53 protein-coding genes, 1 pseudogene and 1 riboswitch (1 of these 55 only partly in view) are annotated in these 56,259 nt (G+C 71.2%); of the genes and pseudogenes, 12 read left to right on the top strand and 42 right to left on the bottom strand.

The features are described from left to right. A protein-coding gene (locus AC1DIW_RS18805) for a polyprenol monophosphomannose synthase (RefSeq protein WP_478110099.1) crosses the window boundary here: on the top strand, nt 1-475 show its 3' portion. 317 nt of this gene lie to the left of the window's left edge; the window shows 475 of its 792 coding nt (coding positions 318-792); the start codon falls outside the window, past its left edge; its stop codon occupies nt 473-475. Between the two features lie 23 nt (nt 476-498). Next, on the top strand, nt 499-1,011 hold the full coding sequence (locus AC1DIW_RS18800) for an FxsA family protein (protein ID WP_478110097.1): 513 nt from the start codon (nt 499-501) through the stop codon (nt 1,009-1,011). 132 nt (nt 1,012-1,143) lie between these two features. On the opposite strand, the gene AC1DIW_RS18795 is transcribed toward AC1DIW_RS18800, so the two are convergent. The 3 genes from AC1DIW_RS18795 to helR all read right to left on the bottom strand — a co-directional run bounded on the left by AC1DIW_RS18795 (nt 1,144) and on the right by helR (nt 5,273). Continuing rightward, entirely contained in the window at nt 1,144-1,506 is a 363-nt protein-coding gene (locus AC1DIW_RS18795) for an RNA polymerase-binding protein RbpA (protein WP_442279571.1), read from the bottom strand. A 118-nt stretch (nt 1,507-1,624) separates the two neighbouring features. Then, nucleotides 1,625-3,001, bottom strand: coding sequence for an MFS transporter (locus AC1DIW_RS18790; RefSeq protein WP_478110096.1), 1,377 nt, complete (start codon nt 2,999-3,001; stop codon nt 1,625-1,627). Nucleotides 3,002-3,095: 94 nt separating this feature from the next. Next, nucleotides 3,096-5,273, bottom strand: a complete 2,178-nt coding sequence (helR, locus tag AC1DIW_RS18785) for an RNA polymerase recycling motor ATPase HelR (protein ID WP_478110094.1) — start codon at nt 5,271-5,273, stop codon at nt 3,096-3,098. A 290-nt stretch (nt 5,274-5,563) separates the two neighbouring features. Between helR and AC1DIW_RS18780 the strand changes: the two genes are divergently transcribed. Both AC1DIW_RS18780 and AC1DIW_RS18775 read left to right on the top strand, forming a co-directional pair. Then, nucleotides 5,564-6,721, top strand: a complete 1,158-nt coding sequence (locus AC1DIW_RS18780; RefSeq protein WP_478110092.1) for a methyltransferase domain-containing protein — start codon at nt 5,564-5,566, stop codon at nt 6,719-6,721. Then, the gene (locus AC1DIW_RS18775; RefSeq protein WP_478110091.1) at nt 6,718-7,905 is read left to right on the top strand and encodes a DUF2332 domain-containing protein; all 1,188 of its coding nucleotides are present in this window, start codon (nt 6,718-6,720) and stop codon (nt 7,903-7,905) included. Before AC1DIW_RS18780 ends, AC1DIW_RS18775 begins: the two co-directional genes overlap by 4 nt. Before the next feature lie 46 nt (nt 7,906-7,951). Here the strand turns inward: AC1DIW_RS18775 and AC1DIW_RS18770 are convergent, their stop codons facing one another. From AC1DIW_RS18770 to AC1DIW_RS18760, 3 genes are all read right to left on the bottom strand, one after another. Further along, nucleotides 7,952-9,139 carry a Fic family protein gene (locus tag AC1DIW_RS18770; RefSeq protein ID WP_478110089.1) on the bottom strand — a complete coding sequence of 396 codons (1,188 nt, stop codon included), beginning with the start codon at nt 9,137-9,139 and terminating at the stop codon, nt 7,952-7,954. A 58-nt stretch (nt 9,140-9,197) separates the two neighbouring features. Then, nucleotides 9,198-11,159 (bottom strand): alpha-amylase family protein, encoded by a 1,962-nt coding sequence (locus tag AC1DIW_RS18765; RefSeq protein WP_478110088.1) that lies wholly within the window; start codon nt 11,157-11,159, stop codon nt 9,198-9,200. Nucleotides 11,160-11,244: 85 nt separating this feature from the next. Next, on the bottom strand, nt 11,245-11,865 hold the full coding sequence (locus tag AC1DIW_RS18760; protein ID WP_442279579.1) for an L-threonylcarbamoyladenylate synthase: 621 nt from the start codon (nt 11,863-11,865) through the stop codon (nt 11,245-11,247). A gap of 303 nt (nt 11,866-12,168) precedes the next feature. Here AC1DIW_RS18760 and AC1DIW_RS18755 point away from each other — a divergent pair, with 303 nt between their 5' ends. Together AC1DIW_RS18755 and lhgO are read left to right on the top strand one after the other, a co-directional pair. After that, nucleotides 12,169-12,594, top strand: coding sequence for a GNAT family N-acetyltransferase (locus tag AC1DIW_RS18755; protein ID WP_478110086.1), 426 nt, complete (start codon nt 12,169-12,171; stop codon nt 12,592-12,594). After that, entirely contained in the window at nt 12,591-13,796 is a 1,206-nt protein-coding gene (gene lhgO, locus AC1DIW_RS18750) for an L-2-hydroxyglutarate oxidase (RefSeq protein ID WP_478110084.1), read from the top strand. The genes AC1DIW_RS18755 and lhgO overlap by 4 nt, the downstream gene beginning before the upstream one ends. A gap of 35 nt (nt 13,797-13,831) precedes the next feature. Here the strand turns inward: lhgO and AC1DIW_RS18745 are convergent, their stop codons facing one another. From AC1DIW_RS18745 to AC1DIW_RS18730, 4 genes and pseudogenes are all read right to left on the bottom strand, one after another. Next, the gene (locus tag AC1DIW_RS18745; protein ID WP_478110083.1) at nt 13,832-15,001 is read right to left on the bottom strand and encodes a Tle-like phospholipase domain-containing protein; all 1,170 of its coding nucleotides are present in this window, start codon (nt 14,999-15,001) and stop codon (nt 13,832-13,834) included. A gap of 114 nt (nt 15,002-15,115) precedes the next feature. Beyond that, nucleotides 15,116-16,397, bottom strand: a pseudogene (locus AC1DIW_RS18740) (APC family permease). 37 nt (nt 16,398-16,434) lie between these two features. Beyond that, nucleotides 16,435-17,046 (bottom strand): CE1759 family FMN reductase, encoded by a 612-nt coding sequence (locus AC1DIW_RS18735; protein ID WP_442279583.1) that lies wholly within the window; start codon nt 17,044-17,046, stop codon nt 16,435-16,437. Next, the gene (locus tag AC1DIW_RS18730; RefSeq protein ID WP_442279584.1) at nt 17,043-18,158 is read right to left on the bottom strand and encodes an LLM class flavin-dependent oxidoreductase; all 1,116 of its coding nucleotides are present in this window, start codon (nt 18,156-18,158) and stop codon (nt 17,043-17,045) included. Before AC1DIW_RS18730 ends, AC1DIW_RS18735 begins: the two co-directional genes overlap by 4 nt. An 85-nt stretch (nt 18,159-18,243) precedes the next feature. On the opposite strand from AC1DIW_RS18730, the gene AC1DIW_RS18725 reads away from it, so the two are divergent. Continuing rightward, nucleotides 18,244-19,005 (top strand): TrmH family RNA methyltransferase, encoded by a 762-nt coding sequence (locus AC1DIW_RS18725; RefSeq protein ID WP_442279585.1) that lies wholly within the window; start codon nt 18,244-18,246, stop codon nt 19,003-19,005. Between the two features lie 110 nt (nt 19,006-19,115). Here the strand turns inward: AC1DIW_RS18725 and AC1DIW_RS18720 are convergent, their stop codons facing one another. Then, nucleotides 19,116-19,661, bottom strand: a complete 546-nt coding sequence (locus AC1DIW_RS18720) for a DUF1697 domain-containing protein (protein WP_478110080.1) — start codon at nt 19,659-19,661, stop codon at nt 19,116-19,118. Beyond that, nucleotides 19,658-20,527: a PhzF family phenazine biosynthesis protein gene (locus tag AC1DIW_RS18715; protein WP_478110079.1), complete on the bottom strand. Its 870-nt coding sequence runs from the start codon at nt 20,525-20,527 to the stop codon at nt 19,658-19,660. Before AC1DIW_RS18715 ends, AC1DIW_RS18720 begins: the two co-directional genes overlap by 4 nt. Nucleotides 20,528-20,644: 117 nt before the next feature. Here AC1DIW_RS18715 and AC1DIW_RS18710 point away from each other — a divergent pair, with 117 nt between their 5' ends. After that, entirely contained in the window at nt 20,645-21,274 is a 630-nt protein-coding gene (locus AC1DIW_RS18710; protein ID WP_442279588.1) for a histidine phosphatase family protein, read from the top strand. 86 nt (nt 21,275-21,360) lie between these two features. On the opposite strand, the gene AC1DIW_RS18705 is transcribed toward AC1DIW_RS18710, so the two are convergent. From AC1DIW_RS18705 to AC1DIW_RS18640, 14 genes are all read right to left on the bottom strand, one after another. Next, the gene (locus AC1DIW_RS18705) at nt 21,361-22,848 is read right to left on the bottom strand and encodes a glutamate-cysteine ligase family protein (RefSeq protein WP_478110077.1); all 1,488 of its coding nucleotides are present in this window, start codon (nt 22,846-22,848) and stop codon (nt 21,361-21,363) included. Nucleotides 22,849-22,954: 106 nt separating this feature from the next. After that, complete coding sequence (gene gcvP, locus AC1DIW_RS18700; RefSeq protein WP_478110075.1) at nt 22,955-25,882, bottom strand: aminomethyl-transferring glycine dehydrogenase; 2,928 nt, start codon at nt 25,880-25,882, stop codon at nt 22,955-22,957. A gap of 76 nt (nt 25,883-25,958) precedes the next feature. Continuing rightward, nucleotides 25,959-26,058, bottom strand: a riboswitch (glycine riboswitch). A gap of 135 nt (nt 26,059-26,193) precedes the next feature. Next, complete coding sequence (locus tag AC1DIW_RS18695) at nt 26,194-26,778, bottom strand: MerR family transcriptional regulator (protein WP_442281072.1); 585 nt, start codon at nt 26,776-26,778, stop codon at nt 26,194-26,196. Nucleotides 26,779-26,976: 198 nt separating this feature from the next. After that, a complete protein-coding gene (locus AC1DIW_RS18690; RefSeq protein WP_442281071.1) occupies nt 26,977-27,498 on the bottom strand; it encodes a bifunctional nuclease family protein in 522 nt (173 codons plus the stop codon). Between the two features lie 41 nt (nt 27,499-27,539). After that, a complete protein-coding gene (gene ftsR / locus AC1DIW_RS18685) occupies nt 27,540-28,265 on the bottom strand; it encodes a transcriptional regulator FtsR (RefSeq protein ID WP_442281070.1) in 726 nt (241 codons plus the stop codon). Then, nucleotides 28,262-28,732 (bottom strand): FHA domain-containing protein, encoded by a 471-nt coding sequence (locus AC1DIW_RS18680; RefSeq protein WP_478085384.1) that lies wholly within the window; start codon nt 28,730-28,732, stop codon nt 28,262-28,264. The genes ftsR and AC1DIW_RS18680 overlap by 4 nt, the downstream gene beginning before the upstream one ends. Before the next feature lie 147 nt (nt 28,733-28,879). Further along, nucleotides 28,880-29,269, bottom strand: coding sequence for a glycine cleavage system protein GcvH (gene gcvH / locus AC1DIW_RS18675; protein ID WP_442281068.1), 390 nt, complete (start codon nt 29,267-29,269; stop codon nt 28,880-28,882). Between the two features lie 172 nt (nt 29,270-29,441). Continuing rightward, nucleotides 29,442-30,362: a DUF881 domain-containing protein gene (locus AC1DIW_RS18670; RefSeq protein WP_442281067.1), complete on the bottom strand. Its 921-nt coding sequence runs from the start codon at nt 30,360-30,362 to the stop codon at nt 29,442-29,444. Between the two features lie 2 nt (nt 30,363-30,364). Further along, nucleotides 30,365-30,697, bottom strand: coding sequence for a small basic family protein (locus AC1DIW_RS18665; protein ID WP_442281066.1), 333 nt, complete (start codon nt 30,695-30,697; stop codon nt 30,365-30,367). Then, complete coding sequence (locus AC1DIW_RS18660) at nt 30,694-31,668, bottom strand: DUF881 domain-containing protein (RefSeq protein ID WP_442281065.1); 975 nt, start codon at nt 31,666-31,668, stop codon at nt 30,694-30,696. Before AC1DIW_RS18660 ends, AC1DIW_RS18665 begins: the two co-directional genes overlap by 4 nt. Continuing rightward, a complete protein-coding gene (gene clsA, locus AC1DIW_RS18655) occupies nt 31,665-32,273 on the bottom strand; it encodes a cardiolipin synthase ClsA (protein WP_478110071.1) in 609 nt (202 codons plus the stop codon). The genes AC1DIW_RS18660 and clsA overlap by 4 nt, the downstream gene beginning before the upstream one ends. A 107-nt stretch (nt 32,274-32,380) precedes the next feature. Next, complete coding sequence (locus tag AC1DIW_RS18650) at nt 32,381-33,907, bottom strand: Ig-like domain repeat protein (RefSeq protein WP_478110069.1); 1,527 nt, start codon at nt 33,905-33,907, stop codon at nt 32,381-32,383. After that, the gene (locus AC1DIW_RS18645) at nt 33,907-34,683 is read right to left on the bottom strand and encodes a hypothetical protein (RefSeq protein WP_478110068.1); all 777 of its coding nucleotides are present in this window, start codon (nt 34,681-34,683) and stop codon (nt 33,907-33,909) included. Before AC1DIW_RS18645 ends, AC1DIW_RS18650 begins: the two co-directional genes overlap by 1 nt. Nucleotides 34,684-34,747: 64 nt before the next feature. Then, a complete protein-coding gene (locus AC1DIW_RS18640) occupies nt 34,748-35,281 on the bottom strand; it encodes a hypothetical protein (protein ID WP_478110067.1) in 534 nt (177 codons plus the stop codon). A 307-nt stretch (nt 35,282-35,588) separates the two neighbouring features. Between AC1DIW_RS18640 and AC1DIW_RS18635 the strand changes: the two genes are divergently transcribed. Then, the gene (locus tag AC1DIW_RS18635; protein WP_478110065.1) at nt 35,589-36,434 is read left to right on the top strand and encodes an MBL fold metallo-hydrolase; all 846 of its coding nucleotides are present in this window, start codon (nt 35,589-35,591) and stop codon (nt 36,432-36,434) included. A 102-nt stretch (nt 36,435-36,536) separates the two neighbouring features. Then, on the top strand, nt 36,537-37,118 hold the full coding sequence (locus AC1DIW_RS18630) for a DUF2231 domain-containing protein (protein WP_478110063.1): 582 nt from the start codon (nt 36,537-36,539) through the stop codon (nt 37,116-37,118). A gap of 62 nt (nt 37,119-37,180) precedes the next feature. Here AC1DIW_RS18630 and AC1DIW_RS18625 read toward each other — a convergent pair whose 3' ends face one another. The 3 genes from AC1DIW_RS18625 to AC1DIW_RS18615 are packed head-to-tail and all read right to left on the bottom strand — an operon-like array spanning nt 37,181 to nt 40,772. Beyond that, nucleotides 37,181-37,882, bottom strand: coding sequence for a GPR1/FUN34/YaaH family transporter (locus tag AC1DIW_RS18625; RefSeq protein WP_478110061.1), 702 nt, complete (start codon nt 37,880-37,882; stop codon nt 37,181-37,183). Then, nucleotides 37,879-38,361, bottom strand: coding sequence for a hypothetical protein (locus tag AC1DIW_RS18620; protein WP_442281057.1), 483 nt, complete (start codon nt 38,359-38,361; stop codon nt 37,879-37,881). Before AC1DIW_RS18620 ends, AC1DIW_RS18625 begins: the two co-directional genes overlap by 4 nt. Then, a complete protein-coding gene (locus AC1DIW_RS18615; RefSeq protein WP_478110060.1) occupies nt 38,358-40,772 on the bottom strand; it encodes a molybdopterin oxidoreductase family protein in 2,415 nt (804 codons plus the stop codon). The genes AC1DIW_RS18620 and AC1DIW_RS18615 overlap by 4 nt, the downstream gene beginning before the upstream one ends. Nucleotides 40,773-40,996: 224 nt before the next feature. Between AC1DIW_RS18615 and AC1DIW_RS18610 the strand changes: the two genes are divergently transcribed. Beyond that, nucleotides 40,997-42,184, top strand: a complete 1,188-nt coding sequence (locus AC1DIW_RS18610; RefSeq protein ID WP_478110058.1) for a zinc-dependent alcohol dehydrogenase — start codon at nt 40,997-40,999, stop codon at nt 42,182-42,184. 36 nt (nt 42,185-42,220) lie between these two features. Here AC1DIW_RS18610 and AC1DIW_RS18605 read toward each other — a convergent pair whose 3' ends face one another. The 8 genes from AC1DIW_RS18605 to AC1DIW_RS18570 all read right to left on the bottom strand — a co-directional run bounded on the left by AC1DIW_RS18605 (nt 42,221) and on the right by AC1DIW_RS18570 (nt 51,275). Then, nucleotides 42,221-42,589 (bottom strand): hypothetical protein, encoded by a 369-nt coding sequence (locus AC1DIW_RS18605; protein WP_478110057.1) that lies wholly within the window; start codon nt 42,587-42,589, stop codon nt 42,221-42,223. Further along, entirely contained in the window at nt 42,586-43,608 is a 1,023-nt protein-coding gene (locus AC1DIW_RS18600) for an SDR family oxidoreductase (protein ID WP_478110056.1), read from the bottom strand. Before AC1DIW_RS18600 ends, AC1DIW_RS18605 begins: the two co-directional genes overlap by 4 nt. Before the next feature lie 79 nt (nt 43,609-43,687). After that, nucleotides 43,688-45,454, bottom strand: coding sequence for a glycoside hydrolase family 15 protein (locus AC1DIW_RS18595; protein WP_478110054.1), 1,767 nt, complete (start codon nt 45,452-45,454; stop codon nt 43,688-43,690). Beyond that, nucleotides 45,451-46,575, bottom strand: a complete 1,125-nt coding sequence (locus tag AC1DIW_RS18590; RefSeq protein ID WP_478110053.1) for an enolase C-terminal domain-like protein — start codon at nt 46,573-46,575, stop codon at nt 45,451-45,453. Before AC1DIW_RS18590 ends, AC1DIW_RS18595 begins: the two co-directional genes overlap by 4 nt. Beyond that, nucleotides 46,572-48,260, bottom strand: coding sequence for a GMC family oxidoreductase (locus tag AC1DIW_RS18585; RefSeq protein WP_478110051.1), 1,689 nt, complete (start codon nt 48,258-48,260; stop codon nt 46,572-46,574). Before AC1DIW_RS18585 ends, AC1DIW_RS18590 begins: the two co-directional genes overlap by 4 nt. Further along, a complete protein-coding gene (locus AC1DIW_RS18580) occupies nt 48,257-48,982 on the bottom strand; it encodes a gluconate 2-dehydrogenase subunit 3 family protein (protein ID WP_478110050.1) in 726 nt (241 codons plus the stop codon). The genes AC1DIW_RS18585 and AC1DIW_RS18580 overlap by 4 nt, the downstream gene beginning before the upstream one ends. Further along, nucleotides 48,982-49,476, bottom strand: coding sequence for a hypothetical protein (locus tag AC1DIW_RS18575; RefSeq protein ID WP_442281076.1), 495 nt, complete (start codon nt 49,474-49,476; stop codon nt 48,982-48,984). The genes AC1DIW_RS18580 and AC1DIW_RS18575 overlap by 1 nt, the downstream gene beginning before the upstream one ends. Nucleotides 49,477-49,478: 2 nt before the next feature. Further along, a complete protein-coding gene (locus AC1DIW_RS18570; protein WP_478110048.1) occupies nt 49,479-51,275 on the bottom strand; it encodes a thiamine pyrophosphate-requiring protein in 1,797 nt (598 codons plus the stop codon). Between the two features lie 162 nt (nt 51,276-51,437). Here AC1DIW_RS18570 and AC1DIW_RS18565 point away from each other — a divergent pair, with 162 nt between their 5' ends. Further along, the gene (locus AC1DIW_RS18565) at nt 51,438-51,941 is read left to right on the top strand and encodes a MarR family winged helix-turn-helix transcriptional regulator (RefSeq protein ID WP_442281047.1); all 504 of its coding nucleotides are present in this window, start codon (nt 51,438-51,440) and stop codon (nt 51,939-51,941) included. Between the two features lie 23 nt (nt 51,942-51,964). Here AC1DIW_RS18565 and AC1DIW_RS18560 read toward each other — a convergent pair whose 3' ends face one another. From AC1DIW_RS18560 to AC1DIW_RS18540, 5 genes are all read right to left on the bottom strand, one after another. Further along, nucleotides 51,965-52,579, bottom strand: coding sequence for a flavodoxin family protein (locus tag AC1DIW_RS18560; protein ID WP_478110047.1), 615 nt, complete (start codon nt 52,577-52,579; stop codon nt 51,965-51,967). Nucleotides 52,580-52,672: 93 nt separating this feature from the next. Further along, nucleotides 52,673-52,942 (bottom strand): DUF7218 family protein, encoded by a 270-nt coding sequence (locus AC1DIW_RS18555; RefSeq protein ID WP_478110045.1) that lies wholly within the window; start codon nt 52,940-52,942, stop codon nt 52,673-52,675. Between the two features lie 120 nt (nt 52,943-53,062). Beyond that, entirely contained in the window at nt 53,063-53,965 is a 903-nt protein-coding gene (locus AC1DIW_RS18550; RefSeq protein ID WP_478110043.1) for an SDR family oxidoreductase, read from the bottom strand. Between the two features lie 161 nt (nt 53,966-54,126). After that, nucleotides 54,127-54,867 (bottom strand): ANTAR domain-containing protein, encoded by a 741-nt coding sequence (locus AC1DIW_RS18545; protein ID WP_478110042.1) that lies wholly within the window; start codon nt 54,865-54,867, stop codon nt 54,127-54,129. 122 nt (nt 54,868-54,989) lie between these two features. Continuing rightward, the gene (locus tag AC1DIW_RS18540; RefSeq protein WP_478110041.1) at nt 54,990-55,190 is read right to left on the bottom strand and encodes a hypothetical protein; all 201 of its coding nucleotides are present in this window, start codon (nt 55,188-55,190) and stop codon (nt 54,990-54,992) included. Between the last annotated feature and the right edge of the window lie 1,069 nt (nt 55,191-56,259).

The following is a 56,259-nucleotide window of genomic DNA, read 5'->3' as shown; positions in this document are numbered from 1 at the left end:
CCCCGAGCAGCTGCCGTCGCTGCTCGCCGCCCTGGGCGGCGCGGACCTCGTCATCGGCGCGCGGTGGGTGCGCGGCGGCGAGGTGCGCAACTGGCCGGCCCACCGAAAGGTGCTCTCGGTCGGCGCGAATGTCTACACCAAGGTGCTGCTCGGCATGCACGTCAACGACGCGACGGCCGGCTACCGCGCCTATCGCACCAGCGCCTTGCGCACGATGGGACTGGCCGGCGTGCAGTCGCAGGGCTACTGCTTCCAGATCGACCTGACGCTCCGGGCCATCCGAGCCGGCCTCACGGTCGTCGAGGTCCCGATCACGTTCGTCGAGCGTCAGGTCGGCGTCTCGAAGATGGGCCACGACATCGTCCGTGAGGCCCTGACGAGTGTGACCCGCTGGGGCGTGGAGCACCGGATGGGCCAGGTGCGCGCGGTGGCCGGCCGGGTCCGGGGCCGCGAGCCCGTCGGGGACCGGCCGTGACCAGCGCCCCAAGGGCTCGGCGGATGCGTCTGACGAAGCTCGCCGTCGTCGGGCTGCTGCTCCTGCCGATCATCGAGATCGTCGTCATCGTCGCAGTCGGCGAGGCCATCGGGGGGTGGCCCACCTTCCTGCTCATCGTCGCGACGTCGCTCCTCGGGGCGTGGCTCATCCGCCGTGAGGGCGCCAAGGCCTGGCGCGCCCTCGACCAGGCGGTTCGCAGCGGGCGGATGCCGACGCGAGAGATCGCCGACGGCATCGTCGTGCTCGTCGGGGGAGGCCTGCTGCTCGTGCCCGGCTTCGTGACGGACGTCGTCGGACTCGTCCTCGTGCTGCCCTTCGTGCGGCCGGTGGCGCGCAACCTGCTCGCGGCGGTCATCTCGCGTCGCCTCGTCAGCCAGACGATGAGCTACACGAACCTCACGGTGACCGAGGCGCCCGAGGCGCCCGAGTGGGAGCAGCACGAGGCGCCCGAGGGCCCCCAACGCTCGACGTCGAGCGACGAGGTCGTCGAGGGCGAGATCATCGACGAGGACTGATCCCGGCCACGACGGCGGGGACGCGAGCTGCGTGCCCCGCGGGACGGCATACCGAATCGGGGGAGCGGGGGACAGCAAAGAGCCCGCCTCCACGAACGGGGCGGGCTCCCTGCAGGGGTCTGTGGTGGAGGGTCAGGCGGTCTTGCGCCGCCGCGGCTTCTCCCCGCGCGACTCGCGCAGCAGCGTCAGGCGCTCCTCGAGGAGCTCCTCGAGCTCGGGGATGGAACGACGCTCGAGGAGCATGTCCCAGTGCGTGCGCTGGTGCTTCACCGGCTTGGCCTCGGGCTCCGGGCCATCGCCCTGGAGCTTCGCGTCGAGGCCGCAGCGGCACTCCCACGTCGGCGGTACGTCGGCCTCGATGGAGAAGGGGAGCTCGGTGCGGTGGCCCTCCGGGCAGACGTACGCGGTGAGCTGGCGCTCGCTCGGTACGACGTTCTCGTCGGATTCCATGCTCCTCGCACCGAGGTTGGAACCGCGTAGTGCTCGATCGGCCATGTGGACCCCTCCAAGACTCGTGTCTGTGTGGACACCGCTCTGGTGTCATACCCTCACAGACGCTTGAACGAGCACGACGGCTCAGTTGTTCCCGCGCGTCGAGGATTGTAAACGCGTCTCAGACGACGGCGGGGACCGGGTTGCCGGCCTGCTCGATGCCCTCGCGCATCCGGACCCGGGCGAGCAGGACGCCGCCGATGGCGAAGAAGACGATGAGCGCGATGATGGCCCAGCGGTAGCTGAGCGTGAACTGGTAGACGAGCCCGAAGATGAGCGTGCCGAACCAGCTCGTGCCGCGCTCCATCGCCTGGTAGAGGCTGAAGTACTCCGCCTCGCGGCCGCGGGGGATCAGCTGGCTGTAGAGCGAGCGGGACAGCGCCTGGGTGCCGCCGAGGACGAGGCCGATGAGCAGGGCCAGCGCGAGGAAGATGACGAGCGACTTCGACGGCACGAGGAAGGCGAAGACGACGACGACCGTCCAGAGGCCGATGCCGTAGAGCACGGTGCGCCAGGCCCCGATGGACGCCGCCACCCGACCGAAGAGCCGCGCGCCGACGAAGGCGACGAACTGCACGAAGAGGAAGACCCCGAGCACCGTCGTCTCCGAGAAGCCGAGCTCCTTGGAGCCGTAGACGCTCGAGCTGCCGATGACGGTCTGGATGCCGTCGTTGAAGAAGAGGTACGCGAGGAGGAACAGCTTGGTCTGCGGGTAGTTCGCGAGGTCGCGGAACGTGCTCCGCAGCTGAGCGATGCTGCCACCGACGACCCCGGCCGACCGCTCGACGGGTGTCTCGACCGTGCCGGTCAGGTGCCGCAGGCCGAGGTAGGGGATGATCGTGAAACCGGCCCACCAGAGGCCCGCGGACAGGATGCTGATGCGTGTCGACAGGGCCCGGTCGAGCCCGAGGTCCTCGTGGAAGAAGTCCAGGGCGAAGTTGAGCGCGAGCAGGGTGCCGCCGCCGAGGTAGCCGAAGGCCCAGCCCTTCGAGGAGACGCGGTCGCGCTCGTTCTCGTTGGCGATGCGGCACAGGATCGAGTCGTAGATGACGAGCGAGGCGCCGAGGCAGATGCCGGCGATGACGACGAGCGCGGCTCCGAGCTGCCAGTCGGTGCCCGCGACGAAGAACATCAGGCTCGCGGCCAGGGCCCCGACCCACGCGAACCCGCCCAGCAGACGGGTCGGATGCGGGCTGCGGTCGGCGATCGCGCCGATGAAGATCAGGACGATCGCGGAGAGGATCGTCGTGAAGGTCACGGTGAAGAACCACAGCGACCCCGGCGCGACGGGGATGCCGAGCACGGAGAGGTTCGTCGTGCAGTCCTGGCCGTCGGGCAGGCCGGGACAGGCGGCCTCCTCGGCGACGGTCGTGAGGTAGGGGCTCATGAGCACCGTGGCGGTGGTCGTGACGTAGGCGGAGTTGGCCCAGTCGTACCAGTACCAGGCCCGCTGCTCCCGGGTCTCCGGTCGTGCGGCGTTGACGACGACGTGCGACATGCGAGGACTGTCCCACACGGCCGGGCGCCCCGACAGGGGGAGCCGCGTCAACACGCCGCGGGCGTCAGCAGCTCGTGAGTCAGCGGCTCGTGAGTCAGCAGCTCGTGAGGATGACGAGCTGCTGCGTGGCGCGCGTCATCGCGACGTAGCGGTCGACGGCCCCTTCGACGCCGTCACCGAAGCGCTCCGGGTCGACGAGGACGACGAGGTCGAACTCGAGCCCTTTGGACAGCGCGGGGGTCAACGAGCGGACGCGTTCCCGCTCTTCGAAAGCCGGGGCGCCGATGACGCAGGCGGTCCCGTCCGCATGGGCGGCCAGCCACGACTCCAGAATCGCCTCGAGGTCGGCCGCTGCGCCGTGCCGGACCGGCACGCCGCTCTCGCGGATGGAGCTCGGGACGTTCGCATCCGGCAGGGCGGCCCGGATGACCGGCTCGGCTTCCGTCATGACCTCTGCGGGGGTGCGGTAGTTGATGCTGAGCGAGGCCAGCTCGACCCGGCCGAGGCCGACGCGGGCGAGGCGCTCGTGCCACGACTCGGTGAAGCCGTGACGGGCCTGCGCCCGGTCGCCGACGATGGTGAGGCTCCGCGACGGGCAGCGGTTCAGCAGCATGCGCCACTCGGCGTCGGTCAGCTCCTGCGCCTCGTCCACGACCACGTGGGCGAAGGGTCCGGCCAGCGGGTCAGGGTTGGTGTCGCGCTCTGCGTCGTCGAGGGCGCCTCGCAGGTCCTCACCGCGCAGCATCGACATGACGTGCATGTCGGAGTCGTCCGACGCGATGAGGTGCTCCGCGACCTTGGCCCGCTCCTCGCGCTCGGCGGCTCGGGCCGCGTCGCGCCGGCGCCGGAGCCGGCCCGTCTCCCGGTCTCCGAGCCGCAGCCGGGCCGCGTCCAGCAGGGGGAGGTCCGAGACCGTCCACGCATCCGGTCGCTCACGCTGGAGCCGACGGACCTGCTCGATGCTGAGGGAGGGTGCGCACCGGCGCAGGTAGGCCGGGACCGTCCACAGGTCGCCGACGAGGTCCTCCGCGTCGAGCAGCGGCCAGGACCGCCCGAACGCAGCCCGGAGCTCGCCGTTCTGCTCGATCGAGCGCCGGACCATCGCGGGTGTCGCTTCGGCCTCCACGTCCTGGCCGTCGTCGTCGAGGCGAACCTCCAGGTCGTGACGGTCGAGGAGGATGGCGAGGAGGGCCTCCCAGACGTCGTCGCGGGCCTCGTTGTGGGGGACCTGCTGGCCCGCCGCGAAGGCTTCCGCCCAGTCGGCGGGGGAGAGCCAGACGTCGGCCCAGGGTGTCGTGACCTCCATCCCCTGGCTCGGGGGCTCCTCGTAGAGCCCGACCGCGGGCTCGATGGCGTCGACGAGCTCGATCCCGGACTTGAGCCGGGCCACCTCTGGGTCGGTCTCGGCCGGCGCCGTGGCGCCCTCGGGGACGAGGTCGCGCAGGGTGCACGTCTGGACGCCTTCCTCGCCGAGGCTCGGCAGGACGTCGGAGACGTAGGAGAGGTAGGGCTCGTGCGGCCCGACGAACAGCACGCCGCCCCGGCGGTGCCCGAGGCGCGGGTCGGAGTAGAGCAGGTATGCCGTGCGGTGCAGCGCGACGACCGTCTTGCCCGTGCCGGGACCGCCGTCGACGACGAGGGCGCCGTGGGAGCCGGCACGGATGATGGCGTCCTGGTCGGCCTGGATGGTGGCCAGCACGTCGCGCATCCGAGGTGATCGGCTGGCACCGAGCGAGGCGATGAAGGCGTCGTCGTCGTCGAGGGCCGCCCGGCCCTCGAGGCCGTCGGTCGTGAAGACCTCGTCCCAGTAGTCGCTAACGCGGCCGCGCGTCCAGCGGTAGCGTCGTCGGCTCCGAAGGCCCATCGGGTTGGCGTGGGTCGCGCCGAAGAACGGCTCGGCGGCGGGGGAGCGCCAGTCGACCAGCACCCGCCGACCGGCGCGGTCGGTCAGGCCGAGTCGTCCGATGTACGTGGGATGGGAATCGTTCTCATGAACGACGTGGCCGAGACACAGGTCGAGCCCGTAACGGCTCAGGGTGCGCAGCCGGGTCGTGAGCCGGTGGACCTCCTGGTCACGGTCCAGGGCGGCTTGTCCTCGACCAGCGGGCGCCCGCCGCGCGGTGGCCAGGCGGTCGGACAGCTCGGCGGTCGTCTGGGCCAGGGTCTCGGCGATCGCCGCGAAGTGCGCGTCGTCGGGGCCGATGAGGGCCGGGTCGGCCTTGGGAGCCAAGCGGTCAGGAAGGTCGAAGGCGCTGGTCGTCTGGGCGTTCACGTGGTGAGCTCCGTCCCGGGTTCAGGTGTCGGCCAGCGATTCTGCGGCATGCACGGGGTCTTGCCGCAAGACCCGGGGTGCGCTATACGTTGGAAATGGAAGGACGCGGGTGGCGTCCTTCCATTTTCGTGCTCGGTTCCCGGGCTCGAACCTGCATCTTCACGGTCACGAACTACACGGCGAGAAACGCCGATAATCGACATTATGTCACTTTGCCCCAAGCGGGGCTCCGCTCCGCACCGTCTACCGGTGGTCCTAGAGGCGCTGCCCGAGCCGTAGCCTTGGCGGCGATGCAGTGTGACTACTTCGACTCCGGACGGTGCGCGTCGTGCGCCCTCATGGGCGTCCCGTATGCCGTCCAGCTCGCCGACAAGCACCGCCGGTGCGAGCTCGCGCTGGCCGACGCCGCACCGGACGTCGTCTGGCTCGATCCCTTCGCCAGCGCCGAGTCCGCCTTCCGCAACAAGGCCAAGCTCGTCGTCGGCGGACACACCGGCGCCGTGACGCTCGGCATCCTCGACGCCGAGGCGAACGGTGTCGACCTGCGGGCGTGCGGCCTGCACGAGCAACCGCTGCAGCAGCTCATCCCGCGCGTCGCGGCTCTCGTCGACGAGATGGGCCTCGAGCCGTACGACGTGAGCGCACGGCGGGGCGAGCTCAAGCACGTCATCCTCACCCTCTCCCCCGCCGGCACAGTCATGCTCCGCTTCGTCCTGCGCTCGCGCCGGCATCTCGCGCTGCTCCAGTCGCGACTGCCGATGCTGCTCGCCCGGGTGCCGGACGTGGCCGTCGTCTCAGTCAACCTCCAACCCGAGCACAAGGCCGTCCTCGAGGGCGACACCGAGATCGTCCTGACGTCGCAGGACGTGCTGGCGATGCCGGTCAACGGGCTGACCCTCAACCTGCGACCCAACAGCTTCTTCCAGACCAACACCGCTGTCGCGGCCGGCCTCTACCGCCAGGCGCAGGACTGGATGCGAGAGGTTTCACCCGACGCCGTGCTCGACCTCTATTGCGGCGTCGGCGGATTCGCCCTGCACGCCGCGCAGGCGGGGGTCGGCCGGGTGGTCGGCGTCGAGGTCTCGCCCGATGCCGTGCTGAGCGCCGAGCGGACGGCGCGGGAGCTCCGCACGGGGCACCCGGACGTCGGGGACGTCGAGTTCCGGGTGGGCGACGCCACCGACCCGGGCGCGCTCGACCCCGACTTGGTGCGGTCCGGACGGGCGACGGTCGTCGCCAACCCGCCCCGCCGCGGCATCGGGCCCGACCTGGCGCGCTGGCTCGAGCAGTTCGGCGCCGCCCACGTCATCTACTCGAGCTGCAACGTGAGCAGCCTCGCGCGCGACCTCGCTGTCCTGCCGTCCTACGTGACGCGCCGGGCCCGCCTCTTCGACATGTTCCCCCAGACGTCGCACCACGAGGTCATCGTGCTCCTCGAACGCCGATGAGCACCGACTCCCCCGTGGCCGACCGCGCCCGGCTCGACCGGGTCCAGCGGCGCTTCGGTGAGTTCGCCGCCGAGTATGCCGCCCTCCCGCTCTATGCGGCCCTGTGTCGTGAGCTGGCCCGAGACGACGAGGCGGCCGCGCTGCTGCTCGTCGCCCGCCCCGGTCAGGCGCGTCCCGTGCTGTGGCTCGCAGCAGTCCACGACCTCGTGTTGAAGAATCCCGATTCGCCTGCTGCACAGTGGTTTCCGAGTGTCGTAGGCCCTGGGATGACGCCGGACGGCGACCCCTGGCCCGACGTCCGTCACTTCGCCCTGGCGCACCGCGACGAGCTGGAGGCGCGCATCGCCACCCATGGCACGCAGACGAACGAGGTCAACCGCGCGGTCTACGTCGCGCTCGGCCTCGCCCTTGCCGCTGCCGACGTGCCAGACCTCCCCGTCGCCCTGCTCGAGCTCGGCGCGAGTGCGGGACTGCTGCTCGGCGTGGAGCGCTACGCCGTCGAGCTCACGGCGCCGGAAGCCCGGGAGGGCGAGGGCCCCGTCCGGCTCGGCGACCCCGGTTCGTCCGTGCGCTGCTCCGGGGTGGACCGCCGCGGTGCGGCCCACCGCCTCGTGGAGCACGGCGTCGGCCTCCCCCACGTCGTGGCCCGGGTGGGCCTGGACCTGGAGCCCGTCGACGTCGCCGATGACGACGCCGTGCGCTGGCTCGAGGCCTGCCTGTGGCCGGACGTTCCCGGTCGGGTGGAGCGCTTCCGGGCGGCCCGGTCGCTGCTGCGTGACGACGCGCAGACGCTGGTCGCCGGCGACATGGTCGACGACCTGCCCGCCGCGCTCGCCCGGGCCGCCGCGGGCCCCGGCCCGGACGGCCACCTCGTCGTGCTCACGTCGTGGGCGCTGACCTACCTCGAGCCCGCCCGGCGCGCCGACGTGCTCCACCACCTCCGGGCCGCGGCAGCCGACGTGCGCGCGCTCAGCTGGCTCAGTGCCGAGCCGCCGGGCTGCGTGCCGGGTCTCGTCACCCCGGCCGAGGGCCTCGAGGGCAACACCGTGCTCGGACTGCACCGGTGGCGTGACGGACGCGCGCTCGAGACCATGGTGCTCGGCTCGTGCCACCCGCACGGCGCGTGGGTCGACGTGTCCCTTGATGTCGTGGAATCGACTGTCCTGCAGCGTTATTCGCACTGAGCGAGGCCGACGGACGCCCGCTCCCACGCGATTGGCGCGAGCGGGGTCACCGGCGCCGACGGCCCAGCCCTGCGGCATATGCGTCGAGGGCCCGGAGCGCGTCAGGCGCCCGGTAGGCGCGGTTTCGCCGGTGACCCGTCGACTCGAGCAGGATGCCGTCGTCGACGAGCCGGCGCAGCGCGGCCTGGGCGGTGGGGGCCGACACGTCGAGCTCACGCACGACGACGCGGGCCGTCACGACGGGTTGACGCACGAGCAGGTCGAGCATCGTGCGTGCGGCGGACCCGGCCCGGGCCCTCACCTGCTCGTCCCAGCCGGTGCGCACGGCCCGCAGCTCGCCGACGAGGTCCTGGCCGATGACGGTGCCATGCCGCGCGGCGGTCGCCACGCAGCGCAGGATCGGCTCCGCGTCACCGGCCCGGTAGGAGCCGAGGGCGGCGAAGTAGTCGTCGCGCACGGCGAGCAGGCCCGCGGAGATGGGCACGGTGACCCGGTGGATGGCGCCGGTGTGGAGCAGCACGGAGTGCAGCAGGGCCCGGCCGGTGCGCCCGTTGCCGTCGGTGAACGGGTGGATCGTCTCGAACTGCGCGTGGGCGAGGGCCGCCTGCGCGAGCGGCGGGAGGTCGTCGCGGTCGAGGAAGGCGACAAGGTCGGCCATCAGGGCCGGCACGTCGTCGGCGACCGGGGGCACGAAGTCGGCGCCTGCGGGGTGCAGCGGGGAGCCGCCGACCCAGACCTGCTCCTCGCGCCAGCGCCCGGGGCGGTGCTGGCTCTGCTGGGCCATGAGGGCCCGGTGCATCGCGAGCACGGCCTGCTCGTCGAGGCGCCCGGCCAGCTCGAGGGCGGTCTGCATGGTGCGCACGTTGGCGAGAATGACGGAGGCGTTCGCCCGGTGACCCTCGCCGATCTCCGCCTCGGCGAGCGCGCGTGCCGACGAGGTGAGGTTCTCGATCTGCGAGCTCGCCGCGCTCTCGGAGCGGAGCAGCACGGAGGCGAAGGGGGCGATCTCCCCCGCTCCCCCGGCGTCGAAGGCCGCGAGCAGGCGCGTCGCCTCGTCGAGGTCGGCGGCGAGGTCGCCCGAGAGCGTGAGCGCGACATCGGCGACGGGACGCACGACGGCGGCCTCGTACGTGCGGGGCTGGGCCCGCCGAGCCCGTCGGGACACCTCGAGGAGCCCCTCGACGGGGCGCCACTCGAGGGTGCGCGTCCCGAGGGCCGGCCATGCGGTAGCCATGCGTCGCCCACCTCCTTGGTAAAGGTTATCGCACAACCTTCATCAAGGACCGCGGTGGTCAGGTGTGCGGCACCTCCACCGGCGCCTCGACGACCCACCAGGCGGCATACGGGCTCAGCGAGGCGAGGCCGTCCGCTCCGCCGAAGACCGGATGGCCGCCGAGTGCGTCGAAGGGGTGCACGATGCCGGCATCGCTGAGGTGGCGCATCTCGACGGTCTGCCAGGAGGACGTGACGTTGTAGACGCAGACCATCGCTCCGCTCGGGTGCGAGCGCACGACGACGAGAACGCCGTCGCTCGTCTCGAGCACGACACGTGTCTGCGCCGACGCGTGCAGCTGGGGCAGCCCGGCGCGCACCGTCGCGAGGTGCCGCAGGCCCGCGAAGACCTTGCCGGCCGTCGTGCCCGGGTCGTCGCGGTGCGCTGCCAGGGTCCAGTCGATCCGTTCGCGGTGCGCCCAGCGGTTGTCGTCCTCGTGACCCGGCTCCCGTGCCCAGTTCGGGTCGTTCGGCAGGCCGAGCTCGTCCCCGCTCCAGACGACCGGGATGCCGCCCCAACCGGCCACCACGGCGTGCGCGAGGAAGAGCCGTGCGAGACCGGCTCCCACACCGTCCTCGTCACCCCTCTGCTCGGCGTCCGAGAGGCCGGTCAGCGCCGCCGCCGTGCCGCTGATCCGCTTGTCTCCGGTGGCGGGATTGTGCTGGAAGACCAGCCCGTGCGCCCACGAGCCCGGCTGGTCGCCGGCATACCAGTTCGACAGGAAACGACGGTGGGCGTGGCCGTCGAGCCCCGCGGCAGCGGCGTCAGCATCATCGATGGCCCAGCCGATGTCGTCGTGGCACCGGACGTAGCAGATCCACGTGCCGCTCGGCGGAGTCGGCGGCAGCGCCGAGAGGGCTCGTTTGGTCAGGCGGGTGCTGCCCGTCGCGAGCATCGACCACACCTGCACCATGAGGCTGTTGTGGTAGGCGAGGTCGCTCACCCGGCCGGCGTGCGGACCCTGGCCGAGGTACTGCACGAGATCGCGCGGGCCGACGATGGCCTCGGCCTTGAAGGCGAGCGCCGGGCAGGCGATCCGCGCCACGGTGCGCAGCGCCTGGGTCACGGCGTGCACCTCTGGCTGGTTCTGGCAGTTCGTGCCGAGTCGCTTCCACGTGAACGCGATGGCGTCGAGGCGCAGCACCTCCACGCCGAGGTTGGCGAGGTAGAGCACGATCTCGGCGTACTCGACCAGCACGTCGGGGTTGCTCCAGTTGACGTCCCACTGCCACTCGTTGAAGGTCGTCCAGACCCAGCCCTGCAGCTCGTCGTCCCAGGTGAAGTTGCCGGGGGCGAAGTCGGGGAAGACCTCCGGCAGGGTGCGCTCGTAGGCGTCCGGCATGACGCGGTCGGGATAGACGTGGAAGTAGTCGCGGTAGCGCTCCTCCCCCGCGCGCGCCCGGCGAGCCCACTCGTGCTCGCGGGCCACGTGGTTGAGCACCAGGTCGAGCACGAGCGAGATTCCTTGTCCGCGAAGGTCGCTCGCGAGACGCGTCAGGTCGTCGACGGTGCCGAGGTCGGCCCGGACCGTGCGGTAGTCCTGGACCGCGTAGCCGCCGTCGTTGTCGCCCTCGCGCGGCTGGAGCAGGGGCATGAGGTGCAGGTAGCTGACGCCGAGATCGCGCAGGTAGTCGACGCGGGCTCTCAGCCCGTCGAGGTCTCCGGCGAACCGGTCGGTGTAGCAGGCGTAGCCGAACATGTCGGGCTGCTGCAGCCAGTCCGGGCGCAGGAGTCGGCGCTGGTCGAGGCGGCGCAGCTCGGGCGAACGGGCGACGAAGGCGGTGACGGCCGACTCGACGAGGCGCAGGGCCAGCGCCGACACGTCGTGCTCGGGGTAGAGCGCCCGGAGGGCTGCGACGAGGTCGTCGAACCACCGCTCCAGACGCAGCTCCATGGTCTCGCGGTCCGCGGGGTCGAGGTCCGCCAGCAGCGAGGACATCGACTCCGTGCTCGGGCGGGCGTCATCGGCGCCTGGGGTCATGGCCCGATTGAACAGCACCGGCGGCCTCCGCGACAGTGGCGGCCCGCCGTCACCGTCGATCGTGCCCCTTGGCGGCCGCGGCGGCCTACTCGAAGGGGCTCGGGTCCCCTGCGCCCACCCGGGTGACGACCGGGTAGCCGTCGGACCAGTCGACGACGGTCGTCGGCTCCAGACCGCACTCCCCCGAGTCGATGACGGCGTCGATGACGTGGTCGAGGCGGTCCTTGATCTCCCAGCCCTCGGTCATCGGCTCCTCGTCGTCGGGCATGAGCAGGGTGCTCGAGAGGATCGGCTCCCCCATCGCCTTGAGCAGCTCGCGCACGACCGGATGCTCCGGGATGCGGACGCCGACGGTCTTCTTCTTCGCGTGGAGCAGCCGGCGCGGGACCTCCTTCGTCGCCGGCAGGATGAAGGTGTACGGCCCCGGTGTCGCCGCCTTGATGGCGCGGAAGACGGAGTTGTCGAGGTGCACGAACTGGCCGAGCTGCGCGAAGTCCGAGCAGACGAGCGTGAAGTGGTGCTTGTCGTCGAGGTGCCGGATGCGCAGGATCCGCTCCTTGCCCTCGGGGTTGTCGAGGGAGCACCCGAGGGCGAAGCACGAGTCGGTCGGGTAGGCGATGAGACCGCCGGACCTCAGGATCTCGACCGCCTGCCCGATCGCGCGGGGCTGCGGGTCCACCGGGTGGACGTCGAAGTACTTCGCCATGCCCACACCCTGCCATGCGCGGGCCCGGATGATGAACCGGCGCGTGGTGCTGCGTCCGGTGGGCTGATCACCACACCGGACGCAACACCATCCGCAGGTTCATCCGATGCCACCCGGGCTCGCCGCCGGGCATGCTGGCGCCATGGGGACGAGTCAAGGCGGGGATCGGGCGGGGGTGATGTTCTGGTTGGGGCGGAGGCCGCTCGTCGTGGCGGACGCGTCCGGGGGCGTGACCGATGGCGGGCCGCAGTCGCACAGCGGCCGACGCTTGAGCGGCTCGGGGGCGTGCGCGATGCTGAGCGCATGAGAGAGCACACGGGTGAGAGCCGAACCGCCTCCACCGAGGACGAGGCCGACCACTTCGAGGTGGTCGACAATCCGGAGCTCGGACGGTTCGAGCTGCGCGACGGTGAGCGCGTCATCGGCGTGGCGAGCTACGCCCTCGTGACGGAGGACCGGGCCGAGGACGCCAGCGAGCAGGCGCCCGACCGGGTCGTCTTCTTCCATACCGAGGTGCGGCCGGAGTACGAGGGCCAGGGTCTCGCCGCCCGTCTCGCGTCGTTCGCGCTCGACGCCACGGTGGCGGCGGGCCGCACGATCGTCGCGCTCTGCCCGTACATCAAGGTCCACCTCCGTCGTCACCCCGAGCCGTATGCCGCCCACGTCGCCGCGCCCAGGCCGACCGACATCGAGGCCGCCGACGAGGCCGCACGGACCGCCGCGGGGTGAGCCGACCGCGGGTCGTCGTCGTCGGTGGCGGCATCATCGGTTCGGCCGTCGCCCGTCGCCTGACCTTGCTCGAACCGCGACCGCAGGTCACCCTCGTCGAGAAAGAGCTCACGCCCGGTCGGCACCAGACCGCGCGCAACAGCGGCGTCGTGCACGCAGGTCTCTACTACGCTCCCGGCTCGGCCAAGGCCGCCCTCTCACGCACCGGCGTCGAACGGCTGCGTCGCTACTGCCGCGAGCGCGGGCTCCCCTACGAGGAGGTGGGCAAGCTCGTCATCGCGCTCGACGAGGCCGAGGAAGGGCGCCTGCGTGACATCGAGTGCCGCGCGCTGGCGAACGGTGTGCCCGGCCTCCGGTGGCTCGGGAACGACGCCCTGCGAGAGGTCGAGCCGCACGCGGTCGGACGGGCGGCGCTGCACTCCCCCACGACGGCGATCACGGACTTCTCACGCGTGGCGGAGGCCATGCTCGCGGACGCGCGGGACCGGGGCGCCCAGGTCGTGACCGACTTCGAGGTCGTGGGGTTCGGGCAGTCCGGTGGTCGCGTCGACGTGCAGGCGGCTGATGGGCGACACGTCCACGCCGACCGGGTCGTCCTTGCGGGTGGCGTGCACGCCGACCGTCTCGCCGTGCTGGCCGGCGACGGCCCCACCCCGGCGATCGTGCCATTCCGGGGTGAGTACCACCAGCTCCGGCCCGAGGCCACCCACCTCGTCAGCGGGCTCGTCTACCCGGTGCCCGACCCGCGCTACCCGTTTCTCGGCGTGCACCTGACCCGACGCGTCGACGGCGGCGTGCTGCTCGGCCCGAACGCCGTGCTCGCGACCGCTCGAGAGGGCTACCGTCGCCGCGACGTCGACCTTGAGGTGATACGAGCTCTCTTCGCCTCCAGGGGTTTTCGACGCTTCGCGCGATCCAACCTGCGCACCGGCATGCAGGAGGTCGTCGGCTCGCTGAGCCGTCACGCGTTCGTCGAGCGCGTGCGTCGCTACGTCCCGGAGATCGACCATGCCGATGTCGAGCCCGCTCTCGCCGGCGTCCGGGCCCAGGCGATGGATGCGGACGGCTCGCTCGTCGAGGACTTCCGGTTCAGCCGCGTCGGCGCCGTGCTCTGCATCCGGAACGCGCCGTCTCCCGCAGCCACGGCATCGCTGGCCATCGCCGACCTCGTCGTCGACCGGCTGGACCTCGCCGGAACGTGACGGCCCGCCCGGTGTGCACGACAGCACCCGCCCCGTCAGTGCTTGCCGAAGTAGTCGCTCGCCCCCATGGCGTCGATGACGGACGGCGCGCCATGCAGGCCCACGGCATAGCCGCCGAGGTCCTTGGCCGTGTCGGCGATCGAGATGACCGGACTGACCAGTCCCCACGGCGAGAGGTGCAGGTCGGGACCCTTGGTCGGGTTGAGAGCGATCTGGGTGCCGAGGGCGTTGGGCAGGGGGTCGTCACCGACGAAGGGCACGTGGTCGACGAAGGACCCGAGTGGGTTCTGCACCGTCGTCAGGATCTCGCCACGCACGTGGTAGTTGCGGATCTGCCCCGACGACAGTCCTGCGTCGTGGTGGCCGAGGGCGGCGGCCGCCAGGACCGTGTTGGGATGGACGCCCGCAGCATTGAAGGTCACGGCCGGGACCTCGGTCGCGACGGAGGCCGTGCTCGCGAGACCGCCGCCGAGGGAGTGCCCGGTGAGCACCATGTTCTCGCTGCCGACGGCCCTGGCGAGGTGCTGGGCCAGGGCGATGGCCTGGAGGTGCTGCGCGCTGAGGCCGCCCATGCCCTGCTGGGCGTTGGTCGCCCAGTCACTGACGCTCGTCGGGTCGGTGCCCGCGAAGGCCAGCACGTAGTCGCCGTTCGCGTCGCGATAGATGTTCGCGGCGAAGCCGCCGGGACCCGTGAGCGTCCGGGGATCGATCCCCAGCGCCTCGAGCTGCGCGGTGTCGAGCACGTCGAACTCGTCGGTTTCTGTGCCGTCGTAGACGCCCTTGGCCAGCTCGGCGAGCTGGAGATCCATCTCCTGGGGCCTGGTGCCCCGTAGACCGTCGGCGAAGGGCGGTTCAGCCGTGGCCTCGACACCGACCGAGGCCGAACCGCCGAGCCCGAACGGGAGCAACGGCCCCGGCGTGAGCAGGCTCCCGGGGCCACCGCTGGCCGATCGCTGGGCGCGGGAGTTGTCGCCGAGGCGTGTTGCCATCCGGTCGAGGGTCGAGCCGAGCGACGACAACGCGGTCGAGCTGGCGCGCCAGCTCTCCTGGGCCGCATCGGCATCTGCGCCACCCCATGAGCGGCTCAGCACGGCAAGGGCCCTCGCGCCGTTGGCGCGGATCACCTCGACCTCGCCTGCGCACGCGTTCAGCTCGCGGGCGACACGGTCGAGGGCTTCTGGGTCAGCACCCTTGCGGTAGAGCACGCGTTCCTCCTGTCGACGGTGCGCCCACCGTAGGGGCTGCCGCGCCAGGGGGCCATGGGGAGCACTACCCGCCCCCTGTCGCTGCGACTCCCTCCCGTGCGCCGGTGGGCGGGGTCATGACCGTGCCCGGAGGCGCAGGGCCACGAGACGGCCGGCGACGCCGACGGCCAGCACGCCGAGGCCGGCAACGAGCGACCCGATCGGCACCGCGGCCGCGAGGCTCAGGCAGCCGACCAGACCCGCCCCGGCGACGAGCCGCGGGTAGCGGCGGTGCGCCGGGTCCTGGGTCAGCGCCGACGCGTTGGCCACCGCGTAGTAGAGCAGCACCCCGAAGGAGGAGAAGCCGATGGCTCCACGCAGGTCGGTGGTGAGGACGAGCACGCACACGATGACGGCCACGGCGACCTCCGCGACGTGCGGCACGGCATACCGCTCGTGCACGGCGGCGAGAGGGCGGGGAAGGTCACCCTCGCGCGCCATCGCCAGGACCGTTCGGCCCACGCCGGCGACGAGGGCGAGCAGCGCCCCGAGCGCGGCGACCACCGCCGCGGCGGAGGCCGCCCACGGCAGCCACCCGCCCGGACCCTGGGCCGCGACGGCGAGCTGGCGCACCGGGGCCTGCGTCGACGCCGTGGCGCCCGGCCCCAGCACGCGCAGCAGGAGCATGGCCGTGACGGCATACAACGGCACGATGACTGCGAAGCTCAGCAGGACGGCGCGCGGGATGGTCCGTGCCGGCTCGGCTCGAGGACCTCCTCCCCCAGCGTGGCGACGCGCGCGTAGCCGGCGAAGGCGAAGAAGATCAGGGCCGCTCCCTGCAGCACGCCCCCGAGGCCGCCGGACCCGGGCAGCGGGACTCCGCCGTCGACCGTCGGCACGTCCCACCGGGCCGCGGCAGAGATGGCGAGGACGATGGCGACGAGGGTGACCACGACGGTGACGAGCCACCGGGTGAGGGCGGCGGTGCGGGTGATGCCGTGGTAGTTGACGGCCGCGATCACCACGACCACGGCGGCCGCGAGCGGGCGTTGCCAGGCCGGGGGACGAGGTAGACGGCGACCGCGAGCGCCATCGCCGCACAGCTGGCGGTCTTGCCGATGACGAACCCCTAGCCGGCCAGGAAACCCCACCACGGTCCGAGGCGCTCGCGGCCGTAGACGTAGGTGCCGCCCGACCTCGGGTACTGCGCAGCGAGCTGGGCCGAGGAGGTGGCGTTGCAGAAGGCGATGACGGCTGCGACCGCGAGGGCGGCGAGCAGCCACGACCCGGCGGCCGCGGCTGCCGGCGCGAACACGGTGAACAGACCCGCCCCCACCATCGACCCGACGCCGATGAAGACGGCGTCACGCGCGTTGAGACGCCGGGCGAGAGCCGAGGTGGTGGTGTCGGATGTCATGCCCCCAAGTGTGGTGGGTGGCCTCGGTGGGGCGCGTTCAGCCCCGCACGTCGGTGAGCATCGCCTCGAAAGGCGTGACGTCCGCGAACGGGTCGACCCGGGCGGCTCGAGGCGAGCCGCTGACGAGGGCCGCGAAGGCCGTGCCGGCCCGCTCGATGCGTTCCCCGAGTCGGCCCGCCTCGACGCTGCCCCAGTCCTCGCTCGCCGCGAAGACCGCGACCGGGGCCACGAGCGCGCCGAGGTGGGCGAAGAGCGGCCGCAGGGCGTGGTCGATGGCGAGCGAGTGCCGGGCCGTGCCGCCGGTGGCGCCGAGAAGGACCGGCGTGTCGCGCAGCGTGTCCTTGGGGAGCACGTCGACGAGCATCTTGAACAGCCCGCTGTAGGACGCGGCATACACCGGCGTCGCGACGATGACGGCGTCGGCCTCGGCGATCGCGTCGAGACGGACCTGCAGGTCCGGGGAGGCGAAACCGGTGAGCACGTTGTTCGTCAGGTCGTGCGCGACGTCTCGGACGTCGACCACCTCGACGACGACCTGGCGGGGCGCGAGCGCCCGGACGGTCGCGTCGGTGAGGCGGTCGGCGAGCAGGCGCGTCGAGGACGGCTGGGTCACGCCGGCCGTGACGACGGCGATGTGGAACGGGTTCACTTCGTCACCTCCAGGGTGGGCACGGTGGACGCTGCGGTGCCGGTCGCGGCGGCGAGCCGGCTCGCGTGGGTCGGGGCGTCGGGCACGTGGGCGGGCTTGAGGGCGGCGAACTCCTTGCGGAGGACCGGCACGACCTCCTCGCCGAGGATGTCGAGCTGCTCGAGGACGGTCTTGAGCGGCAGGCCCGCGTGGTCGAGCAGCCACAGTTGGCGCTGGTAGTCACCGGCGTACTCCCGGAAGCCGAGCGTCCTCTCGATGACCTCCTGCGGGCTGCCGACGGTGAGCGGGGTCTGGCTCGTGAACTCCTCGAGCGAGGGGCCGTGGCCGTAGACCGGGGCGTTGTCGAAGTAGGGCCGGAACTCGCGCACGGCGTCCTGGCTGTTCTTCCGCATGAAGACCTGCCCGCCGAGGCCGACGATGGCCTGGTCGGCGCTTCCGTGGCCGTAGTGCTCGAACCGGCGGCGGTAGAGCTGGACCATCTGCTTGGTGTGGCTGGCCGGCCAGAAGATGTGGTTGGAGAAGAAGCCGTCGCCGTAGTAGGCGGCCTGCTCGGCGATCTCGGGGCTCCGGATCGACCCGTGCCACACGAACGGGGGAATGCCGTCCAGCGGCCGCGGCGTCGACGTGAAGCCCTGGAGCGGGGTGCGGTACTTGCCCTGCCAGTCGACGACGTCCTCGCGCCACAGGCGGTGCAGCAGGGCGTAGTTCTCGATGGCGAGCGGGATGCCGTCGCGGATGTCCTTGCCGAACCACGGGTAGACCGGGCCGGTGTTGCCGCGGCCCATCATGAGGTCCATCCGGCCGTTGCTCAGGTGCTGGAGCGTCGCGTAGTCCTCGGCGATCCGGACCGGGTCGGTCGTCGTGATGAGTGTCGTCGACGTCGACAGCAGGATCCGCTCGGTCTGGGCGGCGATATAGGCGAGCGTCGTCGTGGGGGCCGACGGGATGAACGGCGGGTTGTGGTGCTGTCCGGTCGCGAAGACGTCGAGCCCGACCTCCTCCGCCTTCTTGGCGATGGCGACGGTGGCCTGGATCCGCTCGTGCTCGGTCGGCGTACGGCCCGTCGTGGGGTCGGTGGTGACGTCGCCGACGGTGAAGATCCCGAACTGCATGTGTCCCAGCTCCTTTTGATTGATGATTCAATCATACCGAACGTCGCGGGGTCCTCCCCCATTCCCGCTGTGACATCCTGTCGCGGTGAGCGCCGACATCTCCCCCAAGGACCGCTTCATCACGGTCTACGGCCGCAACCCCGTCCACGAGGTGCTCCTCGACGGGGACCTGCACGTCGACAAGGTCGTCATCGCCGACGGGGCCCGCGGCAGCGGCCTGCGCGAGATCCAGCAGGCGGCCCGGCGCCGGGGCGTCGAGGTGCAGCATGCGAGCGCCGAGCGGGTCAAGAAGCTCGCCGGCAACGGCCGACAGGACCAGGGCGTCTTCGCCGACGTCGTGGCGCCCCGGATGCGTCCGCTCGAGTCGGCACTCGGCGAGGACGCGCCGTCCCTGCGCGCCGTGCTCGTGCTCGACGGCGTGACGACTCCCGCCAACGTCGGGATGATCCTGCGCTCCGCCACCGCAGCCGGCATCGACGGCATCGTCGTCCCGCGCAAGGGCGTCGCCTCTCTCGACCCGCTCGTCGTCAAGGCCTCGGCGGGGGTGGCGTTCCGGGCGCCGATCCTCAAGGCGTTCACCGCGGCCGAGGCCGTGGCCGACCTCAAGCACGCGGGCTTCCACGTCGTCGGGCTCGACGCAGGCGGTGACGACGACCTCTTCGCTGCCCACCTGCCGGAGCCCGTCGCGTTCGTCCTCGGCAGCGAGACCGCCGGGCTGACCCCCGAGGTGGCCGAGCTCGTCGACACGTGGGTGTCGATCCCGATGGCGGCCGGCGTCGAGTCGCTCAACGTCTCCGCCGCTGCCGCCGTCGTCTGCTTCGAGCTCGTCCGCCGCTCCCGCCTCTGAGCGGCGCGTGGCGGTCCGGCGGACCGCCATGAGGTATGCCGTCAGCCCGGGCCACGCACGCCCGTGCGGCGGCGCAGCGGCTCGTGGCGGTCGGTCGGGCCGGGACCCCGTCAGCTGCCCCACTTCTCGGCGAGCGCGCGTACGACCTTGATGTCGCGGGCGGTGCCGGTCGCTCCGGTCAGGCGCTCGAGGCGGGCGTTGGTCAGCTTCGCCTGGTGCGCGGGCTTGGTGAGGAAGAGCAGCACGTCGCTCCCGAGCACGAGCACCCTCTCCCCCGGCTCGTCCCACGCCTCGAGCGCCCGACGCCCGTCCGCGCTGATCCCGCCCGTCGTGAACGTGACGTAGCGCCGGGCGTCATCGCCGAGCGGAGACTCCGCAGTGTCGGCGTCGGCGGCCGTCTGCCGCAGGGCGGCCGGGGTCCGGGCGACGACGGGCACGTCGAAGCCGAACTCGTCGCTGATCAGGCCGCGCAGGGCCGACTCGACCTTGGCGACACTGCGCATCGACGTCGTGACCCGCACGTTGCCGCTCTGGATGTGCGTCACGACATCGTCGAACCCGTTGTCGGACAGGTGCGCTCGCAGACGCTCCATCTTGACCCAGCGCTGGCCGACGTTGACCGCGCGGAGGAAGCCGATGTAGGTCGCCACGGTCACGCCCCCACGCTCTCGAGGGAGCAGGTGCCGCGACCGACGGACTCGACGCGCCCGCCGACATGGATCCCGCCCCGGTCGTCGATGTCGAGGAGCAGGCGCGACGGGCGGCCCACCGCGGCCCCTTGGTCGACCTCGATCGACACGTCGCGGGCGCCCTGCGACACGAGCCAGCCACCGAGGTTGGCGCACGCCGATCCGGTGGCGGGGTCCTCGAGGACGGCCTGGCCCTGCGCGTAGAAGAGCCGGGCCTCGATGCTCTCGGGCCCGCTCCAGGCCCAGGCGTAGACGTGCGGGGGGCGGTCGGGCGGGGTCATGTGCTCGGCCATCCGGTGCGGGTCGGGGTCGCAGGCGCGGACGCTGTCCACGTCGTCGAGCCGCACGACGAGCTGCTCGACCCCGGCGTCGACCCAGCTGGCGTCGGAGCGCACGAGCGACGCGGTCTCGATCCCGAGCGCGGCAGCGAGGTCCGCGCCGCTCGCCTCGACCTCGCGCAGGGTGGCCGCCCGGGCCGTCAGGCGCCAGCCGCCGTCGACGCGGGTGACCGGGATGCGCCCGGCCGGCATGGTGAGGTGCACCGTGTCCAGACCGCCCCCGAGCGCTGCGACGACCTCGGCCGTGCCCAGCGTCGGGTGCCCGGCGAAGGGCATCTCGTGCCCGGGGGTGAAGATCCGCACGTCCGCGTCCCCCGCCGTGCCGTCCCCGAGCGACGTCACGAACGTCGACTCGCTGAGGTTGAACTGGCGCGCCCACGCCAGCATCTCCTCGTCGGTGAGCGCGGCGGCGTCGGGAAAGACGCAGAGCGGGTTGCCCGAGAAGGGCCGGCCGGCGATCGAGAAGACGTTGAGCAGGTGGAAGGGCAGGTCCATGTCGCTGAGTCTGCCCGAGAGTCAGCCCGAGAGTCTGCCGCGAGTCTGCGAGAGTGTGCCGGAGCGTCGCCGGTCGGCGACGGCCCGAGGCGCTGGCTCGCCGATACTGTGGCGGTCATGGCCACTCCCGACGGTGTCGTTCCCGGCAACATCTACCTCTTCCGGCACGGCGAGACAGAGTGGTCGCTGAGTGGGCAGCACACCGGGACGACGGACCTCCCGCTGCTGCCCGAGGGTGAGGCGGCTGCCCGCGAGCTCGCCGACGTGCTGCGCAAGCACCGCTTCGAGCGCGTGCTCGTCTCCCCGCTGCAGCGCGCGAAGCGGACGGCCGAGCTGGCGGGCCTCGGTGACTTCGAGGTGGAGCCGCTGCTACGCGAGTGGGACTACGGCGCCTACGAGGGCGTCACGACGAAGCAGATCAGCGCGGAGATCGGCCACCCGTGGGAGGTCTTCGTCGACGGCGTGCAGCCCGGCGTCACGCCGGGCGAGACCGTCGAGGAGGTGTCGGCGCGGGCCCAGCAGGTCATCGACAAGGTCTGGCCGGACCTCGAGCACGGCGACGTCGCGCTCTTCGGCCACGGCCACGCGCTGCGCGTGCTGACGGCCACCTTCCTCGGGGTGGACCCGCGCTTCGGCCAGCAGCTCATCCTCGACGCCGGGTCGATGAGCGTGCTCACGCACCACCGTTCCACCCGCTGCCTGGGGATGTACAACCTCTCCCCCTGGCGGCTGCTCTCCGAGGACTGAGCACAGCGCAACCCGGGCGTATGCCGTGTGCCCGGGCCCGCGGCATACGCCAGCAGGTGGTGGTGCAGTCCCAGACGCTCGCGCGGTCAGCCGCGCGGGAGCTCCCAGGTGTGCACCGGCTCGTTGGCCATCATCCCCTCGATGTAGTGGCGGAGCATCTCGCGCAGCGCCCGGTCGCGGGGCAGGCCCCGGGCCTCGAGCCGGGCGACGCACTCGGTCTGCCACGAGGCCCCGTTGACGCCGAGGAGGCACCGCTGCTCGATGATCGTCAGGAAGCGGTCGCGAACGGCCGCCGAGACGCCCCAGCGCTCGAGACCCTCGTGCGCCATGGGCAGCAGTCGTCGCAGCACGAGCTCGGTGGCCGGCACGTCACCGAAGCCGGGCCAGTAGGTGCTGGCGTCGATCCCGAGGCGGGCGCCCTCCTCGAAGTTGGCCTCCGCGGCCGAGAAGCTCATCCGGGTCCAGACCGGGCGGTCCTCCTCGGCGAGGATGCGCATGGTGCCGTAGTAGAAGGCGGCGTTGGCCATGACGTCGGCGATGCTCGGGCCGGCCGGCAGGACGCGGTTCTCGACGCGCAGGTGCGGCCGGCCGCCGACGATGTCGTAGATCGGGCGGTTCCAGCGGTAGACCGTGCCGTTGTGCAGGCGCAGCTCCTTGAGCTCGGGCACCTCGCCGCGCTCGAAGACCTCCTCGGGCTCCTCGTCGTAGAGCTCGGGCAGCAGCGCCGGGAAGTAGCGGACGTTCTCCTCGAAGAGGTCGAAGATCGAGGTGATCCACCGCTCGCCGAACCACACCCGAGGGCGCACGCCCTGGTTCTTCAGCTCGACCGATCGCGTGTCGGTGGCCTGGGTGAAGAGCGGGATCCGGGTCTCGGCCCACAGCCGCTGGCCGAGGAAGAAGGGCGAGTTGGCGCCGAGCGCGAGCTGGGGGCCGGCGAGGACCTGCGCGGCGTTCCAGTGGTCGGCGAAGCGCTCGGGCTGGACCTGCAGGTGCAGCTGGATCGAGGTGCAGGCCGACTCGGGGGCCAGGCTGTCGGAGTAGCGCGCGATGCGCTCCCCCGTCGGGCCCTCCAGCTCGAGCCAGACGTCCTCACCGCGCGCATCGAGCACCGCGTTGTTGAGGGCGGCATAACGGATGTTCTCGCTGATCCAGTCGCCCTCGAAGTGCTCCGGCATGACCGTCGGCAGGATGCCGATGGCCACGATGCCGGCATGGGCCTCGGCGGCCTTGGCGGAGGCCCGGTTGAGGGACTCGCGCAGCAGCTGCTCGAGCTCGATGGCCGAGTCGCCCGGGAGCGGGCGGGGGTGGACGTTGAGCTCGATGTTGTAGCGCGCCAGCTCGGTCTGGTAGTCCTCGTCGGCGATCTGCTCGAGCACCGTCTTGTTGTCGAGCTTGGGCCCGAGGTCCTCGTTGACGAGGTTGAGCTCGATCTCGAGACCGGTCATCGGTCGGTCGAACTCGAACTCGCTCTTGCCGAGCATGCGCTCGAACACGTCGAGGTCGCGGCGCACCTTCTCGCGGTACTCCTGCCGCTGCTCGCGCGTGTACCTGGCCTGCTCGACGTCGGCTCCCACGTGAGGAGACAACCACACTCGCGGTCTCGACGCGAGTGGCACGCACGCAGCGGCCACCACCTGGGCTCGGGTCCCGGCAGGTGGTGACCGCTGCGGGGTCGGGGGCTCAGCCCTCGAAGGCCTCCGGCGGCGGGCAGGAGCAGACGAGGTTGCGGTCGCCGTAGGCACCGTCGATGCGGCTGACCGGCGGCCAGTACTTGTCGGCGGCGTGCACCCCGACCGGGAAGGCGGCCTCGGTGCGGTCGTAGGGGTGGTTCCACTCCCCCGCGATGTTGAGCGCCGTGTGCGGGGCGTGTCGCAGCATGCTGTCGGCCACGGCGACCTCGCCGGCGCGGATCGCCTCGATCTCGCCGCGGATCGCGATCATCGCGTCGCAGAAGCGGTCGAGCTCGTAGAGGTTCTCGGACTCGGTCGGCTCGACCATGAGGGTTCCCGCGACGGGGAAGCTCATCGTCGGTGCGTGGAAGCCGTAGTCGACGAGGCGCTTGGCGATGTCGTCGACCGTGACACCGGTCTCGGCTGTGATCTGCCGGACGTCGAGGATGCACTCGTGCGCGACGAGGTCATCGTGGCCGGAGTAGAGCACGGGGTAGTGCTCGCGCAGCCGGGCCGCGATGTAGTTGGCACCGAGCACGGCCATCTGGGTGGCGTGGCGCAGGCCCTCGCCGCCCATGAGCCGGACGTAGGCCCACGAGATCGGCAGGATGCTCGCCGACCCGTAGGGCGCGGCGGACACGGGGCCGACGCCGGTCTCGGGCCCGGCCTCCGCGGCGAGCGGGTGGTTGGGCAGGTGCGGCGCGAGGTGGGCGCGCACCGCGACCGGGCCGACACCGGGACCGCCGCCGCCGTGCGGGATGCAGAAGGTCTTGTGGAGGTTGAGGTGGCTGACGTCCGCGCCGAACTTCCCGGGCTGGGCGAGCCCGACGAGGGCGTTGAGGTTGGCGCCGTCGACGTAGACCTGTCCGCCCGCCTCGTGGACGAGCTCGCACAGCTCGGTGATGGTGTCCTCGTAGACGCCGTGCGTGGACGGGTAGGTCACCATGATCGCGGCGAGGTCGTCGCGGTGGGCCTCGATCTTGGCGCGGAGGTCGTCCGTGTCGATGGTGCCGTCGGCGGCGGTCTTGACGACGACGACCTTGAGCCCTGCCATGACCGCGGAGGCGGCGTTGGTGCCGTGGGCGCTCGCGGGGATGAGGCAGACCCGACGGTGGCCCTCGCCGCGCGCCTGGTGGTAGGCGTGGATCGCGAGCAGGCCTGCGAACTCGCCCTGCGAGCCGGCGTTGGGCTGGAGGGAGACGGCGTCGTAGCCGGTGATCTCGCACAGCCACGACGACAGGTCGTCGATGAGGGCGCGGATGCCCTCGGTCTGCTGCGCCGGCGCGAACGGGTGGAGGTTGGCGAACTCCGGCCAGGTGACCGCCTCCATCTCGGTGGTGGCGTTGAGCTTCATCGTGCACGAGCCGAGCGGGATCATGCCGCGGTCGAGCGCGAAGTCGCGGTCGGAGAGCCGGCGCAGGTAGCGCAGCATCGCCGTCTCGGAGTGGTGCGCGTGGAAGACCGGGTGGGTGAGGAACCCGGACGTGCGGGCCAGACCCTCGGGTATGCCGTGTGCTCCCGTCCCGATCGTGCCGGACGTCACGTCCTCGATCGGGTTCACGCCGAAGGCGTCGAGGACCGCGTGCACCGTTGCGGACGTGGACGTCTCGTCGAGGCTGAGCGAGACGCGGTCGGCGTCGACGCGCCAGACGTTGATGCCCCGGTCTGCGAAGGCGGCCGTGACCTCGTCCGCACGACCCGGCACGACGACCGTGAGCGTGTCGAAGAACGCCGTCGTCTCGACGTCGAGGCCACCGTCGATGAGGGCGCCGCGCAGGGCGGCGGTGAGGGTGCCTACGCGCTTCGCGATGGCCACGAGCCCGGCGGGACCGTGCCACACGGCATACATGCTCGCCATGACGGCGAGCAGCACCTGCGCGGTGCAGATGTTGGAGGTCGCCTTCTCGCGGCGGATGTGCTGCTCGCGCGTCTGCAGGGCCAGGCGGTAGGCCTGGTGCCCCTCGGCGTCGACGGAGACGCCGACGAGGCGGCCGGGGATCTGTCGCTCGAGCCCCCGGTGCACGGCCATGTAGCCGGCGTGCGGACCGCCGAAGCCCATCGGGACGCCGAAGCGCTGCGCGCTGCCGACGGCGATGTCGGCGCCCCACTCACCCGGGGCGCTGGCCAGGGTGAGCGCGAGCAGGTCGGCGCAGGCGGTCACGAGGCCCTTGGCCTCGTGGACGGCCGCCGTCAGAGCCGTCCAGTCGACGATCTCGCCGGTGGCGTCGGGGTACTGCACCAGTGCACCGACCACAGGCTTGCCGTCGGCGGCGGCGGCCAGGGAGTCGGCGTCGGTGACGCCGCGCAGGTCGGTGACGCGCAAGGGCAGTCCGAGCGCGTCGGCGCGCGTGCGCATCACGGCGATGGTCTGCGGGAAGAGCCGCTCGTCGACGAGCACGACGGCGTCGGCAGGTGCCTTGCTGGCCCGGCGCATCAGCGACATCGCCTCTGCCGCGGCGGTCGACTCGTCGAGGAGGGACGAGCCTGCGACGTCGAGCCCGGTGAGGTCGGTGATGACCGTCTGGAAGTTGAGCAGTGCCTCGAGGCGTCCCTGGGAGATCTCGGGCTGGTAGGGCGTGTAGGCGGTGTACCAGGCGGGGTTCTCCAGGACGTTGCGGCGCACGACCGGCGGCGTCACGGTGCCGTAGTAGCCCAGGCCGATGAGCGAGGTGAGAACCGAGTTGCGCGAGGCGAACCCGCGCAGCTCCTCGATGACGGCGCTCTCGCTGGCGGCCGCGTCGATCCGGAGCGGCGACTCCGACCGGATGGCGCCCGGGATGGCGCGGTCGCACATGGCATCGAGGCTGGGCTGCCCCACCACCTCGAGCATGTGGCGCACGTCGTCGCCGCCCGGGCCGACGTGGCGGCTGACGAAGTCGGCCATCACCGTCTCGGTGGACGTTCCGGTGGTGACGGGCACGAGGTGGTCGATCGACATGCGGGCTCCTGACGGGTTCGAGCGGACGACACACGCTCCCCGTCTGTCGAGCACGGTGACGTGCCTCCAGAGTTGCCTCGCCCGCGTGGTCCTGGCGCCTGAGAGGTTCCGGGGATGTTGCCCCTTCGGCGCCTCGCAGGTGCAGCGCACCCCGAGGACTCTCCCACGCAGGGTCGATCGGCACTCCCGAATCTACCAGCAGGCGCGGGCCGTTCGGTCATGCGAACGGCCCGGCCGGGGTGTCCGGTCGGGCCGTGTGCAGCCGTCTCCGGCCGTCTCCGTCCGTGTCGCAGGGGGCGTTGCCGCGGCGCTCAGGCCAGCCGGCGGGCCTGGCGGCGAGCGGTGAGCTCGTCGTCCGGGTGGTCGAGCGCGGCCTCGTCGTCGACGCGCTCGCTGGGCAGCAGGGCCAGCTCGCCCTCGACCTCGCGCCACACGCGTCCGACGGCGATGCCGAAGACACCCTGTCCACCCTGGACGAGGTCGATGACCTCGTCGGCGGAGGTGCACTCGTAGACGGAGGCGCCGTCGCTCATGAGGGTGATCTGGGCCAGGTCCTCGACACCGCGCTCGCGCAGGTGGCTGATGGCGACGCGGATCTGCTGGAGGGAGACCCCGGTGTCGAGCAGGCGCTTGACGACCTTGAGGACGAGGATGTCGCGGAAGCCGTAGAGACGCTGGGTGCCGGATCCCGTGGCGCTGCGCACCGACGGCTCCACGAGTCCGGTGCGGGCCCAGTAGTCGAGCTGGCGGTAGGTGATGCCGGCGGCCCTGCAGGCCGTCGGGCCGCGGTAGCCGCTGTCCTCGTTGAGCTCGGGCAGGTCGTCGGTGAACAGCAGGCCCTGGGACCCGACGGGCACGGCCCGCGCGGAGTCGCGCGCGTCCTCGATGGCGGCCATGCCGTCCTCCTCCTGCTCATGCTGCGGGCCGCGGTGGTGCGGTCGCGCAGACGACAACCAGATAACTACAGTCACGTCGTTCTACTGAAGGTAGGCCGCGAACCCGGTCCGGTCAATCACCCGGGGTCCGCATGACGCGGCGTGTCGGGACGCAGTGCATCCTTCGACGTCTACGTGAAGGTGAAGCTCCTGGTGGCGTCAGTCGGGGTGGTCGGGCAGATCCGGACGGTCGCCCGGCTCCTGCGACTCTGGTGCCGGCCCTTCGAAGTCCTCGGCCGACACGTGGTCGAGGAACTCCTTGAAGCGCTCGACCTCGTCGTCCTCCTCGGACGACACGACGATCGCGGCCTCGTCGAGGATGGCGGGCTCGACGAGAACCTTGGCGCCCGTGCGCAGGGCGAGCGCGATGGCGTCGCTGGCGCGGGAGCTCACCTCGGCCTTGCCGTCGATGATGAGCGCGGCGTGGAAGACGGAGTCCTTGAGAGCAACGATGCGCACCTCGGTCAGCTCGTGGCCGAGCACCGCCAGGACGTCTCGCATCAGGTCGTGCGTCAGCGGTCTCGGAGGCACGACACCCTGCTGGGCGTAGGTGATCGCGGCAGCCTCCGCGGCCCCGATCCAGATCGGCAGGTAGCGTCCGCCGTCCCGCTCCCGGAGCAGCACGATCGGTTGGTTCGTGGGCATCTCGACGCGGACGCCCAGGACATCGACCTCTCTCACTCCTCCACCGTACCCCGGGCTGTCGACGACGGGGACGGCCCTCAGCGAGCGAGTCCCGCGCGGACGAGCGCGACGTGCAGGGCGATGCAGGCAGAGGCGATCTCGGCCGCGCGGTCCTCTCGGGTGCCGCTCCCCCGCCGGGTCGCGAGGACCTGGTCCACGAGTCCGATCTCGCGGTCGGCTGCGGTGCGGAAGGGCCGGAGGTGGCGCGCCTCGAGACCGTGGGCGGCGAGCGTGCGCGCAGCGGCCGCGATGGCCAGCGCCTCGTGCCCGAAGTGGCCGCGGCCGTCGGGCTGGAGCAGCCCGTAGGTCTCCAGGGCGTGCATCGTCTCGCGGTCGATGCCGGTGGCCTCGCGCAGCTCGGGACCGGTCAGGGAGATGTCACGTCGCGGCAGGAGCTCGTGCGGCTGCGGCACCTCCGGGTCGTCGCTCGGCGCGGGCGGCTGGGGTCGGCCGCCGGCGTTGTCGACCGGCTCGGCCAGACCCCGGTCGAGGGCGTCGAGGGCGTCACGGATCACCTTGAGCGGCCAGTAGCGGTCGCGTTGCGCGGTGAGGACGTAGTGCAGCCGGCGGACGTCGTCCTCCGTGTAGGTCCGGTAGCCGGACGCGGTGCGGTGCGGCAGCACCAGCCCCTCCGCCTCGAGGAAGCGGATCTTCGACGCGGTGACGTCGGGGAAGTCCTCGGACAGTGCAGCCAGCACCTTGCCGATGGTGAGGCGTCGTGGAGCGGGTGCGGTGCCGTCGCCCGCGACCGTGCCAGCGGTCATGCGCCTGCGTGCTGGGCAGCTCCGGACGAGTAGTACACGAGGCGGAACTTGCCGATCTGGACCTCGTCACCGAGGTGCAGGGGTGCCTCGTCGATGCGTTCCCGGTTGACGTAGGTGCCGTTGAGCGAGCCGGCGTCGCGCACGACGTAACCACCGCCCTGGGCGACGAACAGCGCGTGCTTGCGCGAGACGGTCACGTCGTCGAGGAAGATGTCCGAGTCGGGATGACGGCCTGCTGCCACCTGCTGGTCGTCGAGCAGGAAGCGGGCACCCGTGTTGGGTCCTCGGAGCACGACGAGCAACGCCGTGCCGGGACGCAGGGCCTCGATGGTGGCCTGGTCCTCGGCCGTGAGGCCACGCGGCGTGACGGTGTCGACGTGGTCGCTGTCCTGCGACGGCACGCCCTGGAACCGCATGGTGCGGGGTTCGACGTTCATGTCGTCGGGGTCGGGCAGGTCGCTCGACATGCGGTCCTCCTCTGTGGTGCGGGCGGATTCGGGGTGCAGCCACTCTAGTTGACCCGGGCAGGTCACAGCGTGCCGTGCGTCACGGGCGCGCGGCTGCCCGGCGGGCGGCACGGGTCAGGCAGAGATCAGTCTGGAACCAGGCAGGGATCAGGGCAGGGACGCGGTGTAGGTCGACGCGTCCATGAGTCCGTCGACGGCCGAGGCGTCGGCCAGTCGCAGCTCGAACATCCAGCCCTCGCCGTAGGGGTCCGAGTTGATGAGCTCGGGCGACGCGTCGAGCGCGGCGTTGGTGGCGGTCACCTCGCCCTCGAGGGGGGCGTAGACGTCGCTGACCGACTTCGTCGACTCGACCTCCCCGCACGAGTCGCCGGGGGTGACCGTGTCGCCCACGGCCGGAAGGGAGACGTAGACGACGTCACCGAGGGCGTCCTGCGCGAACGAGGTGATGCCGATGCGAACCACCCCGTCGTCGCCGACGCGGACCCACTCGTGGTCGCTGGTGTAGCGCAGGTCAGAGGGGTAGTCCAGCTCGCTCATGTCACTCCTTCGTCGATGCGCGGCCCAGGGCGGGAGGTCGTGGCCGCGCGTGCTGCTGTGCGTGGACGCCGCAGACGATGCGGCGGCACCTGAGAGGATGCCATGCCAGCGCCCAGCGCGCAGGAAGTGGGGCCCACTGCGTGTCCCGGTGCGCGACGCACGGCTCCCTGCGTCACTCGACCGGTTTGGCGTGGGTCATCTTGGTGGGTTGGTGCAGCGAGTTGATCTCGATGAGGCTGGACTCCGTGACCGCCGCCTCGGCGCCCTTCTGCCGCACGGACTCGACGATGCCGCCGGGAATCGTCATGGCTGACGACAGGGTCTTCGAGTCGCCGATCACCTTGATGACGAGGGGGCGCGGCACCGTCACGCCGTCGATCTGGATCTGTCCGTTGCGGTCCCCCACGAACGAGGAGGCGACCACGCGGACGCCCCCGACGTCGATGGACTCCGCACCCGCGTCGCGCAGCTCCTGGATGATGTCGAGGACGATGGGTCCCGTCACGGCATTGGTCGGGTCGGTGATGCGCATCGTGATCCCGGGACCCTTCGCAGCGATGGTCCCGGCGAGGATGCCGAGGGTGTCGACGCGCTTCTGCGCCTGCTCGAGCGCCTCGGCCGCGGTGCCGGTGCCGTTCTTGAGACGGTCGCGGGTGGACTCCAGCTCGCGGACCTGCTGGTCGAGGCGTGACGAACGCAGCGAGATGTCGTCCAGCACGCGGACGAGGTCGGTCTGGCTGAGCTCGTCTAGGCCGCGCTGGTTCGTCAGCTGGACCTGGGCCGCGATGCCGGCTCCGAGGAGCAACGCGAGCAAGGCGCCCAGTGCGTTGGCCCGGGTCGCGCGTGGCCAGCTCATCCTCAGGAGGCGCTTCCACGCAGCCCGGCCCTCGACCGGGACCCGGCTCGTCCCGGTCCCGCGCGCCTCGGACGACGTGAAGTCGACCTCGGCGCCGTCGTCGACACTGGTGCCGAAGACCGGCACGGCTGTGGAGGTCTCGTCGCTCCCCTGGGCGTCGGCATCGACGGCCAGGTCAGGGGCGTCCTCCTCGATGGCGGGGGGCGGTCCCGGGCGACCCTTCTTGCGCTTTGCCATGCTCAGGCCTTGAACAGGTGCCGCCGGATGGAGGCGACGTTGGAGAAGATCCGGACGCCGAGGACGACGACGACTCCGGTCGAGAGCTGCGAGCCGACTCCCAGCTGGTCGCCCAGGAAGACGATGAAGGCCGCGACGACGACGTTGGACAGGAACGAGACGACGAAGACCTTGTCGTTGAAGATGCCGTCGAGGATCGCTCGGATGGCGCCGAACACGGCGTCCAGGGCCGCGATGACGGCGATGGGCAGGTAGGGCTGGATCCACACCGGCACCGAGGGATTGAGGAAGAGCCCCACCGCGAGTCCGGCCAACAGGCCGAGAACTGGGATCACGAGGGCTTCTCCTGACTGCTCGGTGTCGCCGGGTTCCCGGTGCCCGGGGTGGCGCTTCGGTTGGGGGTGCCCGAGGGCGATCCCGGGGTCGACGTGCTCGTGGGGGGCGAGCCTACGGGCGGGCCGACCGGTTGCGCGACCTCGAGACGTGCGGCGGAGTCTCCCGGCACGGTCAGCGAGTCGTGGCCGGCCATGACCGACCGGATCTTGTACTGGTCCGTCAACTGCGAGAGGTAGAGCCCGGCAAATGACGGCTCGAAGAGCTGCTGCATGCCCTGGGAGTCGCCCAGGGCCGTGATGACATAAGGCCGTGTCAGGGGCCTGAAGTCGACGATGATCGCCTGGCCGGCGAAACGGATGGCCGCGGTCGAGCTGAGCCGGTGGCCGTTGATGGAGATCGCCTCGGCGCCGGCTCCCCAGAGCCCGTTGACGATGATCTGCAGGTCGCCGGAGGTGACCCGCCCCTGCTGGAAGCCGCCGCTGGGACGAGTGCCGGCGTTGGCGTCGGTCTCGGTCGAGGCCGCGTCGTCGAGAGTCAGGGTCAGGCCCGGGCCCCTCAGCGGCACCGCGCCGGCCTGCACCTCGAGGTTCTTGATCGAGGAGGTGAGGTCCGGACCGCCGGACTGCTGCAGGGACAGGGCCTCGAAGTCACGGACCTGCTTGGCGAGGACGGCAACCTTGGCCTCCTGGTCACTCCCGTGCTTCTGCAGCGCCTCGATGCGGGTGACGAGCTCCTTCTTCAGGGCGGCAGCCGCCGTGGGCTTGGGGCGCAGGGACTGCGCTGCGACGGCGAAGAGGAACCCGATGAGGATCGCCAGCACGATGACGAGCACGGTCCGGGTCGACGTCGCCCGCGGCAGGCCCGCGGCGGCGCGGCGGGACGCGGCCTCCTGGTAGCCCGGGTCGAGCGGCCGCTCCATCATCGTGGTCAGCAACGTCATCGACTCGTCGGGTCGCCGGGGTGCTGTCACGGTGTCACCGTCCGGGCACCCTGGGTCAGCACGATCCGTGCGTGGACGGCATACAGCACGGCGGCCAGCCAGTAGAGCACGACGCCCCACCACGCGAAACCCCACCCGATGGGTCGGGCGAGGTCACCGATCCAGTCGTCCCGGTGCGCGAGCAGCAGCAGGGGAAAGGCGTAGAGCAGGTTGAAGGTCGCGGCCTTGCCGACGAAGTGGACCGGCAGTCCGACCTGGCCGCGGCTGCGCAGGTAGAGCAGCATCATCGCCATGACGAGCTCGCGGGCCAGGAGCACGACGACGAGCCAGACGGGGATGATGTCGCGCCACATGAGTCCGAAGAGCGTCGCCAGGATGTAGAGGCGGTCGGCGATCGGGTCGAGGAACCCGCCGAGCCGGCTCTCCATGTTGAACTGCCGAGCGATCTTGCCGTCCAGGTAGTCCGTGACGCCGGAGAGGAGCAGCAGGAGCAGCGCGAGCCCGTCGCGGCCGGACAGGATCGCCCAGAGGAAGACCGGCACGCCGAGCAGTCGCAGGATCGACAGGACGTTGGGGATCGTCAGCAGGCGCTCCGACACGACGTGCTGGGGCTCCCCCACCTTCTCGATCTCCACGGCGGCAAGCCTAACCGGCTGCCGGAGGGCTCGATGCGCCCGCTCGGCCACGATGCGGACACGGACCAACGCCGCGGGGCCCGGCACCCCGGGTGTTGGGTCCTTGACTACTTGAAGGACTGAGAGGCGGGCGTGCTCACCACCGCCCCACGGAGCGCGCGGACGTAGACGGTCTGCTTGCCGTTGCCAGGGGGGATCATGAACGGCGCGGTACATGGCGCCCAGCTAGACGTGCCGGGCGGGCTGCTGCCGTTCGTGATCTGGCACTCGTAGGTGTAGCCGGGGACGCTGGTCCACGTCGCGGTTCCGCTGTTCCCGCTGGCGTCGACGGCCAGTCCGGTCGGCGCCGTCGGGGTCGGGGTCACAAGGAAGGACTGGGTGGCCTGTGGGGCTGCGGCCCAGGTCGCGTTGCCGGCTTGGTCGGCGTTGACGGAGCAGGTGCCGGCGGCGACGTAGCTGACGCTGGTCCCGCTGACGGTGCACACCGATGGGGTGGCGCTCGTGAAGGTCACGACCAGTCCCGAGCTCGCCGACGCGGCCACCGCGTAGGGCGCGTCCCCGAGCATCGCGGACGCCGGAGCGGACGAGGTGAACGTGATCGACTGCGCGGACTTGGACACGGTGAACGACTGCGTCACCCGGACGGCTGCGGCATACGTGGCGTCGCCGGCCTGGTCGGCGGCGATGGTGCACGTGCCGGCGGCGACGAAGGAGACGGAGACGGTGGGCCCTGAGACGGTGCAGACGCCCGTCGTGGTGCTCGAGAAGGTGACGGCCAGGCCGGAGGTCGCGGTGGCTGTGACGGTGTAGGCCGCGCCCCCGACCGTGGCCGAGGCGGGGGCGATCGAGGTGAACGAGATCGTCTGCGACCGCTTGACCACGGACTGCGACACCCCGGCAGAGGACGACGCGGCGTACGGCGCCGACCCGGCATACGTGGCCGTGAGGTTGCGCGTCCCGGTGGAGGCCCAGGCGACGACGCAGGTCGCCGTGCCCGAGCTGAGCGTCTGGCTGCCGCCGGAGCACGTGATCGCCGTGCCGCCGTCGCGGAAGACCACGGTTCCGGTCGGGGTGCCCGACGCGGCGGTGACCGTCGCCGTGAGAGTGACGGACTGGCCCACGACGGACGGGTTGGGCGATGACGTGAGCGAGATGCTGGTCGCGATGATGCGCAAGACGGTCACGGTGGCGCTCGGCGCGCTGACTGCCGTCCACCCCGAGCGAACCGCATACACGGTGTAGCTGTAGGTGCCGTCAGGCACCGAGCCGTCGGAGCAGGACGTCGCGGTCAGCAGCGCAGAGGCGGAGCTCGCGCAGGCTGCGGCCTTCGACCCCGTGGCGGTGTCGGTCCGCTCGACCCAGTACCCGGCAGGGACGACGCCGCTCGCGGGAGCCGTCCATGAGACGGCGACGCTCGAGCTGCCCGCCGGAGACGTCGCCGAGACCCCGGACGGCGCGGCGAGCGTGCCCGTCGAGGCGGTCCCGGTGCCACGACCGGCGGTCGTCCAGAAGGCCCATGCGGTGCCGGACACACCCATGAGGACCGCGAGGACCACGAGGATGCCGAGAGCGCGCACGCCGCGGTTCGGGGCGGCACGGCGTGCGCGCGGCTTCGGGGTGGTGCGGCGGTGCATCACTGCTCGGCCACCGCGGACCACGTGAGGGTGAAGGCCTTGTTCTTGCAGACGTCCTGGTTGACGTCCGGCAGGTCTCGGAGGCGGATCGCAGCGGCGGAGACGCCCTCGGTGGGGAGCGTGACCGTGGCCCGAGAAGGGACCGGCACGACGAGGCCGGCGACGAACCGGGGCTGCCGGACCTCGACGTTGGTCGCTGCCGCGCAACCTGGCGGAGTGCTGTCCGGGGCCACCGACAGCGTGAGACCGGTCAGGCGGATCGGGATCCCGTTCGGGTTGCTGACCTGGACCGGCACCTCGCGCCAGAGCCCGGGCGCGAGCTCGCTGATGTCCCCTGCCACCGCGAACCGCAGGCCGTATGCCAGCGGCGCGTCCCGGTAGGAGAAGGAGTAGGTCGTGGTGGCCGACTCACGGCCGGAACCGTCGACCGCCAGGACGGACAGCCGGTGGCGGTCCGTCCTGGCGGGGTCGAGCTCCCAGGTCAGCGGCGACGCGCAGTCGAACCACGAGCCGTCGTCCACGGAGCACCGGAACCGGACGCCCGGCTGGTCGTCGACCCAGGTTGCCCTGTTGGTCGTCGTCGAGGTCGGGTCGGCGGGCACCGACGTCAGGACCGGCGCCTCGACCGTCGTGCCGGGCGCGATGCGCGTCATCCCGAGCAGCGCCAGCAGGACCGCGACGAAGACGACGAACAGCCCCAGGGCAGCATGCCTGGCGGTGATCGGCGTCTTCACGTGGTCCTCCGCGGTCCGAACGGTGTCGAGTGCTGCCTTCATGGCCCCCGGTCAAGCCGAACGGGGTGGGCGCCGGGGTCCAGTCGGCTCCCACCCCGCCCGGGTCTCAGCTGGCGACGTAGGTGATCGTCACCGCAGCGCCCTTGCAGGCTTGCTGGTCAGTCGTTGCCTTGTTGTTGAACTGCATGGTGAAAGAGCCCGTCGTAGTCGCGGCTGGGGCGAGGTCTACGGAGGTCACGGCGATGGTGGCGGCGGTATCCGCGGTGAGGGGAGCCGGCACACCGTTGAGCAGGTAGTCCGATCCGTCGCAACCCGTCTTGTTGGTCGTGACGTAGGCCTTGACCGCCTGGGGCCGGTAGTTCTCGGTGCCGTTGTTCATCACCGTCACGTTCACCGTCTGCGGGCTGTCGCCGGGGAACATCGCGTTGGTGACGTTGCCCGTGACCACGAGAGCACTCGTGGAACCGGCCTTCGTGGTGGCCGTTCCCGTGCCGCCACCGAGGCTCGTCCAGTAGGCGTAGGCGCCGCCGGCCGTCGCGAGTCCGATGACCCCAGCGGCCAGGAGGGCGGCGGACCTCTTCTTCTTCGAGTTCTTGGCGTTCTTGGAACTCGTCTTGTGAGTGCGCATGGAGTCGTCCATGACCTTTCCCCTCGAGTGGCTTTACCGTTTCTTGGTGTGCTGCTGGCGAAACATTGACACTCAAAACGGCAAAAAAGGGGCGCCTCGGCGAACATTTCGCATACCTTGCGGATTGCTTGCGGTTCCACGGGAGTTCTTGCAGATGACTACCGGACTCCTTGCCTGACAGCACGATTCACGGGACACGTAACGGGGTCTGGGGCGAGATCTCGGCTCGGCGTTCGTCGGTACGTGAACCTGCGGCTGGGTAGAGAGATGGCATGCGGCCCCTCAGAGCGGCCCGCGCCCACCTCCCGAAGGAGATCCGATGGACGACGCGTCGACCCACCCCGCTGCGCTCACCTTCATCGGGACGGCCACGACGCTGATCGAGCTCGGCTCGTTCACGCTCCTCACCGACCCCAACTTCCTGCACCGGGGGCAGCGGGCCTACCTCGGCAAGGGTCTGTGGTCCCGCCGCCTCACCGACCCCGCCCTCACGGTCGGCGAGGTCCCGCCGGTGGACGCAGTGCTGCTCTCCCACCTGCACGGCGACCACTTCGACCGGGTCGCCCGCAAGGGACTGTCTCGGGAGCTCCCCGTCGTGACGACCCCGCAGGCAGCCCGCCGGCTGAGCCGCTGGGGCTTCAGGACGCAGGGGCTGTCCCCGTGGGACCAGGTCGAGCTGGCCCACGGTGACGAAGGCCTCACCATCACCTCGGTCCCCGGAATCCATGCGCGCGGGCTGCTTCGCGCAGCCCTGCCGCCTGTCATGGGATCGGTCGTCGAGCACCGCGTCGCCGGGCGGCTCCGGCACCGCCTCTACGTCAGCGGCGACACCCTCACGGGAGACCACCTCGACGACATCCGGTCGCGCTTCCCCGAGATCGACACGGCAGTCGTCCACCTGGGTGGCACGCGTGTCCTCATGCACACCGTGACCATGGACGCCGAGCAGGGCGTGGACTTCCTGCGGCGCGTCACCCCGGGCCAGGCGGTCCCGGTGCACCACTCGGACTACGGCGTCTTCCGTTCGCCACTGCAGGACTTCCTGCGAGCTGCGGGCGATCCCGGCCTGTGCACCGTGCGTCCGGTCGGGCCCGGCGAGCGACTCGACCTCACCGACCCGACTCGCCCTTCGGAGGCGAGTCCCTTCCTCCGTGCGGCGACCTGACCGTTCGTCCCGGGCAGCACAGCGGTCGTATGCCGCGGGCCTCGAGGGGTTCCGAGGGTTTCCGAGGGGTTCACCGGCTCGGTGAGCGGGTAGAGGGCGGTCATGGACGTCAACGACAGCTACGCGACCCGCTCCCCCGCTGCCGCCCGCGCGCTCGAGCGCCTCGTCGAGGGCCGCAGCTCCCTCGACGGGCCCGCTGCTGCGCTCTCGCCGCTGGCCCGGCAGGCCCGGGGCGGCGGGGTCTGGAGGCGAGTGGTCACCGGCGAGTCGATCGGCCATGCAGCTCACCCCTTCTTGACCGATCTCCCGATCGGCTTCTGGGCCTCCGCCTCGTTGCTCGACCTCGTCGGTGGACCCGGCGCCGCGGTCCCCGCTCGGCGACTCGTCGCTGCCGGGCTCGCCACCGCGCCGGCGGCCGCCCTGACCGGTCTGGCCGAGTACGACGCCCTCGGTGCCCGCCCACGTCGCGTGGCGGCCGTCCACGCTGCCCTCAACGTGGCGTCGCTCGCGTTGTATGCCGCCTCATGGGCAGCGCGACCGCGTCGGCAGGGTCTGGGCGTGGCACTGGCGCTGGGCGGTCTCTCGGTGTCCGGGGTGTCTGCCTACCTCGGCGGCCATCTCGCCATCGGCGAGAAGGTCGGCACCACGACCGAGGCCGCGCCCATGCCGCTGACGCCGGCCTGAGCTCGGCTGCCCCAGAAGAAGCGGTGCCGGAGGAGGCTGACCCGCCCCGTCGATCACGTCCGTCAGAGCTGCTTGCGGACTCCACCCTCGTGCGGGACCGAAGCCAGGCCCTCGGCGGCCGAAGCGGTCATGGTGTCGGCTCCCTGGGCGCGGCGACCGGTGGGCAGCACGGGCGCGTGCCGCACGTCCTCGAGCTCGAAGGAGAGAGCGGCATACGCCGCCACGAGACCGAGCAGCAGACCTACCCAGCCGGCAGTGGAGAGCCAGGTCTGGGAACCGGTGAGCTCGCCGATCCCCGTCACTGCGAACCGCATCGCGCTGAGCCCCATCACCGCCAGGGCCGCGAGCTTGCCGGTCGACGCCGCCGTGGGCACGCACATGGCCACCGCCGAGCACAGCAGCAGCACGCCGAGCGCCGACGACGTCGCACCGGGTGGTGACAGCAGGAGCGCGAAGCCCATCCCGGCCCAGGTGCCGGCCAGGATGCCCATGCCGGTCCCGGCCACCGGATCGCGCGCGAGGAAGCCGAGGACGCAGGCGACGAGCTGGAGCGGCACGGTCAGCACGAGGATGCCGGTGGCGACGACTCGCCCCTGCGAGGGTTCGAGCACGTGCAGCTGGAGCATGGCGGTGGCGACCGTCGCCACCATGAGGGCGAGGAAGCCCAGCGGCAACGGGTTTCCGAGGGGACGCACCACGACCCGCAGCTCGGGCTGCGTGCTCGACCATGCTTCGCCACGTCCCGGTCGCGCATTGCTGTTCATACGACCAACGCCTGAGTCGACGACTCCTTGATTTTCGAGTTCGCCCAGGTGGCTTGACGTTTCGTCTCTGCCTGGCACTTCGTCGCAAGTGCGAGCAGGTCGTCGTGCACGATGGCCTGGGCCGCCTGGCCGATCATCTCCCAGTCGGTGAGCACGCTCGAGGCGCGCAGGTAGATCTCCCGCAGGTCGCGCACCATGACGAGCTCCATCTCCGATGATCGGGCGCTGCGCTCCGACATCCATCGACGTGCCTGGTCGACGACCGAGGGCGCGCCGTCGGGTGACGGATCGAGGTCCTGGTCGAACTCGCTTGCGATGGCAGCGATCTCGCGCACGTGTCGGGCGCTCCAGTCGGCAAGGTCACGGCCTACGTAGTAGACCTCGTGGTCCGCACGGTGCTCGTCCGCGACGCGCAGGAGCGCCCGGCGCAGCTCGTTCTCGTCGTGGTGCAGGTCCTTCAGGACGGTCCCGATCCTCACCGTGACGCCCCTTCCGTGAGCTCGACGGACACGCGTGCGGATGCGGTCGTGTCCGGTGCAGGAGCGGGTGTCCCGTCACCGTCCGCGACCTTGCGGATCGCACACGCGGCAGTCTTGAAAATGGGTTGTTTCGAAGCGGGGTCCCACACGGTGGGAGTCAGCTCGTTCGCCGCCCGTCCGTGCTCTGCGGGGCGCCAACCGGTGTCGGTGTCCCAGTAGCCGTAGTGGAACGGAAGGAAGACGACTCCCGGACGGATCCCACTCACCCGGACCCGCGCGTGCACCTCTCCCCTGCGGGTGCGGACCTCCGCGACGTCGCCCTCCTTGAGGCTGTGGGTACGCGCGTCGTGGGCCGACACCTCGACCCAGACCTCGGGCGCGGCGGCTTGCAGCTCGGGGGCCCGCGCCGTGCGGGTGCGGGTGTGGAAGTGGTAGACCGTTCGGCCGGTGATGAGCTGCAGCGGGTGGTCCTCGTCCGGCAGCTCGTGGGCCGGCCGGTAGTCGGCCGCCTTGATGACGGCTCGCCCGAAGGGGTTGAGGGCGCGGTACTCCCCCTCCTCCAGCGGTGCGCCGGTCTCGAGGTCGCGGCCGTAAGTCTCGCACTCGTCCGGGGCCGCCCAGAAGACCCCGCCTTCGTAGAGGCGCTCGGTCCCTTCCGGTGCCGCGTCGGTGCACGGCCACTGGACGCCACTCGGTCCGCGCAGCTTCTCGTAGCTCAGGGCGCTGTAGTCACACGGTCGTCCGCGGCTGCACTCGCGCCAGGCGTCAAAGGCCTCCTCCGGCGTCGTCCACTTGACGAGCGGCTCACCGTCCTTGTCCTGCAGTCCCATTCGACGGGAGAATTCCACGAAGATGTCGAGGTCCGGCAGCGACTCCCCCGGCGGCTCGACGGCCTTCTCCGACAGGTGCACGGTGCGGTCGACGTTGGTCAGGGTGCCAGTCTTCTCGTTCGACGCCGCGGCGGGGAGCACGACGTCGGCCAGCTGCGCGGTCTCGGTGAGGAAGATGTCCTGCACGACGAGGAAGAGGCGGTCCTGCGACAGGATCGAGCGCATCCGCGCCAGCTCCGGCATCGACACCGCGGGATTGGTACCCGAGACCCAGAGCAGGCGGATCGACCCGTCCTCGACGTATCGCATGATCTGCATCGCGTGGGTCGGTGGTGTCGCGTGCGGGATCTTCTTCGGGTCGAGGTTCCAGACCTTCGCCAGATCGTCGACGTGCGCCTGGTTGCTCCAGTTGCGAAACCCGGCCATGTCCCCGTCGGCCCCGCACTCACGGGTGTTCTCCGCCGTCGGCTGCCCGTTCATCTGCAGGATGCCGCAGCCGGGCCGTCCGATCATGCCGCGCAGGAGGTGCAGGTTGTTGACCTGGACGGCAGCAGCCGTCGCCTGGTGGGACTGGTAGAAGCCCTGGAGCACGGTCGACAGGAGCGCCTCTGCCTCCCCCAGGAGCCGGGCTGCGAGCCGGAGGTCGTCCGCGGGCACGTCGCAGATCGTGCCCACCAGCTCGGGGGTGTAACGGGCGACGAGCTCCTCCAGGTCGTCGTAACCCACGGTGTGCGACTGCACCCATGCCTGGTCGACGTGTCCGTTGGCGATGATCTCGTGCAGCAGCCCGTTCATCAGGGCGACGTTGGTGCCCGGTCGAGGGGCCAGGTGCACCGTGGCCCGCTCGGCGACCGGCGTCCGACGCGGGTCGACGCAGATGATCGCGGGCGGGTCGTCGCCGTCGAGACGGTCGAGCATCCTCATCCACAGGACGGTCTGCGTCTCGGCGACGTTGTGGCCGAAGAGGGCGATGACGTCGGCGTGGTCGACGTCGGTGTAGGAGCCGGGTTGGCCGTCGCTGCCGAAGGACTCCTTGAGTGCCTCAGCGGCCGTGGCGGTGCAGAGCCGGGTGTTGCCGTCGACGTGGTTGGTGCGGATCCCGCCGTGTGCCACGAGGGCCAGAGTGTAGTACTCCTCGAGGAAGAGCTGTCCGGTCGTGTAGAAGCCGATGGCGCTCGGGCCCTGCTCCTCGAGGAGCTCCTGGCTGCGCTGCACGACGGCATCCATGGCCTCGTCCCACGAACACTCGACGAGCTCGCCGTCCCGCCGCACCAAGGGGCGTGTCAGCCGGTCCGGAGAGTGGGTCGCCTGCCAGCCGAAGAGGTCTTTGGGACCCAACCGCCCGTGGTTGACCCGGTCCTCGGCCCGGCCACGGACCCCCACGATGCGCCCGTCCCGAACGGCCACGTCGAACGCGTCGCCGTTCGAGTGCAGGGTCGACGCCGTCCGCACCCACCCGTCGACGTCAGCCTCGACGATCCCGGAGGCGAGGTGCTGGTCCACCCTCTGGGGCCACGTGCCACCTCTGGCGTAGGGCGTGCGGTCGCCCCAGATCCGGGCTATGCGGTCCTCGGTCGACACAGCGGTCTCCTCGTCAGGTCGAGCCGTCGGCGAAGCGGCGTCATGAGCCGACCCGGTCGTCGACCCGTCGCGCTTCCCTTACCCCCGAGACGGAACGCCGTCCCGGATCAGCTCTCATCGCTTTCGACACGCGCCGCGCCAGGATGGGTGCCGGCTCGTCGGTTATGGCGGCCCAGTTGTGGGCACGAGAGAACCATCAACCGCTAGACCTACGGAGCAATCACATGAGAGCAGTGACCTGGCAGGGAAAGCAGGACGTGCGCGTCGAGGACGTGCCGGACCCCCGCATCGAAGAACCGACCGATGCGATCGTGCGCATGACGACGACCAACATCTGCGGTTCGGACCTTCACCTCTACGAGCCGTTGGCGGCCTTCATGACCCCGGGCGACATCATCGGTCACGAGCCCATGGGGATCGTCGAGGCCGTGGGCGGCGATACCGGCGACCTGAGAGTGGGCGACCGGGTTGCCATCCCCTTCCAGATCTCGTGCGGGCACTGCTGGATGTGCTCGGCCGGGCTGTACACGCAGTGCGAGACCACTCAGGTCCGCGAGCAGGGCACGGGCGCTGCGCTGTTCGGATACACCAAGCTCTACGGTCAGGTACCCGGCGCCCAGGCGGAGTACCTGCGGGTGCCGCAGGCGCAGTTCACCCACATCAAGCTGCCCGAGGGCCCGCCGGACGACCGGTTCGCCTACCTGTCCGACATCCTCCCGACGGCCTGGCAGGCCGTGGAGTATGCGGCCGTGCCAGACGGAGGCACGCTGGTGGTCCTTGGCCTGGGCCCCGTCGGTGACTTCGCCTGCCGTATCGGGGCGTTCAAGGGGTACCGCGTCATCGGCGTCGACCTCGTGCCGGAGCGACTGAAGCGCGTGGGCGACCGTGGAATCGAGGTTCTCGACCTCACCGAGCACGGGGACGACCTCGGCGACGTCATCCGCGACCTGACGGACGGCCGGGGGCCGGACGCGGTCGTCGATGCCGTCGGCATGGAGGCCCACGGCTCTCCGGCCACCAAGGCCGTGCAGAAGGCGGCCGGGCTCCTCCCCCGGTTCATAGCCGCGCCCATCCAGGAGGTGGCGGGGGTCGACCGTCTCGGAGCGCTCTACTCCGCGATCGACATCGTCCGTCGCGGTGGCACGATCTCGCTCAGCGGCGTCTATGGCGGCGCGGCGGACCCGATACCGATGTTGACCCTCTTCGACAAGCAGATCCAGCTGCGCATGGGCCAGTGCAACGTCAAGAGATGGGTCGACGAGATCATGCCGCTCCTGTCAGACGACGATCCTCTGGGAGTCGACGACTTCGCCACTCACCGACTCCCCCTGGAGCAGGCACCCGAGGCGTACAAGGCCTTCCAGGAGAAGAGGGACGGCCACATCAAGATCCAGCTGAAACCACACGGCTGAGGGAAGTGGCGCGCCGCCGTCGAGGGCTGCACCGGCTCACCCGACCCTGTGACGGCGGCGGCCGACCTGCCACTCGAGCACGGCGAGCGAGGTGGCCAGCGCGGCGCTCGTGACGTAGTAGCGGCGGTCGCGGCGGGTCGCCGCAGCCCATGGCACCATGCTCACCGCATGGAGTCCGTGGACCACGGCGCCCGCGCGGTGCGCGGCCGGCACACCCGCGACGACCACGGCCACGGCCTGCGCCAGCTGACGGACCGCAAGCACCCGGGCGACGCGCACCGTGGCGCGGCCCGGCACGCCTCCGAGCTCCCTACTCGCCAGCCGCGCCGGGGCGACCAGGCCACTGATCCCGTAGGCCGCCCTGCCGACCTCGAGCGCGACGTCGGCAGCGTTCGCTCCCCTCACCGCGAGCGCCGCGTCGTCACGGCCGCGGTCAGTGCGGCCACGGCGATCCCCCCGACCGCACCGAGCAGGCCGTGGTGCTGCGAAGCCCAGAGCTGCGGCGAGCGGTCGATCGACCGGGCGTCGAAGGGGCCGCGCGTGCCGTAGTCGTGGTGCTCGTCGGCGGGGCTATCGAGGTTGTCGGGGCGTTCCGGGTTGCTCGGCTGGTCTGTCTGCTGCGAGGAGAAGCCGGTGCGGGCCAGGTAGCGGTCGAGGAGACCGGGGGCGATCGCGTTGGCCGCGAGGGTGCCGACGGTGCTGCCCCCGACCCAGTACTCGCGGCGCTCCGGGTGGGCTGCGGCATGCACGACCGCGCCTGCGGCGACGTGCGGCTCGTAGATCGGCGGAACGGGCTGCGGCTTCTTCGGCAGCCGCGAGCGCACCCACTGGAACTGTGGGGTGTTGACGGCAGGCATCTGCACCATCGTCACGTGCACGGGGCTCTTCTCGTGGAGCAGCTCGCACCGCAGCGCTTCGTGGAAGCCCTGGATGGCGTGCTTGGCGCCGCAGTAGGCGGTCTGCAGGGGGATGCCGCGGTAGGCCAGCGCGGAGCCGACCTGCACGATCGTGCCGTGGCCGCGCCTCTTCATCCGCGGCAGGATCGCCATCGTCGCGTAGACGTAGCCGAGGTAGGAGACCTCTGTGACCCGCCGGTACTCCTCGGGGTCGATCTCGTCGAACGGTGCGAAGACCGAGGTGAAGGCCACGTTGACCCAGACGTCGACCGGTCCGAGCTCACGCTCGACGGTGTCGACGGCGGCGGTCACGGCATCGGCGTCCGCCACGTCGACCTCGACGACCAGCGGGTGGCCGCCGGCCGCCCGCACCTCGTCGGCGGCCGCCTCCAGCCCCGCGGAGCCGCGGGCCAGCAGCGCCACCTTGGCACCGCGCGCACCGAAGGCGACCGCCGTGGCACGGCCGATGCCGCCGCTGGCACCGGTCACTGCGACGACCTGGCGGCGATGGTTGCGTGCGTCGTTCATGGGCTTCCTCTCGTCGTGCCGGACAGGGTCGGTGGGACGTCGGTGGGACCTTGGTGGGGCGCCGGTGGCGCGGGCTGGGTCAGGTGTGCAGGTGGGTGCCGGGTCCGTCGGCCAGTCGGGCGCTCGCCTCGAGCATCCCGGCGTGGACGAAGGCCTGCGGGAGGTTGCCGCGCAGCTGGCGCTGGCGGACGTCGAACTCCTCGGTGAACAGGCCCGGCGTCGTGCACGCCGCCCGGCCGCGCTCGAACCACCGCAGCGCCTCCGCGGGGCCCCCCTGCTGGTGGGTGGCGAGCGCCATGTGGAAACCGCAGAGCAGGAAGACACCCTCCGCCTCGGCGAGGGGGCGCTCGTCGTGGCGGAAGCGGTAGAGGTAGCCCTCGTCGGAGAGCTCGTCCCGGACCGCTGCGAGGGTCGCGATGCTGCGCGGGTCCTCGGGCGGCACCGCACCGCGTACGGCCGCGAGCAGCAGGGAGGCGTCGACCCGCTCGTCCTGCGGGCTCTGCTGCCAGCGCCCGCTCGGGTGGAGGCAGTCGGAGGTGGCGTCGGCGACGATGGTGTCGGCGAAGCCGGCCCACTCCGCCGCCTGCGCGGTCGGCGCGACCGCGGCGATCGCACGCAGGCCCGCAGCGCAGATGAGCCGCGAGTGCGCCCAGCGGCGGTCGTCCAGCTCCCAGATGCCGGCGTCCGGCTTCTTCCAGCGCTTCCGCATGACGTCGATGCACGTCTCCACGGCCCGCCACCCGTCGAGGTCGAGCATCCCGTGGCGCTCGGCGGCGGCGAAGAGCAGGAGCGACTCCCCGAGGGTGTCGAGCTGGAACTGCTCGTTGACCCAGTTGCCGACGACGTCCTTGCCGCCGGGGTAGCCGGGCAGGTCCAGCTGCCGCTCGTCCGGGACGAGGCCGCCCTCGACGGTGTAGGCCGGGCGCAGGTCGTTGCCGTGCGCGAGCAGCGCGCCGGACACGAACGTGACCGCGGAGCCGAGCAGCGGGTGGGGGCCGCACGCCGCGACCGCCTGGCCGGCATAGCACTGGTCGCGGATCCAGGCGTAGCGGTAGTCGTAGTTGCGGCTACGGCCACCGTGCTCGGGCAGCGACATCGTGGCGGCCGCCACCATCCCCCCGGTGGCGCTCGTGAGGCCGCGCAGGACGGCATACGACTGCCGGGCGTCGGTGGGCGCGATGGTCTGCTCGAAGCTCGGCACCGCGTCGGCCCACGAGCTCATGGTCGCCGACCACGTCGCGTCCGGCTCCGGTGGACGCTCGGGCAAGCGGTCGCGGCCGACCTCGAGGACGAGGTCGTGGCTCTGGCCCTCGCCGAGCTCGACGACGAGCTCGAGGCGGTTGTCCGACCCGACCCAGTGCGCGTCCCGCGCGCCGGTCCAGCGCATGACGTGCCGGCCGGCGCGGGCGGTCCACACGCCGCCCGAGCGGTGCACGTCGACCATCGGCTCGGTGCCGAACCCGGCGCCGAGCGAGAGCACCGCGGCGAACCGGGCGTCGCCCCGCTGTGCCTCGAGGCGGTGGAGCAGCACGACGTGGTCCTTGTCGCCGGGGAACGCCAGGGCCTGACGGCACTCCATGACGCAGTCCTGGGCAGTCCACCGGCCCCGCCAGACGAGCGTGCCTTCCTCGTAGTAGCCGCCCCAGACGTAGCGCTCCTCGAGCGGGGTGACGGCATACGTCCCGGGGCCGCCGATGAGCGAGCCGAAGACGGCGTCGTCGTGCCACCGTGGCGCGCACATCCAGGCGATCTCGCCGCGCGGGCCGACGAGGGCCGCACGCTCGCCGTCGGCGAGGACGGCATACTCCCGCAGGACGTGCAGCGGCAGACCCGCCGGCAGCTTCACGCGACCCGCCACTGCTGTGCACCCCCGCCCACCGTCATGCCGTGACCCGTCCCGTCGTGCCGGGGGCGCAGGGCTCCGTCGCCCACCTCCGGTATCCCGTCGAGCAGCTGTGGCTCGAGCCGCGCGTGGTCGACGAACCACTCGACGTGCCGCAGGTTGGGCACCGCGGCCGCGACGACCGCGTGCAGCGATGGGGCGCAGTGCGCCGAGACCTGCAGGTGGGCCGCCTCGGCCAGGGTGGCGCCCCGGACCCAGCCGGTGTAGCCACCGCACCGGGTGGCGTCGAGCTGGAGGCAGTCGACGACGGGCAGCAGAGCCGTGACGTCGTCGGGGGTCGCGGCGTACTCCCCCGCCGCGACGTCGCAGGTGAGCGCCTCACGGACGGCGGCAAGGGCCGCGGTGTCGTCGCTGGAGACCGGCTCCTCGAACCACCCGACGCCCAGGTCGTCGAGACGGTCGCCGACCCGGATGGCCTCGCCGACGGTGTAGCCGCCGTTGGCGTCGACCATGAGCTGCGTGCCCTCGGGAGCGAGCCGGCGCAGCTGCCGGGCGCGCTGGAGGTCGCGCTCGGGGTCGGCACCCCAGCTCTCGCCGATCTTGATCTTCATCGCCGTGCAGCCAGCCTCGGTCCAGGCCTCGACCTGCTCGGCGAGCTGGGCGTCGTCGAGCGTCGTGAAACCACCCGAGCCGTAGACGGGCACCTGCTCGCGGCACCGGCCGAGCAGGTCGCCGAGCGGCACGCCCAGCAGCCGGGCCTTGAGGTCCCACCACGCCACGTCGACGGCACTGATGGCCTGCATGGCCAGGCCGCTGCTGCCGAGGTTGCGGACGGCGCGGCGCATCGCCGACCAGCCGTCGGTCACGTCGAGGGCGCTGCGGCCGAGCACGTGCGGAACCAGCTCGTCCTCGACCACCGCGGCCGCCGCGCGGCTCGAGTAGGTCCAGCCGAGGCCGGTGCAGCCGCCCGCCTCGAGTGTGACGGTGACGGCCGTCGTCGCGTGCCACTTGAGCGTGCCGTCGGCTTCGGGTTCGGGCGTCGGGAAGCGGTAGACCGCCGCCTCGACTCCGGTGATGGCGCTGTCGTCGCGGGCGTATGCCGCGTCCCTGGCTCTCGCAGTCACGGCCGCACCGCCTGCTGCTCGGTCAGACCCTGCCGCGCTTGCGCCGCAAGGCGATCCGCTGCCCGGGCGGCCAGCGCCATGATCGTCAGGGCCGGGTTGGCCGACCCCTGGGTCGGCAGCACGCTGCCGTCGACGACGTAGAGGTTGGGGATCCCGAAGACGCGGTGGTCGGCGTCGACGACGCCGTCCTCGGCCCGGGCTGCCATCCGGGCACCTCCGACGAGGTGGGCGTAGCGGTCGATCGTCATGACCTCGCTGGCGCCGGCCGCCTTGAGGATCGTCTCCATCGACTCTGTCGCGGCCTTGGTCAGCATGTGGTCGTTGTCGCACTGGGAGTAGGAGAAGTGCGCGATCGGCAGGCCGTGCCGGTCCTTCTCGTCGGCCAGGGTGACCCGGTTGTCGGGCTGTGGGAGGAACTCGCACAGCGCCCCGATGGTGGCCCAGTGCACGAAGTCGCGGAGGTACTCGCGCAGCGGAGCACCCCAGTGGCCTTGCGCGACAACGTGTTCGGCCCACGTGATGGGCAGTGGGCTGACGTTCTGGATGGACCAGCCGCGACGGTAGGGCTTGGTCGGGTCGGTCTCGTAGAACTGCTCCGAGGAGACTTCCGGCGGCGGGGCCTTGTAGGCGCGGACCTCTTCCTCGAACCGGCCTGAGACCTGCGGGGCCCCCTGGACCATGAGGTAGCGCCCGAGCTGGTCGGTGTCGTTGCCCAGCCCCGCGGCATACCGCTCGGTGGCCGACAGCAGGAGCAGGCGCGGGGTCTCGATGGAGTAGCCGGCGACGGCGACCGCCCCGGCCCGCTGGAAGTGCTCGCGCCCCCGTCGCAGGTAGGTGACACCGCTCGCCCGGCCCGAGTCGTCGTCGACTGCGACCCTCGTGACCATGCTGTCGGGCCGGATCTCCGCGCCGTGGGCGAGGGCGTCCGGGACGTGCGTGATGAGTGGGCTGGCCTTGGCGTTGACCTTGCAGCCCTGCAGGCAGAAGCCGCGGTAGATGCAGTGCAGCCGGTGGCCGAAGCGGCCGTTGGCGATGGCGACCGGCCCGACACGCGTCTCGATGCCGGCGGCGAGCGCGCCACGCTGGAAGATCTCCCCGTTGCCGCCCACCCGGTGGGCTGAGTGTGGGTAGGAGTGCGGGTCGCCCCACGGCCAGTCCTGCCCGGCGACGGGCAGCTCCTGCTCGATCTGCTCGTAGAAGGGGCGCAGGTCGGAGTAGGCGATCGGCCAGTCCGCGCCCACCCCGTCGTCGGTCAGCACGGAGAAGTCGCTGGGGTGGAAGCGCGGGGTGTAGCCGGCGTAGTGCACCATCGAGCCGCCGACGCCGCGACCCGAGTTGTTCGAGCCCATCGGCACGGGGTCACTGCCACCGATCTGGCGCGGGTCGGTCCAGTAGAGGGTGTGCGAGCCGCGCTCGTCCGAGACCCAGTCGGCGTCGGGGTCCCAGAACGGGCCGGCGTCGAGGCACACCACGCGCCAGCCCGCGCGGGCGAGGCGCTGGGTCAGGACGCTGCCGCCCGCCCCGGCACCGACGACGACGAGGTCCACCTCGTCGGTGTCGTCGAAGCGGCGCATGTCGTTGCGCAGGCGGTGGTTCGTCCGCGTGCCGTCGGTCGGCACCAGCCAGGCGGAGTCGTTGCGGGCGCGCAGCTCGCGCTCGCTTCGGGGACTCTGGAGCGGGCTCAACGCATACCCTCCTCTCGGTCGTGGCGCTCGAGCAGGGCGGCGTGCTCACGGCGAGCCGCCTCGACGCGTTCGGCGAAGGGGGTGGGCCGCCGGTCGACCGCATCGGCGACCTCCCAGTGGTCGCGGGCGCCCACCCCCAGGTCGACGTAGCCGCGCGGGTAGGCCGGGCCAGGGAAGCCGATCTCGTTCCAGGCCCAGGGGTGGGAGTAGAAGGCCGTGCACGCATATCGCGTCCACAGGCTCCACACGTGCTCGGCGGACGCTCCGTGCCACGGTTTGCCGGTTGAGGAGAGCTCTTGGACGTCCTGAACCAGTGCGGCCTGCCGGCTCGCGTCGAGCTCGGCGAAGCGGGCACCGTCGAAGTGCTCCCCCGCGTCGTGGTCGAGCCAGGACAGCGTGTGCCGCCACGCGTCGCCGTCCTCGGGCAGCTCGTCGTAGTGCCAGCCGTCGGTCTCACCCACCGCGAGGCGGGCGTCGAGCAGCTCGAGCACCGGCACCCGCGGCTCGCCGTCCTGCGCGAGGAGCAGGTCGAGCAGCGGCGCCGCGACCGACACCTCGTGCGGGGTGAAGAAGGCGAGGTCGGAGGGGTGCGCGAGGCGGCCGAGGACGACGCCGGCCGTCACGTCGTCCCAGGCGTCGACCGAGTCGAGCACGTCGAAGCCGGGGAAGCGGCCGCGGCCCTGCGGGGTGACGGCGCGACGGCTCGGTGACTGGTACGGCATCAGGCCCTCGTCAGCCGGGCTCGGACCCAATGACGCGGACGCGCTGGCGGGTCATCCTCCCGTCGCAGGACCGCGGCCAGCAGGCCCATGCCCCCCACGAGGGTGGCCAGCAGCGGCGCGAAGAGCGGGGGGCCGGCCTCGAGGTTGTAGCGCGTGACGCCGCCGGGGCGCTGGGAGACGCCGCGCCAGTGCAGCCACGTCCCCTGCAGGCCGTTGGCGATGATGAGGGCGGAGGCGGCCGGGAGCACGGTGTGGGCGGCACGCTTGGAGAAGACGCCGGCGACGCCAGCCGGGACGGCCGCGGGCAGGATCGCGACGGGCCACCACATGAGCTTGTTGCCGAAGCTGGCGCCGTCGTGGGCAAGGTAGATCTCGGCCGTCGTGATGCCGGCTCCGGCGGCGGTCAGGCCGGCGAGGGCGCGCTCGAACCGTCCGGTCCGGACGTCGACGAGGGCCCGGTCGAGCCAGGTGGCGGCTTGGGCACCCCGAGCCATGGTCACTCACCGCCCTTGAGGCCGGGGACCACCTGCTGCGCCTTCATCTTGACGCCATGCTTGATGAAGCCCCACCGGTCCTCGTCGCCGTGGAGGACCGCAGCCGCGGTCGCCTTGGCCTGCTCCATCGTGGCGTGCGGCGGGATCGGCGGCACGTCGGGGTCGCAGCGCACGTCGAGCACCGTGGGCCGCTGGGCGGACAGGGCGGCGTCCCAGGCCGGGCCGAGCTGGTCGGGGTCGTCGATGTTGACCCCGACGAGCCCGAGGCTCCGGGCGAAGGCGGCGTAGTCGACGTCGGGGAGCGTCTGAGACTCGGCGAACTTCGGCGATCCCTCCATGGCGCGCATCTCCCACGTCACCTGGTTCAGGTCGTTGTTGTGGAGCACGGCCACGACGAGCCGCGGGTCGGTCCACTGCTGCCAGTAGTGCGCGACCGTGATCAGCTCGGCCATGCCGTTCATCTGCATGGCGCCGTCGCCGACGAGGGCGATCGCCGGGCGGTCCGGGTGGGCCCACTTGGCGCCGATGACGTAGGGCACGCCGGGGCCCATCGTGGCGAGCGTCCCGGAGAGCGAGCCGCGGATGTCACTGTGGAAGCGCAGGTTGCGGGCGTACCAGTTGGCGGCGCTGCCGGAGTCGGCGGCGAGCATGGCGTCTCCGGGCAGACGACTGGAGAGCTCGGAGAAGATCCGCATCGGGTTGACCGGCTCGGCGTCGTTCATCGCCCACTGGTCGACCGTCTGCCACCAGTCGGCGACACTCCCCTCGATCTCCTCGCGCCAGGAGCGGTCCTCCTTGCTGTGCAGCAGCGGGATGAGGGCCTGGAGGGTGGCCCTGGCGTCGCCGACGAGGTTGAGCTCGTAGGGATAGCGCATCCCGATCCAGGCCTCGGAGCGGTCGATCTGTACGGCCCGGGCCTGGTCGAACGGTGGCATGAACTGTGTGTAGGGGAAGTTGGAGCCGACGGTCAGCAGCGTGTCGCAGCCCATCATCAGGTCCCACGACGCGGTGGTGCCGAGCAGGCCGATGGACCCGGTGACCCACGGCAGCGTGTCGGGCAGCACGTCCTTGCCGAGAAGCGCCTTGGCCGCACCCGCCCCGAGCAGGTCGGCCACCTCGGTCAGCTCGGCCTCGCAGCCGCGCGCGCCCTGGCCGACGAGCATGGCGACCTTCCCGCCGGCGTTGAGCAGGTCGGCGGCGCGGCGCACCGCCTGGTCGTCGGGACACGCGGTGGCGCGTGCGGTGCCGACGCTCGAGGGCACCATCTTGAACGCATGGCCGGGCGGGGTGTAGTCGAGCTCGAGCACGTCGGAGGGGAAGATGATGCACGTCGGGGCACTGCGGGCCTGGGCGATCCGGATCGCGCGGTCGATGAGGTTGGGCAGCTGCTCGGGCACGGTGCACATCTGCACGTAGTCGGAGCAGACGTCCTTGAAGAGGGTCATCAGGTCGACCTCCTGCTGGTACGACCCGCCCATCGCGCTGCGTGCCGTCTGTCCGACGATCGCCACGACCGGAACGTGGTCGAGCTTGGCGTCGTACAGCCCGTTGAGCAGGTGGATCGCGCCGGGCCCGCTCGTGGCAGCACAGACCCCGACCCGACCCGAGAACTTGGCGTAGCCGACCGCCTCGAAGGCGGCCATCTCCTCGTGGCGGGCCTGGACGAACTGCGGGTTGTCCTCGGCCCTCCCCCAGGCGGCGAGCAGGCCGTTGATCCCATCACCCGGGAAGCCGAAGACCTGACGCACGTCCCATTCGCGCAGTCGGGCGAGAACCACGTCGGCAACCTGCTGGGCCATCTCGATCTCCTTCGTCGGTCGTCGACGAGCGAGGCTCCGGACCCGGTCCGACCCACGGCTCGCCACGTGCGAGCCCTCCGCCAGCGGCGTCTGACAGGAAGACCTGTATTCTTTCTACGCGCAACAGTTGCGGATTGCAAGAGTTGCGCGGAGACTTGGGCGGTGCCTGAACCGGACCGCAGCGAGGCTGCTGACAGTCGCCGACCCCGAGACCCGGAGGTCGAAGCCGTCCTCGACGCCTGCCGGGTGCTCGTCGCGATCACCGCGAGGTCGATGGCTGCCACGAGTGACGTCACGGACCTGCTCCACCTGCGCGCGCTCGTGGTGCTGGCGAGCGGCCCGCCCCTGTCGCTCGGTGCGCTGGCGCAGGCGGTCGGCATCCACCTCACCCGCGCCAGTAGGTTGTGCGACCGGCTGGTGGCACGTGGGTTCGTCGACCGTACGGACGACCCTGACAACCGCCGGCAGCTCCTCCTGCGCCTCACACCAGCCGGTCGCGAGGTCGTCGACGAGGTCATGCACGGGCGGGCAGAGCAGATCCGGCCGATCCTGGCCCGCATGGATGCGGACGACCGCCGCAGCCTCGTCACCGCACTGCGCGAGTTCGCCCGGGCCGCAGGAGGGCTCGCCGCCGCCGACCTCTATGCCCTGGGCTGGGGCGGGTAGGCCCGGCCCTCGACGCTCCCGCATCACCCGTCGTCCGACGGCGGGTACGCGTCGGCCGAGAGGAGCCTCGCAAGGTGAGCCGCATTGGCGGCCAGGGTCTTCGTGGTGCTTGCGACCGTCTTCGGCGTCTCGGGCAGATCCACGTAGTCGGTGCCGTGCATGGCCTCGCCGTTCCAATACGTCACCCCGCCAGCGGGGATGGTGAAGCCGACGTCGTTCAGGCTCTGGAAACAGACGGCGCTGATGTGGTCGGCGCCGTCCTCGTTGCCGACGACCACGATGACGGCGACCTTGCCGTAGGTCAGTGGTCGGCCCTGTTCGTCCTTCTCGGAGAGCTCTGCGTCGAGGCGCTCGAGAACGCGCTGGCAGACGCTGCTGTGTTGGCCCAGCCACGTCGGGGTGGCCAGGACGAGGATGTCGCTGGCCATGACCTGTTCACGGATGCCGGGCCACTCGTCGCCCTCACCCATGTCGAGCTCGACGCCGGGCCGGACGTCATGGTCGACGACGCGGACCATCGCTCCGGTGACGCGGTGCTCGGCGAGGGAGTCGAGCACCTGCTGGGCGAGCAGCTCGGTGCTCGACTCGGCGGGCGAGGGGCTCAGCGTGCAGTTGAGGGCGACGGCGGTCAAAGTCATCGTGCAACCTCTCGTTCGGCGATTCGGGTGCGGTCCTCGTTCCGTCATTCGGGGCGGATGGGGTGGCGAGGCCTTGCCTCGACGCCAGAGGCGTCAGTGGTCGCGCAGGGCGAAGATGAGCTGGGACTTGCTCATCGTCGATCGTCCTTTGATGCCGATCTCGCGGGCCCGCTGCATAAGCTGGTCCTTCGTCATGTTGTCGTAGTCCTTGGCGTGGCCACCCTTGCGCCCGACCTTCGACCGCAAGCTCGCCGCGGCAGCATTCGAGATCCGGGCGGCCTTCTCCTTGCTGGCTCCCTCGTCGCGCAGAGACTCGTACATCTTCTTGTCCTTGACCGAGGGGCCGGGGCTGTTGCGTGGCATGAAGCCTCCTTCGGGTTCGCGCTGTCCTACGGTGCTTACCCAAGGGCCGTGCCATGCACCGCTTGCTGGAAGACCGTTGCGGCGGAATCGCCGGCCGCGTCGACGCCACCCTCCGTATCGTCAGAAGACGGCTCCCCCGCCGGTGACGCCGAGCACCGTGCCCGAGATGTAGCTCGCATCGGACGGCGAGGCGAGGAAGACGTAGGCCGGGGCGACCTCACCCGGCTGGCCGGCCCGGCCGAGGGGCGTGTCAGACCCGAACGTCGCGATCTTCTTCTCGTCCCGTGTCGCCGGTTGGAGAGGCGTCCAGATGGGCCCCGGGGCGACGGCGTTCACGCGAATCCCTCTAGGGCCCAGTGCCGCAGCGAGATTGACGGTGAGATTGTTGATTGCGGCCTTGGTCGCGGCGTAGTCGAGCAGCGTCGGCGACGGGTCGTAGGCCTGGATGGACGTCGTGTTGATGATGGACGAGCCGGGGCCGAGGTGGGCAAGGGCCGCCTGACAGAGCCAGATCACGGCGTGCAGGTTGGTGCGCAGCACGCGCTCGACATGCTCGGGCTGCAGGCTCTCCAGACCAGCGGGGCCACGGTCCCAGTGGTAGCCGGCATTGTTGACCAGGACGTCGAGCCCGCCGAGACCCCGCACAGCGTCCGCGACGACCTGCAGGCACGCCTGCCGGTCGACGAGGTCGACGGGGAGCAGGACGCACGCGCGGCCGGCTTCTTCGACGAGCCTGGCGGTGTCCTCGGCGTCTGACTGTTCCGGCGGCAGGTAGCAGATCGCGACGTCGGCGCCCTCTCTGGCGTAGGCGATGGAGATCGCGCGCCCGATGCCAGAGTCCCCACCTGTGACCAGGGCACGAAGCCCCTGAAGTCGACTGTGGCCGACGTAGCTCTTCTCCCCGTGGTCAGGCACCGGGTGCATCTCACTGGTGAGCCCGGGTGGCTCCTGCTGCTGGGCAGGAAAGCCACCCTGACCGTCCAGGCGTGCGAGCTGTTCAGCGTGGCGGGCGATGTCGGACACGGCGCGTCTCCGTGGGGTGAGGAACTGGTCTGTCTCAGGGGCCGTACCCAGCGCAGCGGCGTCTACTCCTCTGCCCTCGGCCTGCCAGCTGGGCCCGCAGCTTTGGGGGCAGAGGAGTAGACGCCGGCCACGTCGCACCGGGCGCCGGCCGAGCTGCGACGTCAGGGAACCTCGAGTGCCGCCCCCGCGTCGCCCGCGAGGGTGCCCGTCTCGACGACTTCGGCGGCGATGTCGCGGAGCTTGCGGTTCGTGTGCTGACTCGCCTCCCGCAGCTTCGCGAACGCGTGGCCCGGCGGGATACGGAACCGCTCCGTGAGGATGCCCACAGCTGTGCCGATCATTCGGCTGTTCGCGAGGGCCGCCTCCAGGTTGTCGGCGCGGTCCTCGCTGAGCTCGGCCGCGATCGCCACCGCGGCGTGCTCGGTCAGCAGGAGGGCGCGTTCCAGCGCCATGTCGTCGAACGCGCCAGCCTCAGCGGCGTAGAAGGTGAGCACGCCGGCGGTGACGTCGTGGATCCGGATGGCCGTGGAGAGCACGGACCTGACAGGGGTCTCCGCGAGCATGCGGGCGGCGTACTCGGGGAAGCGCGGCTCACGTGCCAGGTCTGGACAGTCGACGGTCACCCCGCGCTGGAAGGCGTCGATGCCCGGGCTCGAGCCAGTGCTGCCCGCGATGGCGGCGATGACTGCCCCGAGAGCCGGGTCCGTGGAGGCCGACCGTTTGGCGGGCAGCGAGGACAGATGCGGCGTGACCGCGATCGACGCCCACCGGCACGGGGCAACCTCTGTGGCGGCAGCCGTGATCAGCTGCAGCTTGGGGAGAAATCCGGGGGTCTCGGTCAGGTCGCGCGCCAGGCTGGCAAACGCAACGGCCGAGGAGAGGTCGCCGGCATCGTCGTGCATGCGCGCATTATCCCGGATCTCGAGGCCCCGCAGCGCCCTCTTCCCTCGGATCCCTTGATGGACGAGTGGAATCGGCCTCCATGCGCAAGAGGGCACGTCGGGCGCGCGACCTCTGTCACGGCCTAGGACGAGTTGGCCCTGAGGTAGGCGATCACCAGCACGCACAGCGAGAGGCCGACCATCACCGCACCGACCTGGGTCTGGACGGTTCGCCGGGCGGACACATCTCGCCCCGAAGGTCCCGGCCCCGACAGCGAGCCCCAGACGATGAGCCCGACGCCGAGCACGAGCACCACGACAACGGCGACCCAGACGTACGTCATGAGTCAACGGGCCGACCGTTGGGCGTCACACGGCCTCGGAGGAAGGCCGCCCCGCACTTCACGGAAGCGGCGGACTCGACGCGGGTCTCGCTGGCCGTCGTCATCTCGGGCGGCCTCCACGCGCTCTTGGACTCACTCGCCATGGCCCGATGATCCCATGGCGAGCGGGTCGACGCCCTGGCCACGTGTCACCGGATCGCACGGCTGAGGGCTCGCGTTGCGTCGCATGGTGCAGCCGCGCATCATCCGGCCTACGCCTTACACCAACCTGGTGCGTTAGGGAAGCACCGGCGCGTCTTGCCCTGCACACTCGCGGGAGCACGGTACGGCTGACCACAAGCACGGGCACTGCCAAATCCGGGACCAGTCGTCTCTCAGTCAACGGCACGTTCCCCGAGTTCGGATTCGGGAGAATCGCAGCCACCAGGGGGTGGAGGCCATGCCAGCTCGGGAGAGTCAGTGAACAAGCGACCCAGGGTGTCCTTGGCCGAGACCAAGCGCGCGGCCGTGCGCGTTCGGTCGCGGGCCCAACTTGGGCCCAACGGACTGCACGCGGTGCCCACATACGCCCTCAACGTGCAGTCGCAGCCCGTCGTCGCGCGCGTCCTAGGCGACCCCAACCGATCTGGGGGTCAAGGGGGCGCAGGTACAAATCGTGTCAGCCCGACCGTTTGGGGCCTGATCTGTTCACGCAGGTCAGGCCACGTTTTCATGCCGGCCCGGCTCTCGGACGGAACCGCGATCCTAGCCGCAGTCGAACGATTCCAGCGCAACATTGGCGACGATGCCGACGGTGTCCCTGGGCCTTTAGAACTCAAATCCCTAGCGATCCGAGGCGGCGCCTTCGAAGCGGCACCGTGGCGTTGCAAAGCAACGCGTCGAGACTCACGGCACGACCTCTGCAGGGTGGCGCAGGCGAGTGCGACGCTCCTATGCTTCGTCAAGCGCCTGTCGTGGTGTTTTCGAGTAGGCGATAGAGGTCGCGGGCGACGTAGCGGGCAAGGCAGCGTTTGATTTCTCGGCCGGTCTTGCCTTCGGCAGTGCGGCGAGCGACGTATTCGCGGGTGGC

The organism is Terrabacter sp. 01T434 (assembly GCF_056398545.1).
The sequence above is the reverse complement of the archived record's forward strand: the minus strand, read 5'-3'. Positions and strand labels throughout refer to the sequence as shown.

Coding starts and splice junctions, on each gene's coding strand:
- AC1DIW_RS18545 (WP_478110042.1), bottom strand. CDS start 54,867: ATGCACGACGATGCCGGCGACCTCTCCTCGGCCGTTGCGTTTGCCAGC.
- AC1DIW_RS18790 (WP_478110096.1), bottom strand. CDS start 3,001: ATGTCGCACGTCGTCGTCAACGCCGCACGACCGGAGACCCGGGAGCAG.
- AC1DIW_RS18610 (WP_478110058.1), top strand. CDS start 40,997: ATGAGAGCAGTGACCTGGCAGGGAAAGCAGGACGTGCGCGTCGAGGAC.
- AC1DIW_RS18625 (WP_478110061.1), bottom strand. CDS start 37,882: ATGAACAGCAATGCGCGACCGGGACGTGGCGAAGCATGGTCGAGCACG.
- AC1DIW_RS18695 (WP_442281072.1), bottom strand. CDS start 26,778: ATGGCCGCCATCGAGGACGCGCGCGACTCCGCGCGGGCCGTGCCCGTC.
- gcvH (WP_442281068.1), bottom strand. CDS start 29,269: ATGAGCGAGCTGGACTACCCCTCTGACCTGCGCTACACCAGCGACCAC.
- AC1DIW_RS18755 (WP_478110086.1), top strand. CDS start 12,169: ATGAGAGAGCACACGGGTGAGAGCCGAACCGCCTCCACCGAGGACGAG.
- AC1DIW_RS18710 (WP_442279588.1), top strand. CDS start 20,645: ATGGCCACTCCCGACGGTGTCGTTCCCGGCAACATCTACCTCTTCCGG.
- ftsR (WP_442281070.1), bottom strand. CDS start 28,265: ATGACCGCTGGCACGGTCGCGGGCGACGGCACCGCACCCGCTCCACGA.
- AC1DIW_RS18730 (WP_442279584.1), bottom strand. CDS start 18,158: ATGCAGTTCGGGATCTTCACCGTCGGCGACGTCACCACCGACCCCACG.
- AC1DIW_RS18680 (WP_478085384.1), bottom strand. CDS start 28,732: ATGTCGAGCGACCTGCCCGACCCCGACGACATGAACGTCGAACCCCGC.
- AC1DIW_RS18765 (WP_478110088.1), bottom strand. CDS start 11,159: ATGACCCCAGGCGCCGATGACGCCCGCCCGAGCACGGAGTCGATGTCC.
- AC1DIW_RS18780 (WP_478110092.1), top strand. CDS start 5,564: ATGCAGTGTGACTACTTCGACTCCGGACGGTGCGCGTCGTGCGCCCTC.
- AC1DIW_RS18770 (WP_478110089.1), bottom strand. CDS start 9,139: ATGGCTACCGCATGGCCGGCCCTCGGGACGCGCACCCTCGAGTGGCGC.
- AC1DIW_RS18600 (WP_478110056.1), bottom strand. CDS start 43,608: ATGAACGACGCACGCAACCATCGCCGCCAGGTCGTCGCAGTGACCGGT.
- AC1DIW_RS18580 (WP_478110050.1), bottom strand. CDS start 48,982: ATGCCGTACCAGTCACCGAGCCGTCGCGCCGTCACCCCGCAGGGCCGC.
- AC1DIW_RS18630 (WP_478110063.1), top strand. CDS start 36,537: ATGGACGTCAACGACAGCTACGCGACCCGCTCCCCCGCTGCCGCCCGC.
- AC1DIW_RS18560 (WP_478110047.1), bottom strand. CDS start 52,579: ATGACTTTGACCGCCGTCGCCCTCAACTGCACGCTGAGCCCCTCGCCC.
- AC1DIW_RS18570 (WP_478110048.1), bottom strand. CDS start 51,275: ATGGCCCAGCAGGTTGCCGACGTGGTTCTCGCCCGACTGCGCGAATGG.
- AC1DIW_RS18575 (WP_442281076.1), bottom strand. CDS start 49,476: ATGGCTCGGGGTGCCCAAGCCGCCACCTGGCTCGACCGGGCCCTCGTC.
- AC1DIW_RS18795 (WP_442279571.1), bottom strand. CDS start 1,506: ATGGCCGATCGAGCACTACGCGGTTCCAACCTCGGTGCGAGGAGCATG.
- AC1DIW_RS18650 (WP_478110069.1), bottom strand. CDS start 33,907: ATGCACCGCCGCACCACCCCGAAGCCGCGCGCACGCCGTGCCGCCCCG.
- AC1DIW_RS18800 (WP_478110097.1), top strand. CDS start 499: ATGCGTCTGACGAAGCTCGCCGTCGTCGGGCTGCTGCTCCTGCCGATC.
- AC1DIW_RS18670 (WP_442281067.1), bottom strand. CDS start 30,362: ATGGCAAAGCGCAAGAAGGGTCGCCCGGGACCGCCCCCCGCCATCGAG.
- AC1DIW_RS18555 (WP_478110045.1), bottom strand. CDS start 52,942: ATGCCACGCAACAGCCCCGGCCCCTCGGTCAAGGACAAGAAGATGTAC.
- gcvP (WP_478110075.1), bottom strand. CDS start 25,882: ATGTCGATCGACCACCTCGTGCCCGTCACCACCGGAACGTCCACCGAG.
- AC1DIW_RS18775 (WP_478110091.1), top strand. CDS start 6,718: ATGAGCACCGACTCCCCCGTGGCCGACCGCGCCCGGCTCGACCGGGTC.
- AC1DIW_RS18760 (WP_442279579.1), bottom strand. CDS start 11,865: ATGGCGAAGTACTTCGACGTCCACCCGGTGGACCCGCAGCCCCGCGCG.
- AC1DIW_RS18540 (WP_478110041.1), bottom strand. CDS start 55,190: ATGACGTACGTCTGGGTCGCCGTTGTCGTGGTGCTCGTGCTCGGCGTC.
- AC1DIW_RS18715 (WP_478110079.1), bottom strand. CDS start 20,527: ATGGACCTGCCCTTCCACCTGCTCAACGTCTTCTCGATCGCCGGCCGG.
- AC1DIW_RS18645 (WP_478110068.1), bottom strand. CDS start 34,683: ATGAAGGCAGCACTCGACACCGTTCGGACCGCGGAGGACCACGTGAAG.
- AC1DIW_RS18640 (WP_478110067.1), bottom strand. CDS start 35,281: ATGGACGACTCCATGCGCACTCACAAGACGAGTTCCAAGAACGCCAAG.
- AC1DIW_RS18635 (WP_478110065.1), top strand. CDS start 35,589: ATGGACGACGCGTCGACCCACCCCGCTGCGCTCACCTTCATCGGGACG.